Genomic DNA, 57,407 nt, shown 5'->3' with positions numbered 1-57,407 from the left:
GATGCGCAGCAGCAGCATGCGGGCGATGGTGGTGGTCTTGCCGGTACCGGGGCCGCCGGTGACCAGCAGCAGCGCGCGGCGCAGGGCCAGCGCAGCGGCCTGGGCCTGGCGGTCTGGGACGTGGGATGGCGTGGGCGGGTTTGTTCCTTCTTGGTGGAGGGATGGCTCGGGCAGGCCCGTGCCCTCACCCGCCCTTCGGGCACCCTCTCCCGGGGGGAGAGGGGTCTGGGTCGCGTTCGGGAACAACTGCGCGAACAGCGGTGCCAGCGCGGTGGCGTCGAACGCGGGCATGGGTTGCGCGGCGATGCGGCGCAGTCCCAGGGCCAGGCGGCGTTCGTACTCGCGGTAGCGGCGCAGGTAGAGCAGGCCGTGTTCGAGCACCAGCGGGCAGTCCGCGGCGGCAGGTTGGTCGGGCGCGGGTTGGTCGACCCAGCGCGAGGCGGCGAGTGCGCGTTGCCAGTCGGCGGGGTCCGGCAGCGTGGACGGGGGGCCATCGCGCGGGTCCAGCAGCATCGCGGCGCGGGCCGGGTCCAGACCGGCGTGGCCGCTGGTGACGGCTAGCGAGGCGAGCGCGGCGCCGGCCAGGACCCGCGGGTCGGTGTCCGGGGCGAGGCGCTGCAGGCTTTGCGCGAAGGCCAGGTCCAGCGTGCGCAGGGCACTGGCCTGGTTGAGGGCGGTGAGCAGGGTTGGGTGGGTCATGGGGTGGGGGTTCCCGGGGCGGACGGACCCTCACCCCAACCCCTCTCTCCTTGAAGGGGACCGAGGTCCCGGGGGGAGAGGGGCTTTTTGGCGTCGCTCTCCTGGGAGGAGGGAGACTTTGGGGCGTCGCTGGAATCGGGATCTAGAGGCTTGCCGGCGAACAGAGCATCCAGGGCCTGAACCAGCGCCGGGTCGAAGCGCCAGGCGTGGATGCCGGGCGCGGACGCCTCGTCGCGTGTGGAGTCGGCCCCGGCGACCGGTACGTGTATGGGGTCGGGCACGGCCTCGTCCATGCACTGGCGTCCCGCATCCAGGCCGCGGCAGAACAGGTAGCGCACGCCGCCGAAGTCGCGGGCGTAGTCGTAGGCCTCGCCCAGGCGGAAGCGCAGCCAGCGGTGCAGCGCCACGGTGTAGATCAGTGCCTGCAGGGTGTACTCGCTATGCGCCATGACGCGGGCCAGCGCGTCGGGTTCGTAGCTGGGCAGGCGGTTGGATTTGTAGTCCAGCACGTACCAGCGGCCGTCGACGGTGTAGGTCAGATCGATCAGGCCGGTCATCAGGCCTTCCAGGCGCTGGCGTGCGCCGAAGGCCTGGCGGTCGCCGACCACCTCGAAGCGGTGCAACAGCGCCAGCAGCGCGTCCACGCGGGTGGGCTGCATGGCGAAGTGGAATTCCATTTCGTTGCGGCGCTGCGGCTCGGGCACGGCGGCCAGGGCGGTGCCTTCGGGCAGGATCACGGTGAGGGTGTTGCCGATCAGTGCAGTGAGCATGCGCAGGCCGTCATCGAGCTCGTCCTGCGCGTAGCCGCCGCGTTGCAGGGCTTCGGTGATCGGGGCGGCCTGGCCCTCGGGCGCCGGCGCGCCGGGGCGCCAGTGCTGCCAGGCGGCGAAGTCGCAACGCTCGAACACGTCGTGCATCACCACACCGAAGCGGTTGCCGGCAAAGCGCGGATCGAACGGCTCTGCCTCGGTGACCGCTGCCGCGGCGTCGCTGGCGGCCGGTTCGTCGGTACCGCCACTGCCCACCACGGTGGCGCTGGCCATCGGGTCGGTGGCGGCGCCGGCATCGGCGTTGGCCAGCTGGGTGAAGCTGTAGACCCACCATTCCGGGGCGATGTGCCGCTGCGGGATGCGCGCAGGCGGCACCTGCGCCTCGGGCGGTGGCGGCAGGCGTGGCAGCTCGGGCAGCGGGGTGGCGGTGTCGACCACCACCACGCCCTGGCCGGCCGCACCCTGCAGCGCATCGAGCGCACGCAGCATGCCGGCCAACGGCGTGCGTTCGTGCTGGTGGAAGCTGCCGCTGGCGATCCACAGCGCATGCTCGGCGCGGGTCAGGCCGACATACAGCAGGCGCGCGTCTTCGGCGCGTTGTTCCTGCTTCCAGGCCGCTTCGGCGGCGCTCCAGGCGGGGTCTTCCTTTACGTTCCAGTGCAGCTGGCGACCGGTCTCCGGTGCGTGCACCACGCAATGGCGGCCGGCGCCCTTGTCGCCGCGGCCGATGCCGATGTACGGCAGGAACACCAGCGGATATTCCAGGCCCTTGCTCTTGTGCAGGGTGACGATCTGCATGCGGCGTGCGTCCGATTCCAGCCGCAATTGCTGGGCTTCGTCGTTGTCGTCGGCATTGGCGATGCGGCGCGCCAGCCAGTCGACCAGGCCATGCGGGCCGAGCGCGCGCGCGTCGGCCTCCTGCAGCAGTTCGGCCAGTTGCAGGTAATTGGTGAGGCGACGTTCGCCATCGACCAGGGCCAGCAGGCGCTGCCCGTGCGCGGCGCCGAGTTCGCCGATCAGCGCCAGCGGGCCGCCGCGTTGCCAACGCTCGCGCCAGTCCAGCGCCTGCTGCTGCCAGCGGCGATGCCGCTCGCCGTCGTGTTCCAGCGTGGCGATGGCGATGGCGTCCTGCCCGATCAGCACCGTGGCCAGTGCGGCGCGCAGGCGGCTGTCGTCGCCCGGGTCGAGCAAGGCCTGCAGCAGCGCCAGCAGTTCCAGCGCTTGGTCGGTGGCGAACAGGCTTTGCTTGCCGGCGGCCACCGCAGCAATGCCCACCGCGCCCAGCGCCTGCTGGATGCGGGTGGCCTCGCCATGGCTGCGCACCAGCACCGCGATGTCGCCGGCCTGCACCGGACGTGCGTTGATGATGGCGGTGCCGTCGCGGCCGGCGGCCAGCCAGCCGCGGATCGCGGCCACGCAGGCAGCGGTGGCCAGTTCGCGGGCGCGGCCGGCGCTCCAGGGCTTGGGCTTTCCGGCTTGCCTGGTTTTTGCCGCTGGCGCGGCGGGCGGCGGCGGTTCGGGCGCGCGCCACAGCGTCAGCGCCGGGGCGGTGGCGCCCGCGCGTTGCAGGTCGGTGTCCAGGCGCTTGGTGCCCGGCTGCACCGGGTGGAAGGCGATGCCGTCGGTGAGGAAGGCATCGGTGTAGCCGGCCTGCGCGTACAGCGCATCGATCGCCGCCAGCACGCCGGGGCGCGAGCGGAAGTTGTGGCTCAGCGGTGGCGCCAGTTCGGCGCTGACCGCCGCCGCCAGATAGGTGTGCACGTCGCCACCGCGGAAGCCGTAGATGGCCTGCTTGGGGTCGCCGATCAAGAACAGCGACGGCGCAAAGCCGGCCGCCTGCGCGAGCGGGCCGTTGCCGAACACGTTGGAAAAGATCGCCCACTGGCGGTCGTCGGTGTCCTGGAATTCGTCCACCAGCGCGATGGCGTACTGCGCGCGCAGGCGCCTGACCAGGGCGTCGGCCTGCGGGCCTTCCAGCGCGTGCGCCACGCCATCGACCAGGTCGTCGTAGGTCTGCACGCGGCGCTGGCGCTTGAGCAGCGCGAGCCGGGCGATGGCGTCCTCGCGCAGCGCGTGCAGCAGGCGGATGCGGCGACGTGTCCGCCATTGCTCGACACGGGCCAGCGCGGTGAGATAGCCATCGATGGCGTGGCTCAGCGGCGAGGCCGGCGTGCGATCGACGAACTTCTTGTTGGTGCCCGCGGCCAGTTCGGTCGCGGTCAACTTGACCAGCTTGGGATGCGGCGTGCTGTCCTGCGACGGTGCCGCGGCGAAGGCGTCGAACCAGTGCCACAGCGCAGTGAGCCAGTCGGGTTTGTAGCTGACCTTGCTCAGCACGCCGCCGTCGATGGCAGCCATGAGGGTTTCGAAAAACGCCGTGCCATGGGTCTGGAAGGCAGCCGCCAGGACATGGCCGGCAGCATGCACGGCCTGCAGCAAGGCGGCGGCATCGTCGGTGTCGGCGCAGGCCGCCGGCAGCAGCGTGGTGTGGCGCAGCAAGGCACGCAGATCCGTGACCAGCGCCAGCGGGCCAGCGGACCACAGGGCGATCAGGTCTTCGGCCACCACCGCGTCAGCGGCGCGCTGGCGCCACAGGTCGGCGGCCACTTCGCCCAGCAGTTCGCGGTCGTTGGCGAGCAGCTGCGGGGCGGCGAAGGCCTGGCCGCTTTCCAGTGCGTGTTCGCGCAGCACGCGCGCGCAGAAACCGTGGATGGTGAACACCGCGGCCAGGTCGATTTCTTCCACCGCCTGCTGCAGGCGGCGGCGCAGCGTGGCCGGGGTCTCGGTGCCGGCGGCCAGGTGCGCGGTGAGGATGGCGCGGGTGAGCAGGACGTCGGGCGGCTCTTGTAGGAGCGGACCTGGCCGCGACGGGTCGTCGGCGAGGTCGGTCGCGCCCGGGTGCGCTCCTACGATGGTGGATGGCGCATCGGGCACCAGCGTGGCGGCCAGCACCAGGCGCTCGCGGATGCGTCGGCGCAGTTCCTGGGTGGCGGCCTCGGTAAAGGTCACCGCCAGGATCTGGCCGATGCGCAGGCCGCGCTCGACCACCAGCCGGGTGAACAACGTGGCCAGGGTGAAGGTCTTGCCGGTGCCGGCGCTGGCTTCGATCAGGCGCACGCCGTCCAGCGGCAGCTGCAGATACGGGTCGGTCGCGGTGGGCGCGCTCATTCGCCATCGTCCTGCGCGCCATGCCAGTGCCGCCAGCTTTCGATCACGCGCTGCGGATCCAGCATTGCGTCGGTGTTGGCGCGTTCCAGCAGGTCGTAGAGCCGATGGCTGGTGCTGGCGAACGCGCTGAACCGCTGCGCATCGGCGAACGGGTCGCGGCCACGGTTGACCAGGCGCAGCTCCGGGCTCTGCGATTCGCTCCAACCGAAGCTGGCCTGCCACTGCCCCGCCGCGTCCTTGATGGCCTTGTCCAGGTCGTCGCTGCGCGCGGCCTGGTGGTATTTCCAGCTGCTATAGGGCGCGAACGGCAGCGGTGCCTGCAGGCCTTGTCGATACAGCTGCAGCAGCTCGCCCAGCGCGGCCTGCGCCTGTGCCGGTGCCAGCGGTTGCGCATCGATGGGATGCGGGCCCAGGCCGTCGTCGTGCTCGAAGAAACGCACATACGGCACCTGTTCGCCGGCGGCGCGCAGCAGCAACCATTCCAGCCCGTGGCCAATCGCATTGCGCCCGGTGAGCGCGCCCACCTGCACGCGCCCCACGCCGTGCGCATACCAGCCGGGCACGCGGCCATGCAACGCGACATCGCCGATCTGCACCTGCAGCCGCTGCGACTGCGGGTCGGTGTCGCCACGCCACTGCCGGAAGGCCTGCGCATATGGCCGCAATTGCGCCAGCCGCTCGTCGAGCTGGCGCCGTCCCAGCGGGCCGGACGGCAGCAACGCGCGCGCGCGCAGACGTTCGTACAGCCCGTCCACGTCATCGGCCACTGCGGCTTGGAACACCTGTTGCTGCAAGCCGTAGTGATCCAGCCCGCGCGTGGGTGCGAGCAGCGGTTCCAGATCGCTGTCTTCGCTGGCCGGATCGGGCAGGCGCATGCCCAAACGATGGCGCAGGAACTGCCCGGCCGGGTCGCCGAACAGCCGGCGCAACTCGTCGATGGACACGCTGCCCGGCAATCCGCCGGCGTCGGCCGGCAGCGCGCCAGCCAGCCACGGCGCCAGCGGCTGGCGCTGGCCGGTGAGGCTGTCCACTGCCGGGCGCCATTGCCGGCGATAGCTGAAACGGCGCGGGTCCTTGCCCGCTTCGCTCTGCGCACCGAAGGCGGCCGCGGCGAACGGCTGCAGCGGGTGCTGCACCACCAAGGTACCGGCGGCATCGGCGGCGGCGTGGTAGTGCGCCGCGGTGGTCAGCAATTCGCTGACCAGCACCGAGGGCTCGCGCGGCCTGCCATCGCGCGCATCGGCGCCGAGATAGCTCAGGTAGAACACGTCCTGTGCGGAGGCGAACAATTGCAGGAACAAAAAGCGGTCGTCCTCGCGGGTGGAGCGGTCGCCGTGGCGGCGGCGCTCGGTACCCAGTTCGGCGGTGAGGCGGTTGAGCCCGGCCGCCGGGTCGCGGCGCGGAAAGTCGCCATCGTTCATGCCCAGCAGGCAGATCACCCGGAATGGCAGCAGGCGCATCGGCACCATGCGCCCGAAGCTGATGCCGCCGGTGAGCAGCGGTGCGCGCGTGTCCGATTCGCCCAGCACCGCGGCAAAGTGCGCACGCACCACCTCGGCCGGCACGCTGCCGGGATACTGCGCGCGCTGCGCATCGCGGGCGAACTGGTCGATGAGGCTACGCAGCCGGTCCAGTGCGCGCTGCGCACGCGGGGCCGAGGGCGCGGTGGGAATCAGCGCATCCAGCAGCTCCAGCAGGCGCTCGCGCCAGCTGGCCGGCGGCAGCGCCTCGGCCAGTGCGGCCTGGTGCCGCTCTAGCACGCGCAGCAGGCGCAGCAGCGTGTCCAGCGCAGCCAGTGCGCTGCCTTCCAGCTGCGGCCACGGCGCCACGCCGTCGATATCGTCGTCGGCACCACTGGCATGGCCAAGCAGCAGCCGGTCCAGCGCGAAGCGCCAGGTGTAGGCATCGTCGCCCGGTGCCTGGTGCTGGCGCCGATGCGCCGCATCCAGACCCCAGCGTGCGCCGGCAGCATGCAGCCAGCCGCGCAGGCGTTCCAGCCCGGCCTCGTCCAGCCCGGCGGCTTCGGCGATCGGCGCGCTGGCGATCAGGTCCAGGATTTCGTGCAGGCCGAAGCGTGCGATCGGCAGCTTCAGCAGGGTGAGAAACACCTCGGCCAGCGGCTCGCTCGCCAGCGGGCTGGCGTCGGCCAAGGCATAAGGCAATGCGTCGTCACTGCCATGGCTGCCGAACACTGCGTCCAGATACGGCACGTACGGGTCGATGTCCGGCGACAGCACCGCGATCTGGCGCGGCTGCAGCGGCGGTTCGAAGCGCGCATCGTCCAGCAATGCGCGTAGCTGATCGTGCAGCACCTGCAGCTCGCGCAGGCGCGTGTGGCAGGCGTGCACCTGCAGACTGGGGTCATGCCGATTCACCGCCGGCAATGCGGCCGGCACCGCCGGGGCGCGGCGATGGAACAGGTCGCTCTGCATGCGCCGCAACAGGCTGTCGCCCAGGCCGCCGTCGGCGAGCGGGCGGCGGCCGGACTCCAGCGGATCGGCATAGGCGGCGATTTCGGCCAGCGGGTGCACCACTTCGTAATCGCCGATCAGGGCCATGAAGTCACGGCCGGCCGCGCCCCAGGCCTGCAGCAGCGGGTTTTCCTGCACCTGGTCGGCGAACAACGCCGCCGCCCCACCCTCGCGGCGGCGTTGCCACAGGGTTTGCAGATCGCCCCAATACCCCTGCGTGGGCGTGGGCAGATAGAAATGCAACGTGCCCACGCGCGCCTGCGTGGCCAGCACGCGCAACACGTCGGGCGAGATATTGAGGATGGCGAAGGCAAACAGCCGCGCCGGCAAGCCCTGCGGCAGCGGGCCGTCGGCGCGCGCATGGCGATCCAGGTACTGGCCGATGCGGCGCGCGCGGTATTGCCGGCCGGTGGCGATGCTGCGCCACAGCCGCGCCTGCGGGTCGTCGGCATCGGCGCCGCCTTCCCAACGCAGCAACCAGTCGCGGCGCCAGGCCTGGTACTTCTCGAACACGCTGCCCAACTCGCCGGCCAGCGCCCAGGGCTTGAGCGCATCGCCATCGGACAGATAGCCAGCCAGTGGCGACAGTGCCGCATCGCTGCCCAGATCGGCCTGCAGCGCGGCGTACAGCCGCCACTGGGTGGTGGCCATCTCCAGATCGTCGTCGGCCGGGCCGAGGTTGCGCTCCAGCGCGCGCGCCACGAATTCGCCGGGGGTCAGGAATTCCAGATTCGCCGCCACCCCATGCTCGGCGGCCAGCGTGGACTGCAGCCAGCGCCGCATCGCCACCTGCGGAATCAGCACGACCTCCGGCTGCAACACCGGCTGCCCGGGCACCGGCCGGCGCAGCTCCTGCGCCAGCAGGGCAGCCAGGGTATCCAGCGCATTGGATGGATAAAGACGGAAATCGGGCGCGGACGTGGCGTGCATGCGTGCCTGCATTGTGCCGGATCGCGCAGGCACGCGTTCGCGCCACCTTCGCGGGCACCGGCACCGCGGCGCGCTCCTGCAAATGCGCGTCCTGCCCGTCAACCGCTCGAACCCGCATCGGGCCTGCACCCGGACGCCTTGCATCGCCGCATGCGCCCATGAAAACGCAATGGGCCGAACATCGCGTCCGGCCCATCGCATCGCTTACCGCATGACGTGGAGCGCGATCAGTATTTCTTTTCCAGATTGATCATCCAGGTCTGATCGTCGCCGCTGTCGCCGCCGGTGATGCCGCGGTATTCCAGCCGCGTGGACAGGCCCTGCTCGGTCAACGACGCCGCGCCGATGCCCACCATCAGGCGATTGCGATCGAACGCGGCCTGCCCGGTGCGGTAGAACGGACCGCCGCTGAGATCGGCGTAGCTCAAGGTGGGATCGCCGCGACCCTGGAAGTCGCGCTGATACTCCACGCGCAACTGCGGGGTCAGCCGGCCCCAGCCGGCAACGCCAAAGGCGACCGACACCGCGCTTGGCGAGGTCTGGTCCAGGGTGACGATGTCGATCAGATTGGCCGGGCCGTCTTCGGCCACGCTGGCCGGGGCCGCTGCGATTGACGCGACGGGAAAATCGTCGTTGACGATGGTGGCAGTGGCGCTGGACGGGCTGCCTTGCGCGTAGCCGGTACCGCTGGCGATGCTGAAGATCACCGTTTCGTCGGCTTCCACCGTTGTGTCGGAGATCGGGGTTTCGCCAACAACGTTGCCACCCTGCCGCCGGCGACGCCGCGCGCACTGTATGCCGCGCCCGGTGCGACGGTACCGCTGTCTCAATCCACCATCGGCAACAGCGGCGGCAGCCAGGCGCACCCGAACCTGCAGCCGTATACCGCGATCAACTTCTGCATCGCGCTGCCCGGCATCTTCCCTTCGCGCAGCCTGCGCGTAGCGCCTCTTCGACCAGGACGGACCTCATGGGCACTCCCTCGAACTGCAGATGCCTGCGCACACCCTGCATCGCCACCACCGGCATCTTCCCGCACCAGGCCTGATCTTTCTGCGCCGCGCCGACTTGGCGACGACCGCGCGCGCCTTGCACGTGCTGTCCGCCAATCCCGCCGCACAGCGTCTGTAGGGACGCCTGGGATTTGCTGCAGGCGACAGCAACCAGACGCATCCGCAGATGCATTGGCATCCCAGCGAGCACCCGCTTCCTTGGAGAGCGTCAGATTGGGCGTGCCAGTCAAGATGGACAGGTCCTGTGGCGACGAGAGCCATCGATCGTCGTGTCTTGTGACGCATCCAACAAGCCGCCCGTTCCGGCAACGCGACGCAGTCGACACATCAGTGCGCAATGCATCGGGTGAGCACGGCCGCCATTGCCCGCGCGACGCAGGCGCGTCGACCAGGTGCTGCGGCGCAGGCCGCTTGAGCTCCCTCCTACGGCGTACGCTTGTCTCTGCAACATCCGGGATCTTGCGATGGTCGCATTGCAGGACACGCTGTTACGCAGACAGCGCTATGGAAACCCACATCGGCGCTCGGTGAATGCGACAATACTGCACGCGGCGGTTCGGTTATGTTCAGCCCTGTGACGGTTACTCTATCGCGTTGGAATTCTGTTAAAGGCTGCAATGACGGCGTCCGCTGCCCCTGTCGTGCAAGTGTCCGGTGTCCGCATCGATCGCGGCGGGCGCGCGATTCTGCGCGATGTCTCGTTGCAGGTTCCGCGCGGCAGCATCACCGCCGTGCTCGGGCCTTCGGGGAGCGGCAAGTCCACGATGCTGGCCGCATTGACCGGCGAGCTGCGCCCGGTGGCCGGTACCGTGACCTTGTTCGGCAATGCCATTCCGCATGGCAGCCGCGCGCTGCTGGAGATGCGCCGCAATGTCGGCGTGTTGCTGCAGGGCAATGGGCTGCTCACTGACCTGAGCGTCGCCGACAACGTCGCGCTGCCGCTGCGCACGCACACGCGTCTGCCGGCACCGGTGCTGCAGCGCCTGGTACAGATGAAGCTGCACGCGGTGGGCCTGCTGGCGGTTGCCGATGCGTGGCCGCGCGAGTTGTCCGGCGGCATGGCGCGGCGTGTGGCGCTGGCACGTGCGCTGGCGCTGGATCCGCCCTTGATGATCTACGACGAGCCGCTGACCGGGCTGGACCCGATCGCCTCGGGCGTGATCATGAGCCTGATCCAGCGCCTCAACGACAGCCTGGGCCTGACCAGCATCATCGTCAGCCACCACGTGCACGAGACGCTGCCGATCTGCGATCAGGCGGTGGTGATCGCCAACGGCGGCATCGTGTTCGCCGGCACGCCCGAACACCTGCAAGACAGCACCGACCCGTTGGTGCAGCAGTTCCTGCACGGGCAGCCGGATGGCCCGATCGCGTTCGATGCCGCGCCACGCCGCGACCGGAGTGCTGCCTGATGGCCTTCGTCGAATCGATTCGCGCCTTCGGTCGCGCCGGGCTGTTTTCGTTGACCGTGCTGCGCGGCTCGCTGCCCACGCGCGATTTCATTGCCGAACTGGTGCGCGAGATCTACAAGGTGGGCGCGCGTTCGCTGCCGATCATTGCGGTGGGCGGCGCCTTCGTCGGCCTGGTGCTGACCCTGCAGGGCTACCGCACGCTCACCACCTACGGTGCATCGGACGCGCTGTCCACGCTGCTGGGGCTGTCGCTGTACCGCGAGCTGGCACCGGTGCTGACCGCACTGTTGTTCATCGGCCGCGCCGGCAGCTCGATCGCCGCCGAGCTCGGTCTGATGCGCGCCACCGACCAGATCAAGGCGCTGGAGCTGATGGCCATCGACCCGGTGGCCAAGGCGGTGGCGCCGCGCTTCTGGGCGGCGGTGCTGACGGTGCCGCTGCTGACCGGGGTGTTCTGCTCGCTGGCGATCACCGGTGGCTATTTCGAAGCAGTGCACGTGCTGGGCATCGACAACGGCACGTTCTGGTCCGGCCTGAGCAATAGCGTGGACTTCTGGGACGACTTTGGCGTGGCGATGCTCAAGTCGGCGATCTTCGGCGGCACCGCTGCACTGGTTGCCGCCTATGTGGGCTTCCATGCCGAGCCGACCATCGAAGGCACCTCGATCGCCACCACCCGCGCGGTGGTGAACGCCTCGCTGCTGGTGCTGATGTTCAACTTCGTCCTTTCTGCAATGTTGTTTAGGTGAGATAGCCCATGGCCATGCGTGGACCACGACTCGAATTCGCCGTCGGCGCCTTTTTGCTGCTGACCCTGGCCTCGTTGCTGGTATTGGCGGTGGCCTCGACCAACCAGCGCTGGGGCTTTGGCTCCAGCCAGTACACGCTGATCGCGCGCTTCAGCCAGATCGGCCAGCTGCGTGCCCAGGCACCGGTGAAGATCGGTGGCGTGATCATCGGCAAGGTCTCGGAGATCAGCCTGGATCCGACCAAGTTCGATTCGGTGGTCACGCTGTCGCTGGACACCAAGTACAAGGATCTGCCCGCCGACACCTCGGCCGGTATCTTCACCAGCGGCTTGCTGGGCGAGAGTTATATCGGGTTGCAACCGGGTGGCGATCCGGAAACGCTCAAGCCGGGCGAAGAGATCGGTTTCACCCAGCCAGCGGTGGATCTGCTGCAGCTGGTCGGCAAGTACATGTTCAGTGGCGGCGGTGATAAATCCGCTGCAGACGGTCAGGCTGCCCCGCCTGCCCAGCCCGCTTCTCCCTCTACGGAACCGCACCAATGAAGACTACCCTGCTCTCCGCCGTCCTGGCCTCGACCCTGCTGGTGTGCACACCGGCCACCGTGCTGGCACAGCCGGCTGCCGCCAGCACACCTGCGCAAGGCGCGGCCACCAAGACCGTCATCGACAGCAGCACCCGCATCCTGAGCACGCTGGAACAGCGCCGCGCCGAATTCCGCAGCAACCCGGCAGCGCTGCGTCAGTACATCGACGGCGAATTGAACAAGGCCTTCGACCGCGACTACGCCGCACGCCTGGTGCTGGGCGTGCATGGCCGCGGCGCCTCCGATGCCGATATCAAGCTGTTTGCCGATGCCATGGCCGACAACCTGATGCAGCGCTATGGCACCGCACTGCTCAACTTCGAAGGCAAGCCGACCTTCCGCGGCAAGTCCGAAAGCGCGCTGCCGGGCAACCGCGGCGTCAAGGTATCCACCGATCTGCTGCGTGCCGGCAACGACCCCACCCCGGTCGACTACCTGATGCGCAATGTTGGCGGCCAGTGGAAGATCTTCGACGTGATGATCGAAGGCATCTCCTACGTGCAGACCTTCAAGACCCAGTTCGATGGCCCGTTGCGCGAAAAGGGCATCGCCAAGGTCGCCGCCGACCTGCGCAGCGGCAGCATGCAGGTCGGCGCGGCACCGGCCAATGGCAAGTGACGGCCAGATACAGCGCAACGGCGACACGATGGTGGTGACCGGCGTGCTCGACCGTGCGGCGGTCACTGCGGCCTGGCCGCAGGCGATTGCGCACCTGGATGGCGTGCGCACACTGGACCTGTCGGGTGTACAACGTCTGGACAGCGCCGGTGTTGCGATGCTGGCCGAGCTGGCCGCGCGTCTGCGCGGCACCGGTCCTGCGGCGGTGGCGGGCGAGGCGTCCGGCCTGGACGACCTGCGTGCTGCCTATCGCCTCTCCCCCACTCTCGATTTTCAGGCCTGAGCGCCACGCCATGAACCAGTTCCGCCCCCTCCCCCTGCTGGCCTGCCTGTTGCTCGGTGCCTGCGCCAGCCAGGCGCCGAAGTCTGCGCCGCCCTCGACAGCCAGCGACACCGCGCCGGGTGCGCGGGCGCCGGTCCGCGACGATTCCGGAGTGACCGCGCAACCGGCCGCAGCCGGGTTCGCTGCTGCCGACGCGTTACCGGCCACAGCCGCACCGGCTGAGCAGGCTGGCGCCAACGCCGATGCCGGTGCGGCGCCCGCCGGCGCCCCCACCGCCGCCGAAGACGATTTCGACGCGCTGTACGGCCCAACCATCCCGCAGGCCGGCGCCAACGGCGCTCCGGCGCAACCGGGTGCGGCACCGGCCTACGACCCCTGGGAGCGCTATAACCGCGGCATGCACCGCTTCAACCTGGCGGTGGACCGCGGCGTAGCACGTCCGTTGGCGACCGCCTACACCAAGGTGGTGCCGCGTCCGGCGCGCCTGGGCGTGACCAACTTCTTCGACAACCTCGGCACGCCGCTGACCATGGTCAACCAGCTGCTGCAGGGCCACCCGGTCTATGCAGCGCAGTCGCTGGGCCGCTTCGTGATGAACACCACGCTGGGTGTGGCCGGTCTGTTCGACCCGGCCTCGGCGGCCGGCATCCCGCGGCGCAGCGAGGACTTCGGCCAGACGCTGGGCGCGTGGGGCTGGCGGAATTCGCGCTATTTCGAACTTCCGCTGTTCGGGCCGCGCACCGTGCGCGACACCTTCGGCCTGGGCGGCGACATTCCGCTCTCGCCGTTGCGCCAGGTCGACGACAGTGGTGCGCGCTTCGCCCTGCAGGGTTTGCAGCTGGTGGATACGCGCTCGCAACTGATGTCGCTGGATTCGCTGCGCGACCAGGCACCGGACGAATACGCATTGACCCGCGATGCGTGGATGCAGCGCCGCAACTACCAGATCGTGCGCGACCTGCGCAGCCACCGCGAGAAGGACAACGAGCTGCCCGACTACCTGCGCGAGGACAAGGACAGCACCGTCCCGGTGGATGCGATGCCCATCCCGCAGTGGATCCGTTGATCGGTCCTGATTAGCCCTGACCATCAGCCGCCTGTCGCAGGATCTGCGCCGCGCTGGGTGGATGCTGCTGTCACCTGAAGCCAACGAGGTGGCGTGATGAGTATCAATGCCGTGCAGTTCCAAGCGGGATTGTCGATGCCTGAGTTCTTCGCGTCCTACGGCACCGAAGCCAAGTGCTATCGCGCGCTTTACAAGTGGCGCTGGCCGCAAGGCTTTCGTTGCCCTGTTTGTGCCGGACGCGTGCGCTCGCGTTTCAAGCGGGGTGCTGCGATCTACTACCAATGCAGCGCGTGCCGGCATCAGACCAGCCTGATTGCAGGCACGATGTTCGAAGGCACCAAGCTGCCGCTGCGCACCTGGATGCTGGCGTTGCACCTGCTGACCTCGACCAAAACCAACATGGCCGCGCTGGAGTTGATGCGGCATCTGGGCGTCAACTACAAGACGGCCTGGCGGATGAAACACAAGATCATGCAGGTTATGGCCGAGCGCGAATCCATGCGGAAACTGGCGGGTTTCGTGCAGATCGACGATGCCTATCTCGGCGGCGAGCGTAACGGTGGCAAGGCCGGACGCGGATCGGAGAACAAACAAGCGTTCCTGATTGCGGTGCAGACCGATGCCACCTTCACCGCGCCGCGCTTTGTGGTGATCGAGCCGGTGCGCAGCTTCGACAACACCTCGCTGCAGGACTGGATTGCCCGTCGCTTGGCGCCCGAATGCGAGGTCTACACCGATGGGCTGGCCTGCTTCCGCCGGCTAGAAGACGCCGGCCACGCGCACACCACGCTGGACACTGGCGGTGGTCGTGCCGCGACCGAAACGGCCGGTGCACGTTGGCTCAACGTGGTGCTGGGCAATCTCAAACGCGCCATCAGTGGCGTGTATCACGCCATCGCGCAAGGCAAATACGCAAGGCGTTACCTGGGAGAAGCGGCCTATCGTTTTAATCGTCGATTCCGCTTGCGCGAGATGCTGCCACGACTTGCCACGGCCATGATGCAATCCACACCATGCCCAGAGCCGGTTTTACGTGCAGCGAGCAATTTTCATGGCTGAGAGTCGGGGCTAATCAGGTGATCGGTTGAGCTTGCGGTTTGGAATGAATACGAAAGCCCGGGGGCGATCCCGGGCTTTCTGGCAAGGCCCCACCCCGTAGATGGCGCGGATCACCGGCAATATAAATAGCGATCACAGCGACGCGGATCAAATCAGTTCGCCACCGCGCCAGATGCTACGCCGCCAATGCCGCATCCACCGCTACACGCAGGCGCGCATCGTCTGCCGGCACGTCGGGGGCGAAGCGATCGATGACCTGGCCGTCGCGGCCGATCAGGAATTTCTCGAAGTTCCACAACACGCCCGGTGCCGGGTTGGGTGCGATGCCGTAGCCGGCCAGCTTTTCGCGCATCGGGCCATCGCCGGTGGCCTGCGGGCGGGCGCTGGTCAATGCCTGATACAGCGGATGGATTTCGGCACCGGTGACGGCGATCTTGGAAAACATCGGAAAGCTCACGTCGTAGCTGAGCTGGCAGAACTGCGCAATCTCCGCCTCGCTGCCGGGCTCCTGTCCGTTGAAGTCGTTGGCCGGAAAGCCCAGCAGTTCCAGCCCCTGTGCCTGCTTGTCGCGATACAGCGCCTGCAGGCCTTCGTACTGCGGGGTCAGCCCGCACTTGGAGGCAACGTTGACCACCAGCAACACCTTGCCGCGATAGTCGGCCAGCGTGGCGGGCTCACCGTCGATGCGGGCCACGGGGATGTCGTACAGCGTCCGGCTCATCGGTGCGTCCTGGACAGGTAGAGCCGAGAGCATAAACCGCCAGGGTGGAGCGAGCGATGCCGCTGGCTCATGGCGCTTGCAGGTATCTGCCGCGACGCGCACAGGCCGATCGACTGATCGGCGTGTGCGCGCGCTTGACCCTGTTCGCAGCCATCAATCGATGCACAACGCGGCCTGGCCCATGCCGCCAACCACTTCCTGGCGGCAACCGAAGCGGTCGCTGTCGCGCTGGCAGGTGCCTGAGGTCGCGGTGCCGGTCGGCACGATGCTGGTGGCCAGGCAATCGCCGCTGCAGTCGGAGTTGTCGCTGCAGGTCTTGCCGGCATCGGCATACGGCACGATGCAGTGCGGGATCTGCATGCGGCCCACCGGGTGCAGTTGGCCACCTTTGGCAGCGCAGGCAACAGCATCCGTGGATGCAGATGGTGTCGGTGCGGGTGTCACGCCCGCCGCCTGGGCCGGTTGCGTGGTCGGAGTATTGCTACAGGCGGCCAGCAGCAGTGCGGACAGTGCCGCGTACATCCATCGGCTCGACATGCGGGTCTTCTTCTGGAACAAGAGTGCGCGCCAAGCATCGCGGCCGATGCGTCAGCGTGGCGTGTCGGGTTGGGTGGGGTTGTCTGGCGGCGTGCAGGATCGTGCCTGGACGCGATGATGGGTGATCGGCAAGGCCGCGTCGCGCCCCAAGGCGCTCCTACGGGACGTTGGTGGGATGCAGGACCGCCGATCACATGTCCTGCAGCCGGCCATCACTGCGGCGATCACCTGCAGCGCTGCGGCAGCGAACTGCCCTCCGCCGTGTAGGAGCGCACCCGGGCGCGATGGAGCCTTACCGATAACGCCTCGTCGCGCCCGGGTGCGCTCCTTCGCAAAGGTGCCGAGACAACCTGCATCAGAGGCGTGCTTGCATGCGCGGGCTCGGCGTTGTGCAGGACATCGCTGCCGGCACGCTGCGTGCGGCCCTCATTCCTGCTCGTCGCCGGCTTCATCATCATGGTTGCCGGTGTCCTCGTTGCCGGCGTCGTCGAGCAGTGCGTGCGATTGTTCGCTGGCCAGGGTCTCTACCCCGCGCAGGCGGCGCTCGATGGTGCGGGTCTTGCGACTGGCCTCGCCCAGGCTCTTGCCCACGGTGCCGATCTGCCGCTCGGCCTTCTCGAGAATGCCGGCAAACTTGCCGAACTCGCTCTTCACCGCGCCCAGCACCTGCCAGACCTCGCTGGAACGCTTCTCGATCGCCAAGGTGCGAAAACCCATCTGCAGGCTGTTGAGCAGGGCGGTGAAGGTGGTCGGGCCGGCCAGCACCACGCGGTACTCGCGCTGCAGCAGGTCGACCAGGCCGGCACGGCGGATCACCTCGGCGTACAGGCCCTCGGTAGGCAGGAACATCACCGCGAAATCGGTGGTCTGCGGTGGGCAGACATACTTGTCGCTGATCGACCTGGCCTGCACGCGGATGGCGCGCTCCAGCTGCGCGGTTGAATGCTTGATCGCGTCCAGGTCGCCCTTCTCCTGCGCGTCGATCAGGCGTTCGTAGTCCTCGCGCGGGAACTTGGCATCGACCGGCAGCCACACCACGGTGTCGTCGCCGCGCCCAGGCAGGCGGATCGCAAAATCCACCGCTTCGGCGCTGTCGGGCTTAAGCCGCACGCCACCCGCGTACTGCTCCATCGTCAGCGTCTGCTCGAGGATGTTCTCCAGCTGCACTTCGCCCCAGCCGCCACGGTCCTTGACGTTGGTCAGCACGCGCTTGAGATCGCCCACGCCGGTGGCCAGCTGCTGCATTTCGCCCAGGCCGCGCTGCACCTGCTCCAGCCGCTCGGACACCAGCTTGAAGGAGGCATCCAGGCGCGTGTTGAGCGTGGTCTGCAATTTTTCGTCGACAGTGGCGCGCATCAGTTCCAGCTTGCTGGCGTTGTCGCTCTGCAGCGCGGCCAGCTGCTGCTCCAGGGTGGCGCGCATTTCGCCGATGCGCAGTTCATTGCGCTGGGTGAGCTCGTTCAGGCGTTGGCCCAGGGCTTCGGTGAAGCGCTGTTGCGATTGCCCGGCTTCATCGCGGCCCTTGCGCGCGTCTTCGGCCAACGCCTCGCGCAGGGCGGCCATGTGGGTGTCGGTGCGCGCAATCAGGTCGGTCAGTTGCTGGCCGAACACGTGGATGCGGGCTTCCTGCTGCTGGCCGAAGCCATCGAGCTGGGTGCGCAGCTCGGTCAGGCGCGCGGTCAGCAGCTCGCCGGTGCGTTGCTGGGCCTGGCTGCTTTCCTCGCGCGCCTTGCGTGCGTCTTCGCCCAGTGCTTCGCGCAACTGGTCCAGGCGTTGATCGGTGTGGGTGGACAGTTCGGTGAGATTGCGCGCGAAGATTTCCAGGCGACCGTCCTGCTGCCGGGACAGGCCTTCGAGTTGCTCGCGCAATTCGCCGCGGCCGTCGCGCTGCTCGGCGCGCAACGCCTGCTCCAGCCCGCTGGTGGAAGGACGCCGCAGCAGCAAGGCCAGCTGCAGCACGAAGACTGCGCACAGCAGCCCGAGAAGGATCAGGGATTCGGATGACATGTGCGCAGTGTAGCGGTGCCGGTCGCACCCGCTGCGTCAGTGCACTCCGGAGTGTGCGGTGGGCGATTGCTGCACGGTGCGCTGGCAGTAGCAGATGACCGGCCCGCCACACCGGTGACGGGCGCCCGCTGGCGCTGACGACCGGCCGCGACACCTGCGCCCCTGTGGCGCAATGCAGTTGCGCAGCAGCACGGTCGCCTAGTGTGAACCCCTCGTCACCGCCATGGTTCTAACGTGCCTGCATGCGCTCACCCCGCTCGCTGCCAATGCAACGCTACGGCCGTCGCGATGGCGATTCCGGCGTGGTGGCGTATGCGCTGGCCGACGCTGCCATTGCCGTGCGCTTTCGGAGTGGCCAGACCTATGTGTACACCGCCGACAGCGCCGGCGCCGAGGTCGTGGCGACCATGCAGCGGCTCGCCGTGGCGGGGCGTGGTTTGAGCACCTACATCAGCCAGACCGTGCGCGAGGCTTACGCGGGCAAGATCGAGCCGTAGCGGTGCGCCATTGCAGCGGTGAGAATGCAGGACCGAGCTGCAGCGTGCCGGACGCACACGCCTGCGTTCGCCGCCCTGCGTGCGTGTGGCGGCGTGCAGTCGCGCCACCGTCGCCTCTTGCCATTGCGACCGATTGCGCGTGCTGCGGGGAACACATGCTGGAGATCTACGGAAAGCCGATCTCGATCAACGTGCGCAAGTGTTGTGGTTATGCGATGGGTTGGCACTGGACTGCATGCTGCATGCGTATGGCAGCGGCTGTGCATCGGTGCAGGCGCCGGAGCTTCGCGCGCTCAATCCCAACGCGCTGGTGCCGGTGATCGGCGATGGCGAGCTGGCGCTGCTGTGGTTCAACCTATGGGGCCATGCGGCCAATGGCGCAGCGCCGCAGTTGCGCGACTGGAGCCACTTCGCTGCCGGCGCGGTCGGGCTCGCCGGCGCGTGGGCGGTGCAGCTGATCTATCGCAAGGCGCGGCCGCCGCATCGCCCGTCGATGGAGTGAGCTGGGATCGGGGGTGGGCTTGGACCAATAGCTTTGCTGCGCTGCGTTGGGCGACACTCGCACATTCTCTTGATTCCCGCGAGGTTCGCATGTCGTCTTGGCTGAGGCGCAAATCCATCGATCAGGTCACCGTGCACGAGGCCGGGCGGCAACTGGTCCGCAGCCTGAGCTGGCCGCATCTGATCGCACTGGGCATCGGCGCTATCGTCGGCACCGGCATCTATACGTTGATCGGCGTGGGCGCCGACAAGGCCGGCCCCGCGGTGCTGCTGTCGTTCCTGGCGGCCGGCATCGTCTGCGCCTGCGCGGCGCTGGCGTATGCGGAAATGGCCACGATGATGCCGGCCGCCGGCAGCGCGTACACGTACAGCTACACCGCGCTGGGCGAGAGCATCGCCTGGGTAGTGGGCTGGAGCCTGGTGCTGGAATATTCGCTGGTGGTCAGCACGGTGGCGGTGGGCTGGTCGGGCTATTTCGTCGGGTTCCTGCAGTGGCTGGGGGTGGAAGTGCCCCAGACGCTGATTGCCGGGCCGCATGCCGGCGGCATCGTGAACCTGCCGGCAGTGGTGATCACCTTCCTGGTCGCCGGCATGCTGATGGCCGGCACCAAGGAAAGCGCCACGCTCAACGCGGTGCTGGTGTTGCTGAAGATCATCGCGCTGGGCGTGTTCGTGGCGATCGCCTTGCCGGCCTTCAACAGCGCGAATCTGCAGCCGTTCATGCCGTACGGTTTCTCCAAGACGATGGGCCCGGATGGCGTGGAGCGCGGGGTGATGGCGGCAGCGGCGATCATCTTCTTTGCGTTCTACGGGTTCGATGCGATTTCCACAGCGGCCGAGGAGACCAAGAACCCGGGGCGCGATCTGTCGATCGGCATCGTCGGCTCGATGATCGGCTGCACGCTGATCTACGTGCTGGTGGCGCTGGCCGCAGTCGGCGCGATGAGCTTTACCGTGTTCGGCAAGAGCCCGGAACCGCTGGCGCTGATCCTGCGCGAACTCGGCCACGGCAAGGCCGCATTGGTAATCGGCGCGGTGGCGATCATTGCGCTGCCAACCGTGTTGCTGGCGTTCCTGTATGGGCAGAGCCGGATCTTCTTCGTGATGTCGCGCGACGGGCTGTTGCCGCGCGGCTTGTCCAAGGTCAACGCGCGCACCGGCACACCGGTGGCGATCACGCTGTTCACCGCGGTGCTGGTGGCGGCACTGGCGGGCGTGGCGCGGCTGGACGAGATCGCCGCGCTGGCCAATGCCGGCACGTTGGCGGCGTTCACCGCGGTGGCGGCATGCCTGTTGGTGTTGCGCGTGCGCGAGCCTGGCCGCGCGCGGGCGTTCCGCACACCGCTGGCCTGGGTGGTGGGACCGGTGGCGATCCTGGGCTGCCTGTATCTGTTCTGGAGCCTGCCGAGCAAGACGCAGGGGTGGTTCCTGCTGTGGAATGCGCTGGGCGTGGTGGTGTATCTGGCGTATGGGCGGCGCAATAGCCGGTTGAACCAGGCCGGGTGAGGCGTTGTTGAGAGGACGCTTTCAGCTGGGTTGCGCGACGCCGACCAGTCCCTTCTCCCGGCGGGACATTGTCCCCCTTCATGGGGGAGAAGGTGGCCCGAAGGGCCGGATGAGGGTACGGGCGAAGCTTCGTGTCATCCAGGTTGGTCAGTGGCTTTGCCCCGTACCCTCACCCCAACCCCTGCTCCGCGCGCCAGTAGCGCGCAAGCTGTGCCTTTTCACCCCGCAGGAGAGGGGCTTTCATCTACCGGGCCATGGATCAGGGGCATCCGGCGGATCAGGAGCACGTGCTGGTCACTGCGCTGCTGCAGGTGTGGCGCAGAACGAGGTCGGGAGTGCATCGGCCTGGGTACCCCAGCCTTGCGTGGGGGCCTGCCTGGTGAGCGCAAACAACAACGTGCCGCCCTGCTGCAACTGCGCCCAGTCCAGGAACACCTGCGGCTGCGGTTTGCCGTTGAGGCGCACGCCTTCCACGTACTGCAGCGCGCGCCCGTCGGCGCCGGGGGCGTCGATGCGCAGGCGCTTGCCATTGCCCAGGTCTAGCGTGGCGCGTTTGAAGCGCGGGGTGTGCAGCAGGAATTGGCCGCTGCCCGGCACCGCCGGATACAGGCCCAGGGCGCTGAACAGGTACCAGGCGGACATGGTGCCGAGGTCGTCGTTACCAGTGACGCCATTGGGCGCGTTGGTGAACAACTGCTGCGCGGCGCGCACCACGGTGGCGGTCTTCCACGGCTGGCCGATCAGCGTATACATCCATGGCGCGTGCAGGTCCGGTTCGTTGTTGGGGTTGTAGCGGTACTGGTTGTAGTAGCTGTACGGGCCGACCACCCAGTGCGTGCGTGCGCCATCGAGCGGGTCCTTGAGCAGGTCGTCGTAGGCGAAGAAGGTGTCCAGGCGTTTGCCTGCCTGTTCGGTGCCGTGCATGGCCTGCAGCATGCCGGGGATGTCCTGTTGCACCAGCCACTGGTATTGCCAGGCGGTCCCTTCATGGAAGCCGTGCTGCGAGCGTGGGCTGTACTGGTCGTTGGCCGGCGCGTACCAGCTGCCATCTTCCAGACGCGGACGCGGGAAGCCGGCAAAGCCGGTATCCGCATCGCGCACGGTGGCGTCCCAGACGCGGTGCCAGTTGCCGCCGCGCGCGCGCAGCTGCGTACTGTCGTCGGCATGGCCCAGGGCGTGGGCCATCTGTGCCAGCGCGCAATCGGCCAGCGCGTATTCCAGCGTGGCCGAGCCGCCGTGGTGCGGGTCCACGTCCATGCCCTTGGAGGGAAACGCGCGGTCGTATTGCACGAAGCCGTTGGCGAGATAACTCGCATTGCCCGAGCGCCCGGAATGCCGCGAGTTGATTGGCGGTTGGCCGAAGGCGTTCTGGCGCAGCGCCGCGTAGGCCTCGGCCTCATTGCCCTGCAGCGCGCCCAAGCGCCACAGGTCGACCAGGAAGGGCGTCACCGGATCGCCGGTCATGATGTTGGTGTCGTAGTTGGCATAGCCCCAGCGCGGCAACCAACCGCCCTGCCGGTGGATGGCCAGCAGCGAACGGCCGATGTCGCGCGCGCGCTGCGGGCGCAGCAAGGCCAGCAACTGGTTCTGCGAGCGGTAGGTGTCCCACAGCGAAAAGTATTCGTAGTAGGTCCAGCCCTCGGCGCGGTGGATGGCATCGTCGTAGCCGCGGTAGCGGCCATCGGCATCGCTGCCGGTGAGCGGTTGCAGCAGCGCGTGATACAGCGCGGTATAGGCCACGCTGCGGTCATCGCTGCTGGCGCCCTCCAGCTGCAGACTGGCCAGCTCGCTACGCCAGGCCTGCTGCGCGCGCTGGCGCATCTGCGCAAGGCTCAGCAGTTTGCCGCCCTGCATGCCATCGGCACGCAGATTGCTGCGGGCGCCTTCGGCATCCACATGCGAGATCGCGCTGACCACGGTCACTGCGCGCGCGTCCTTGTCGGTGCCCAGCGGAAAGCTGAGCCAGGCGCCATTGGGTTTGAGTTCGCCGCCCATGCCGTGACGCGCGTCGGGCACGCCGCCGTCTTCGCCCCAGATACCGTGCGCCGTAAACGGACGGTCGAATTCCAGCCGGAACCAGGTGGTGTATTCGTGGCCGCCGCAGAAACTCTGCGTGACCAGCTTGCCTTCGACCACGCGGTCGCCGACCAGCTGCACCTGGCTGCCGATCACCACGTGGCGGTCGTTGGCCTGGGCCACGTTGACCAGCACATGACCGGTGTCGGCGCCGGGCGCGAAGGTATAGCGCTCGACCGCGGCGCGGGTGAGCGCGCTGGCTTCGGCATCGATACCGCCGTAATCGGTGAGCCGCACCTTGTAGTAGCCGGCCTGCCCCACTTCGCCGTCATGCGTGAAACGCGCGGCGTAGCGCTTCTGGTCGAAGGCCTTGGCATCGGCGGTGTCGAAGTCGCCGCCGGGACCGATGCGGCCGGTCACCGGCAACACCGAGACCTGCCCGCCCTGCTCCCAGCATCCGGCGCCGGACAGGAACGAATGCCCGAAGCCGCGGATGCTTGGGTCGTCATAGCGCCAGCCGGCGTAGTGCGCGCCGATCGGGCTGACCTGGATCAGGCCTGACGGGGCCGACGCACCGGGGAAGGTATTGCCGTCGTCCTTGCTGCCGATGAAGGTGTTGACCTGCGCCGGGTCCTGCGCAGCCAGCGGGCCAGCGAGGGTGACACCTAGCAGGCATAGGCTGGCGGCGGCGCGGCGCCACAGCGGCGTTGATGAAAGACGCGACCAAGCGCGGTGAGAGGCAACAGCGGGGAGCATGCAAGACACCTCGGGGGAGAGGGCGACCAAGGCCGCAGGTGGAATGACGCATGCCGGCCGCTGCAGGGCGCGGCGACCGGCGCGATCAAGCGTGCGCGAACAACGACCGACCCCACAACCGCCCTCACCGTCAGCCGATGGCGAGTGCTGCTTCGCATCGGCAGACGGGCGCGTGTACGTCCACGGCGGGCGCACCGCGCGCAGCCTCCACCGTGCCCCGGTCGTTGGCACCGGACACGGCGGTTTTGACTTGGTGTTCCCATGCCTGGCTCTCGGGATTGCGGTGCCAGTTCTGGTTGTCCAATCCGACTTGGTCGCTGGCCCGTGCAGGGAGGTTGAACGGGTCCTGCGGGGGAGGAGCCTTGCCCAGTGCCAACTCCACTGCCTTGGCGTTGGCAAGCGCGCCCAGTTCCTGGGATTTCTCATAGCTGGCGACCACGGGCTGCTCGTTGGTCGTGCGGCGCTCATCCTGGGCGAGGAGCTCGATGGCCGCTTCGCGTTGCCAGTTGCGACCGTTGAACTGCCAGTCTACGCCCGCTTTGTCGCTCTGGTGGTAGATGGCGCGGTTGTCCAGCAGATCGGCGCCCTTGTCGAACGCCTTGCTCATCAACAGCGCATCGCCGACCACCAACGCCGCAGGCACGAAGCCGCTACCGCCCAGCGCTGCGGCTGTGGACGCACCACCGGCCCAGCCGCCGACGTTACGGGCCAAGGCATGGGTGACCTCGGACTGCGCGGCCGTGGCATTGCCCTGTTCCAGCAACTCGGCGGAACGGCGGGCAGTCAGCACTGCGTCTGCCCCGGTGGCCAGCAAGCCGCCGGATCGCACCAAGGTGCTGGCCGACGCTGTACCGAGCAGCACGTCCATGGATGCGGCACCGCGTTGACCTCGGGGAACGCGCAGGTTGTGTGCGGCCTCCTTGCCCAGGGTCTGCTCGACCTTGAGGATGCCCTGCTCTGAAAAGACCACGCGTCCATCGTGGTGCGCATTGGCGATAGCGAGCGACAACCCGCTGCGCTGGAGTTGGAGGTCGCCGCCCCGGATGATGGCGCTATTGCTGACCTGGATCTGGTTGAGCGCGGAAACGATGCGCGACTCAGAGTGCGCGACGGCGCCCCAGCCGTGGTCTATCCCCGTGAAGCTTTTTAGGGCTTCAATTTGTCGGGCATGGGTTTGCTGGTAGGTCGGGATATCGCGGAAAAGTCTTGAACCTTCTGATTGGTCTGCGCAGGGCTTAAACCAACGGGCGTATTGGTGTTCAGATCACCATTGATCAGCCCGACCTTGACCGTATCGCGTAGCTCTTCAACGCGCCGAACAATGCGATCCATCGCATCTGGGTCACCACTCAAGGCAGCTCGACCATCACGGGTCTTCTGAAGCCTCTCCAAGCGAAGCAGTATCCCACTTTGGTATTCTCCAAGTGGGCCACCGCTATGCGGCGTAACCCCAATTGTTTGTGCAAACTGGGGACTGGCAGGAAGGAACAATCGGTTTTCCGGTGCGTGGATATCGAACTTCCCCGCCCGCCGAAGCTCATCAAGCAACTCGCTGTTCTTCAGCGTCTGCTGCTCAATGTTGTGGTGGTCCTGAAAAAGCGTTCGGTAGTTCGGCACGGATCAGGCTCCTTCCTTGCGACATTGTCGCTCGCTTTAGCGGTTGACTAGATCGTAGAACCAGAGGCCGTTCGATTGTGCATCGGTGCCAATACCTGCTGCTTCCACAGCATCCTTAAATACTCGGTCGCAAAAGACCCCTCCATGAAAAGGCAACCTAAAGACGTGTGCATCTCCCAGCACATCACGCCTGAAAGCCAAGCGGATTTCGCCTGTGAGGTCGTAATACTTGCCCTCCTCAAAATCGTCACTGACCTCGATGTTGAGCATGGAAGCGCACTCGTCCAGCGCATCCACCGTGCGGATCACATCGCACAGATAGACGTTCGGACCCTTCGAGCCATCGGCTAAACGATAGTCAGCATCAGCGAAGGCGAAGGCTTCGGCATCCACTGATTCCATCACACGACGCAGACGTTCGGAAACCAACCAGTAGCCGCTGAAGCCGCCCTCTAGGTCCTGTGGCAGCACGCCTTCGCTAGGTTGATAAAACAACCGGGGAGTCTCCCGGAAGGGTGGGAAGCCCCCACTTTCCGGCTTCAAAACGAGTCTGGGAGCAGTCAGGAGTGCGTCTCGGTTTTCAAAGACCACACCGTGGCCTTTGCCCACCCGGCGAGCATCGGGGCGAAGGAGGAAGAACTCACCTTTTTTGGGTTCATTGATCATTGTTGTTTCCATGCGTTGCCTCCCGTCCATCTGGGTATGCTCACCATCTCAGTCGGGCAGAGTCTACCGTCCCGATCGCCGACCTGGGCAGACAAGAAGGCAAAAGGGCAACACTGTGCTGCTCGCTCTAGGAGAAGGTCTGATAGTTAGAAATGGCTCGGATTCCGTTCTCGTTGTCTCTTTGCGGGACCTAGCTATCCACCACGTCATCAAACCAAAGCCCATCGGACCCGCTTTGGTCACCAATGCCTGCAGCCTCGACAGCATGCTTGAATACGCGGTCGCAGAAGACCATGCCGTGATAAGGCAAACGGAAGACATGAGCCGAACCGAGAACATCTTTCTTGAAAGCGAGGCGCACATCACCGGTCAGGTCGTAATACTTCCCCTCAACAAACTCATCGCTGATGATGATGTTGAGCTGAGAAACATCTTCGTCGAGAGCATCTACTGTTCGCACCACATCGCAGAGGAAGAACATCGGACCCGCTGAGCCATCCGCAAGTCGATAGTCGGCCTCCACAAAGACGAACGCATTGGGGTCCACAGAATCCATCACCTTGCGGAGCCTTTCGGACATCAGCCAATAGCCGCTAAATCCGCCTTCTAGGTCTTGGGGCAAAGCCCCCTCGTTGGGGTGGTAAACCAGGCGCGGAATCTCTCGAAGCGGCGGGAAGCCTCCCTCTTCTGGCCGCAAGATGAGCCGAGGCGGAGTGATCAGAGCTTTGCGGTTCTCAAACACTACACCGTGCCCGGGGCCGCCCCTGAGCGCATCGGGCTCAAGGGTAAAGAATTCCCCGGGCTTTGGCTGGTTCTCGGTCGTCTCTACCATGCGTTACTTCCTATCCATGTTGGCGCTGCGTCCTCTTCAAGAAGAGCTTACCTACTTTGCACTGGCTAGACACGGGCAGGTCTAGCGATCCCAAAAACTAAGGAGCATCAGCGCGTTGCAGGCAGCCATCCCGCCTCCGGGGCTTCCCTTGGAGTGCAGAACATGCGCTCGCCGCATGCTCGCGTCGATGACGGCGGACTACATCGGTGAGGGGTGGGCTATGCCCACCCCCTTGCCGCCAAGCTGACGCTCTTCCGGTCGCCGATGACCAGGGGGTCGAGTACCCGGATGTCGAGAAGTGCCAGCGCCTGCTGCAGACGCTCGGTGACCTTGCGGTCCGCTTGGCTCGGGATTTCCGCTTGGGCGATCGTGGAAAAGGATGAGCGCGACGGCGTTGAGCGCTAGGGCGCGCTTGGCGACGACCCGCGGGTGAACGTCGCAGGCATCGACGTCATCCGGGGCTCCTGGGGGCTGGGTTGGTGTGGTAACCCCCATCTTCCAGATCGGCCCTGGATGAACAACCTACTGAGAGATCACAGCTAACGCGCGTCGTTGACGCCCGTGCCGCGTCGCGCGCGCCGGGTCGCGTAGAGCGAACGGTCGGCCCGGTCGACCACTGCGGTCAGTGTCTCGCCCGGCTGACGCAAGGCGGTGCCCAGGGTGAACAGGATCGGCGCCTCGTCGCTGCCCGCGAGGTAGCTGCGCACCAGCGCTTCCAGCTGCGGCTCGCTGGCCTCGTGCAGCAGCACCAGAAATTCATCGCCGCCCAGCCGCACCAGGTGGTCCTGGCGACGCAGCGGGTCATTGAGGAACCAGGCCATCTGCACCAGCACCTCATCACCTCGCTGGTGGCCGTAGGTGTCGTTGACCAGTTTGAACTTGTCCAGATCCACCACCACGCAGCCCCAGCGCACGCTGGCGTCGCGCTTGTCCAGGTCGTCCAGGAAGCGGCGGTTGAAGCAATTGGTCAGCGGGTCGGTGAACGACCATTCCAGCAGCTGTTTTTCCTGCTGGTGCTGATTGGTGATGTCCTGGGCATGCGCCAGCACCATGGTGGCATCGGCCTCCACGTCGAGCACGTTGTGGTATTTCCAGTGACGCAGGCTACCATCGCGGGCCACCAGCTCGATCACCCCCGAATCCTGGCCATCGAGCACCATGCGCGAGAGATAGCCGCGCAGGCCGTCATGCCGCTCCGTGCGGATCAGCTCGAACAGCGAGCAGCCCTCCATCTCCTCCACGCTGCGGCCCAGCGAGCGTGCCGCCGCCGGGTTCACGCTGACCAGCTGGCCATCCATGTCGTGGGTACAGATCAGGCCCAGGCTGTACTGGAACATCTTGCGGAACTTGCGTTCGCTGGCGGCCAGCGCATCCACTGCACGGTGGCGGTCGGTGACGTCCTGGATCGCGCCGATCAGGCGCATGCGGCCATCCACATGTTCCACCGCGCCGGTGCTGTGCACCCACAGGTGGCGGCCGGTGCTGCCGATCAGCGGCAGCTCCAGGTCCCAGGGAATGCCCTGGTTGACGCAGGTGTCCACCGCCTCGGTGATCACCGCGCGCGCTTCCAGCGGATAGAAGGCAATGGCCTCGCCAAGGGTGGGCTGGTAGCCCGGTGGCAGGTCGTGCATCCGGCAGGTCTCGTCCGACCAGGTCAGCGTGCCGGTGCCGACATCCACTTCCCAGCCACCCACGCCGGCCACCCGCCCGGTACGTTCCAGGAACGCCTCGCTCTCGCGCAGCCGTTGCTCGAGCCGGGCATTGGTGTCGGCGCGCTCGAGCATCTCGCGCCGCTGTTCCAGCCCTTCGGCAGCCACCCTGGCCAGTTGCTGCAAGGCCTCCAGCTGGGCCGGCAGCAACTGCCGTGGGCGCTTGTCGATCACGCACACCGTGCCCATGCGCAGACCATCGGACAGCACGATCGGCGCACCGGCGTAATAGCGGATGCCGGGCGCATCGGTGACCAGGGCGTTGTGGCTGAAGCGCGGATCGGCCGGCGCATCGGGCACCTCCATCACCGCATCGTCCTGGATGGCGTGGGCGCAGAACGCCAGCTCGCGCGGGGTCTCGGACGCGCCCGGCACGCCGATGTTGGCCTTCCACCACTGCCGATGTTCGTCCACCAGCGACACCAGCGCGATCGGCGTGCCGGCGATGGCTTGCGCGGCGGCGGCCAGCGCATCGAAGAACGGTTCGGACTCGGTATCGAGCACCTGCAACAACGCCAGGCGGGCCAGACGCTCGGCTTCGCCAGGCGGGATGGACGGTACGGCGTCGCGCGGATTCAAGGGAAGGATCGCTCGGCGAAGGTCATCGCCGCAGTCTAGCCGAGCCAGCTCAGTCCGCCGCTACCGCCGTGCCTGCGCCACGCGCAGCGTGCATGGCCAGGCAGCTGCGTGCCGCCATGCCCGGCAGCATCGGCGCTTACTCCACCGCATCGGGGGCGCGCGGCCCATCGCGCATCTGCAGCGCCAGGTGTACAGCCGCATGCAGTCTTCGGTGCGGCCCAGGTCCACCGCGCACAGGTCTGGATACGCTGCATGCGGTAATCCAGGGTGTTGCGGTGGATGCCCAGCGCCTGGGCGGTGGGCGCCATGCGCATGCCGCAGTCGACCCAGGTGGCCAGGGTCGCCAGCGACTGGCCGCGGCGCTCCTGCGCCAGCAAGGCCTGCAGCGGCTGGCGCGACTCGTCGGCCTGCCAGGCCTGGCGCGTCGTCCACCAGCACCGGCAGCCGGTAATCATTGTAGAAGCACGCGTCGGCCTGCGGGTGGCGGGCCTTGCCGATGCGCATGGTGGTGCGCGCGATCCGGTGCGACAGCGCCAGCCCGTTGGGCTATGGGAAATACTGGCCCGGCGCCAGGCAGATGCGCAGCGGGCTGCTGGCGCGCATGCGTTCCAGCAAGGTGCGCGCGGCGGCGTTGTTCGTCCACGTCCCAGCGGCCGCGGCGGTCCAGCGCCGGCTTGAGCACCACCAGCTCGTTGAGCGCGGTGGCGGCGATCAGGGTGCCGCGCTCGGGCGTGGACAGCAGGGTGTGCAGGCGCTGCAGCTCCACCAGCATGGCGTCCAGGTCCAGGGTGTCGCTTTCCACCTCGATGACCGCGGCCACGCGCGGCAGGTCCAGCGCGATGCCCAGCCGCTCGGCCCGGCCGGCCAGTGCCGGCGTGGGGCCGTCGGCACGCACCAGGCCAAGGGTGACCTCTTCGCGCAGGCGCGCATCGCGGGCCAACAGGCGCAGCAGGCCGGCCTGTTCCAGCATGGCCTCGGCCGCCCTGCGCACCAGCTCGGCCTGCTGGCCGATCCGTTGCGGGTCGCCAGTCAGGCCCACGCCGACAGCGCGCGGCCCACCTGCAGCGCGGCGGCCACGTTGCGCGCGGCGATGCGTACATTGCCGGCCGCCTCGGCCAGCGCCTGCTCCACCGTGCAGGCGCGGTGCACCACCGCGAACATCGCATCGATGCCATGGCCATGCAGCAGCCCGGCGCCAGTGCCCAGGCAGCCGGCGATGGCGATCACCGGTTTGGCATGCCGCTGCGCCAGCTGCGCCACGCCCACCGGGGTCTTGCCGTGCAGGCTCTGGCTGTCCAGCCGGCCTTCGCCGGTGATCACCAGATCGGCCTGGCCGATGAGTGCCTCCAGCCCCAGCGCCTGGGCCACGATTTCCACCCCGGGCCGCAGCTGCGCGCCCAGGAAGGCCACCAACCCCGCGCCCAGCCCACCAGCCGCGCCGCCGCCGGGCAGGTCATGCAGGCGCAGGCCGAGGTCGCGCTCCAGCAGGTCGGCGTAGTGCTGCAGGTTGGCATCGAGCTGGCGCACCGTGTCCGCGGTGGCGCCCTTCTGCGGGCCGAACACCGCCGAGGCGCCGGTCGGGCCGATCAGCGGGTTGTCCACGTCGCAGGCCACTTCGATGTGGCAGTCCTGCAGCCGCGGGTCCAGGTCCTGCGTGTCGATGCGGGCCAGCGTCGCCAGCGCGCCGCCGCCGGGGCCGATCGACTCGCCCTGCGCATCCAGCAACCGCGCGCCCAGCGCCTGCGCCATGCCGGCGCCGCCGTCGTTGGTGGCGCTGCCGCCGATGCCGATGATGAAACGCCGCGCACCGGCATCCAGCGCGGCCACGATCAGCTCGGCCACCGGCACCAGGGCCAGGCCGCTGGCGGCGGCCATCTCGATCACCGCGGTGCGGCCATCGCCGGTCACGCCGAAGAACGCCGGCACCGGCGTGCCCAGCGGGCCGCTGACGGCGCAAGCCACCACCCGGCCGCCAGTGGCCGCCACCAACGCGTCGACCGTGCCTTCGCCGCCATCGGCCACCGGCACCTTGCGGTACTGCCAGTCGGGAAACACCTCGCGGAAGCCGACCTCGATCTGGGTGGCCACCTCCAGCGCAGACAGGCTTTCCTTGTAGGAGTCCGGGGCGATCACGATCTTCATGCGGGTCCTCGCTGGGGAGCAGGCCGGCGGCGCATCCGGGTGGGATCGGTGACGCCGCCGCCCTGGATGATCGACGGCAGCCAGAAGTTGATCGCGTACACCCCGCTCTGGATGCAGAAGTACACCGTGCCCAGCAGCCACACCGCCAGGTTGCGCAGCACCGCGCCCAGCGAGCCGGATGCACCGGCCGGCTTGCGCGCCTCGTCTTCGGCCAGCGCACGGCCCAGCGCCTGTTTCTCGCCGGCATCCAGCCAGCCGGCCTGCTGCACGCCGTCGCTGAGCAGGAACCACACCCCCACCCCCAGCACCACCGTGGGCAGGCCCTGCAGCAGGAACATCCATTGCCAGCCGGCCAGCCCGCCCTGCCCGGCCGAGAAGTGGCTCAGGATCCAGCCCGACAGCGGCCCACCCAGCACGCCGGAGATCGGGATGACCGACATGAAGACGGTCATGACCCGGCCATGCCGGGCGCGCGGGAACCAGCGCGTCAGGTACAGCACGATGCCGGGAAAGAAGCCCGCCTCGGCTGCACCGGTGAGCAGGCGCAGCGTGTAGAACCCGGCCGGGGTGCGCACGAACAGCAGGCAAGTGGAGAGCAGGCCCCAGCTGACCATCATGATCGCCACCCATCGGCGCGCGCCGATGCGCTGCAGGATCAGGTTGCTGGGCACCCCGCAGGCCAGGTAGCCGATGAAGAAGATGCCGGCCCCCAGCCCGTAGACCGTCTCGCTCATGCCCAGATCGCCCAGCATCTGCAACTTGGCAAACCCCACGTTGACCCGGTCCAGGTAATTGAACAGATAGCAGACGAACAGGAACGGGATCAGCCGCCACAGGATCTTGCGGTAGGTGGGGTCCAGGCCGTCGGGGGGCGGCAGGGGCCGGGAGGCTGGGGTCATCGCACGCTCCAGGGGGTCGGTCGGCGCCAGATGCAGGGCGCCGCAGCGTCCGCACCACACAGGGGGTGAACGCATTCTAGTTGGCGCTTTTTCCTGAGATCTTCGGCAGGGCGGCGGCAACGGAGGGCCGATATCTGCCGCGTTTTGTGCAAACGCCCAACCCGGTGACCATGGCCACCGGGTCTGGCCTGGCGCAACGACGCACGTTCGTCGCCAACGCCAGCCACCCGCGGCCGGCCAGGAGCGTACCGGCGCGAACGAGGCCGCGCGTCATTCCTCGCACGGTGATCGCCCAACCGCTCGCGGCCACCACCCAGCAGACGCACAAGTCCAACCCGCGCCACACCGCGAGCGCGTAGTTCGTTGCAATTCTGAAAAATACATATCCAGATCAATTGCGCCGCGTCCGCCGCTGCGCACACTTGCGCGGCCGCCGCATCCAGCGACCGCCATTCCCCCTCCAAAGCTCAACAGCGCCGCGCGTTTTTGCGGGCGTTGCGGGCGTGTGCACCCATCTTTCCACGAGAACTCCCATGTCCATCGCATCGCGCGCGCTGCCCCGGCGCTTGTTGAGTCTTGCCCTGATCGCCGCCGGCCTGGGCGCGGCCTCCACCGCCAGCGCAGCCTGCACCGCCGGCAGCTGGGTCGCCCGCACCAACGAAGCCGGCATGCCGCCGGTGCGCTACGAAACCGCGCATTTTGCGTTCCGCTGGAATGGCGACGGCGTGGCCAGCGCCGACGTGCGCGCCGCCGGCGAGCATCTGGAACTGGTCTGGGACACCTTCATCAACCGCCTGCAATTCCCCGAGCCGTCCTGCACCAGCGCCACCAAGTACAAGGCCAGCGTGCACCTGGATCCGAGCTTCGGCCTGAGCGGTGGCGTCACCGGCAGCGGCGGCATGGGCATGTGGATGGCACCGGGCGGCCTGCGCGACCACTGGGGGCTGGCGCACGAGCTCACCCACGCCTTGCAGGGCCAGACCCAGGGCATGCGCGACTCCGACTACAGCGGCTGGATCTGGGAATCGCACGCCAACTGGATGACTCACCAATTGCCGGAATTCCATGCCAGCGATGTGCATTGCTCGAGCATGCTGGTGAACTACCCGCACGTGTATCTGGGCTCCACCCGCGATCGCTACTGCAACTGGCAGTTCATGGAGTACCTGAAGAATCGCTTCGGCTACGCCATCATCAACGACCTGTGGGCCAAGGCGCCCAAGCCCGGCGACGCCGGCCAGCGCACCGCCGATCCGTTTTCGGTGATCAAGGCCAACATGGGCTGGAGCCAGTCGCAGATGAACGATGTGTTCGGCGACTGGGCCATGCGCAACGTCAACTGGGACTACACCAACCCCGATGGCAGCGACCAGGGCGCGTTGTACCGTGCACGCTATGGCAGCAACCTGGCGTTCAATCCGCAGCGTCCGCAGGACTGGGACAACCGCGACCGCGCGCTGCGCATGACCGTGCTCGATCCGGTGGCCGGCCAGACCAATCGCTATCGCGTGCCGTTCGAGTGGGCGCCACAGCGCTGGGGCTACAACCTGGTGCAGCTGATTCCGGCCAGCGGCGCCAGCAGCCTGCAGGTTGCGTTCGAAGGCCAGGTGCAGAGCGCCCCGGCGGTGGCCACCCTGCCCGGCCTGGCCACCGACCCGACCAGCATCCCGCTGCCGGATTCGGACTGGCGCTGGGGCGTGGTCACCATCGACAGTGCCGGCAAGGCGCGTTACAGCACGCTGCAGCGTGGCGCCAAGGCCACCGTCACCGTAGCGTTGAAGAGTGGCGACCGCGCGGTGTACCTGATGGTGATGGGTGCGCCCAGCGCCATGCAGAAGATCAAGTGGGACCAGTCGTACTACGCGATCTACCGCTACCCGTGGAGCGTGACGCTGACCAATGCCGCCCCGGCCGGCAGCCAGCCCAACGCGCCCACGCCAACCCCGGTGGGCCGCCGTCACGCCAATGGCGGCGGCTGGATTGCCAATACCGCCAATGTCGCTTCCACCGCCTACGTGGGCCCATTTGCACGGGTACTGGCCGGCAGCGTGCTGGGCAATGCACGCATCGACGGCCATGCCACGGTGATGGGCGGCACCGTGCAGGGCAACGCCGTGGTCGGCGGGCTGACCGTGTGGCATCCGGGCGCCACCATCGGCGCCAACGCCCAGGCCAACACCGTGTTCATGGGCCCGGGCGCATTCGGCACGGTCAGCATCGCCGGTACCACCCAGGTGCGCGGCGATCTGGAATTGCGCGAAGGCACCACGCCGACGCAAGGCGTGTTCTACGGTTATGCCGATGGCGAAACGATGCGCAACCCCGAGTTCGGCGCAGACCTGCGCCAGGCAGTGCCGGAGATCACCGCGCGTCCCGCCGGTTGGTGAGTGTGCAGTGAGGCGATGACCTTGCAACCTGCAGCACGCGTGCAAGCCCACGCGTGCTGCAGCTCAATCGCCCAGCTCTGCCAGCCGCGTACGTACGCTGTCCACGTCGATGTGCTCGCGCACATGCGGCCACTGACGCGCCCACACCGAGCGGAACACGATCCACGCACCGAACACGCCCAGACAGGTCGACCCCAGCGCCAGCAGCAGCGGGTGCAGCGGCGAACCGTCGCCGGTCTGGAACAAGTACATGAAGGCACCGGAAAACAGCAGCCACACGCCGAACACCGGCCAGTTGCTGGCCAGCAGGCTGGCATTGGGCCGCTCGATCTCGCGCAGCAACCGGCGCAGGGCCTTGCGTTCGTCTTCGTCGCTGGACCTCATCGACTGCCGCTCCCTAGTGAATGTCTGCGTTGAACTCACGGCTGCCGCGTGCGGCGATCGAGCAGTGCCAGCGCGCACCGGCATTGCCTTGGTTGGGCGATCCCGATGACAGCAGCGCCCGCGCTGCATGCACCATCGCAGGCCACGCGATGCGGCGCGCAGGCGTGAGGCCCGCCCTGCACTGCTGCCTGCGCGGAGCGCCGCCACGGCGTGGCGTCATCCTCAAGGCGACCGCTCCTGCACTGCCACCAACCTGCACACGCAAGCGGCGGGCATCATGCATTGCCCGCTGCCTCACAGCGACCGCTATCACACCACCCGGCAGAACACCGCCTTGAGGTAGCGCGATTCCTGCACATGCGCCATGAACGGATGATCGGGGCCGGCACCGGCCACTTTCAGAATCTGGATGGTGCGCCCGGAGAAATACGAGGCGCGCCGCAGCATGTCCAGAAACTCCTGCTCGGCCACCAGACCAGTGCACGAGAAGGTGGCGAACAGGCCACCGGGCTTGACCACGCCCAGCGCCAGCTTGTTCATGTCCAGGTACTTCTTCAGCGCGGGGATCACCTGCTCGCGATCGCGGGTCATCTTGGCCGGGTCCAGGATCACCACATCGAACTGCTCGCCGCGATTGGCCGCATCGCGCAGCCACGGGAAGATGTCGGCCTGCACGAACTTGGGCCGCACGTTGTTGAGCTTGGCGTTGCCCTTGGCGATGGCGATGACGTCTTCGTCGATGTCCACGCCCAGCACCTCGGCCGCGCCGCGCGCGGCCGCATACACCGCAAACCCGCCGGTATTGCAGCACAGGTCCAGCACGCTCTTGCCTTCGACCTGCTCGCTCAGCCACTGGCGGTTCTCGCGCTGGTCGGCGAAGAAGCCGGTCTTGTGCGCACCGGCCGGGTCGGCGCGGAACTTGATGCCGTGCTCGGTGATCACCGCCGCTTCGGTGGTGGTGTTGCCGTGGAAATCGAAGCTTTCCTGCTTCTGCACGTGTTCGTCGGCAAAGCTGTGGAAGCGGCAGCCCGGGAACTGCTCGCGCAGCGCCTCGTAGATCCAGTCGCGGTGACGGAACATGCCGGCGGCGAAGAACTCCACCACCACCAGGTCGCCGTAGCGATCCACCACCAGGCCGGACAGGCCATCGCCTTCGCTATGCACCACGCGCCAGGCATCGGACACCGCGTCGAGCTTGAGCCAGTCGCGGCGCAGGCTCACTGCCGCGGCGATCTTGCGCGCGAACCAGCCCGCATCCACCGGCACCGCCTGGTCGGTTTCCAGGATGCGCACGGCGATGCGCGAGTGGCCGTTGTAGAAGCCGCGGCCGATCCACTCCCCGTCCACGCCGACCACATCGACGATGGTGCCGGGTTTGGGCTTGGCGGCGGGCTTTTCCACCAGCTTCTGGAAGATCCACGGGTGGCTGGAGCGCCACGCACTCTTGAGTCGGACGACGGGGGCAGGAGTATTCATCCGCCCATTGTATCCGGCTGGATTGACGTGCCTGCGCCGGCCACGCAGAATCGGGCGCAGAAGGGGAGTAGCTCCCAAGAACGACAAACAGAACGTAGCGAGCGGTCGCCAGGTGGGTTCGGGCGGCGCGCAGGAACCGCAGTGTACGAGTGGTACATGAGGATTCCGAGCACCGACCGGGCCCGCCTGGCGGTCGCGCAGTAGTTCTGTTTGGTGTTCTAGCGTTGTCGCCGTCATGACGAGCCCTGCCAACAGGCGCTCCGGTGCAACGGCAACCGGCCCGGCCGGTTGCGAGCGAGACCTTCGCCGCGCAGGCGAAGGTCCGTCACCCGGAATCCACGATTTCCGTGTCACAAGGCCTCAGCCCACCGGCTGTCCAGGTCGTTTCACTTTTCGGGATTCTTGTATGCAAACCATTGGCAATGTCTGGTTATGGGGCGGCTTCGCGATCGTGGTGATCGTGGCGCTGTTGGTCGATCTGGTGCTGATGCGCCATGGCGGTGCCCACAAGGTGACCTTCAAGGAAGCCACCTGGTGGAGCATCGGCTGGGTGCTGCTGGCGCTGGCCTTCAACGCCGGCCTGTGGTGGTACCTGCAGGGCAGCATGGGCGATGCGGCAGCCGACCGCATCGGGCTGGAGTTCCTGACCGGCTACCTGGTCGAGAAGTCGCTGGCGGTCGACAACATCTTCGTGTTCCTGATGGTGATGACCTACTTCGGCGTGCCCGAGGAACAGCGCCAGCGCGTGCTGATCATCGGCGTGCTGGGCGCAATTGTCCTGCGCGCGATCATGATCTTCGCCGGCTCGGTGCTGCTGGCCAAGTTCCATTGGCTGCTGTACGTGTTCGGCGCCTTCCTGCTGCTGACCGGCATCAAGATGTGGTTCTCCGCCGGCAAGGAGCCGGACCTGGAAGCCAACCCGGTGCTGCGCTGGATGCGCGGCCATCTGCGCCTGAGCCCGCAGTACCACGGCAACCTGCTGAGCGTGATCAAGGACGGCAAACGCTGGTTCACGCCGCTGTTCGTGGTGTTGATCCTGATCGCGGTGATCGACGTGATCTTCGCGGTGGACAGCATCCCGGCGATCTTCGCGATCACCACCGACCCGTTCATCGTGCTCACCTCCAACGTGTTCGCCGTGCTGGGCCTGCGCGCGATGTTCTTCCTGCTGGCCGGCATGGCCGACCGTTTCCACCTGCTGCCGTACGGACTGGCGGTGATCCTGGTGTTCATCGGTACCAAGATGATGATCATCGATCTGTACAAGATCCCGGTGCTGGTGTCGCTGGGCGTGGTGGTGGCGATCCTGGTCGCCACCATCGTGCTGAGCCTGCTGCGCCCGCCCAAGGCGGTGCATTGACGGCCCTGGGCCGGGATCGGTAGCGCTGCAGGCGTGGCCACGCGCGTCGGGCTTGCCCGAGCTGACTACCGATGGGCGCCATCCGGTCTGGCGGTGGGATTATCCCGCTGCCGGATCCGGTCATCCCGCGCCGCCGGGGCTTGCAAAGACAAAACCACGCCGCCATCCGTGAGTGCATGACAACGCATTCGCTCGCTCCCGATCCCACCCAGAGCCGCCTGGACCGCTCGCGGGTGCTGCGTGCCTTCAATCTCAGCCTGGCCGCCGTGTTGCTGCTGGTGGCGGTGTTCACCGCGCAGGGCAGGTTCGACTGGCGCGCCTGGGCAGTGGCGCCGCTGCAGGCCGACGGGCTGATCGGCGTCCTCACCGCCCCGCTGCTGCACGGCTCGCTCGCGCATCTGGGCGCCAATGCGGCCGCGCTGCTGATCCTGGGCACCCTGGCCGGCAGCGTGTACCCGCGGGCCACCACCATGTCGCTGCCGTTGCTGTGGCTGGGCTCGGGGCTGGGCGCCTGGTTGTTGGGCGCACCGGGCAGCCGGCATCTGGGCGCCAGCGGCATCACCCACGGGCTGATGTTCCTGGTGTTCGTGCTGGGTTTGCTGCGCCGCGACCGCCCGGCGATCGCCACCAGCATGATCGCCTTCCTGTTCTACGGCGGTATGCTGGTGACCATCCTGCCGCACGAAGCCGGCGTGTCCTGGCAATCGCATCTGGGCGGCGCAGTGGCCGGCCTGATTGCCGCCCTGCTGCTGCGCCTGCGCGACCCACAGCAGGCCAGGCCGCGCTACAGCTGGGAAGACGAGGACGACGACGCTGCCTGGGAGGTGAGCAACTCCGAACACGCAATGCTGGAACCGCCGCCACCGCGTCAGGTGCCGGTGCTGTGGCAACGCCGGGACGACGGTTCGGAAAACGTGGTGCTGCAGTTCCCGCGTTGCCCTGCCCTGCGTAGGAGCGCACCCGGGCGCGATGGAGCTTTCCCCGAGAACGCTTCGTCGCGCCCGGGTGCGCTCCTACAGGCGCTGCCTAACGCGATGGTGGCCCGCTCAACGCACGCCGCGCCAGACCCGGATCATCGGCAAAGAACGCATCGATGCCAGCGTCCAGATAGGTCTTGAGTTCGGCCAACGCACCAGCGTCGTTCCGCTCGGTCACCGGGCCGCTACTGCGGTTTTCCGCGGCCAGGAAAAAATTCTCCGGCCGGAACGTATACGGCTGTACCTGCAACCCGACCGCGTGCGCATCGCGCACCAGGCTGGTTGGCTGGCCCAGGCGCTGCTGCGTGTCCAGCGGAATGATGGCGCGAATGTCCGGCCCGATCGCATCGGCGTAGCTGGCCACCTGCTTGAGCCCCGCAGGCGTCATCAGTTGCGCGTATGTGCCTGGCGCATCGTCCTTGCCCGCATCGGGTAGCGGCATCTGCGCGCCGCCCAGCAACTGCAGCAGGCGGAGGTTGCTGGCGCGCCCGATCTTGCCGCGCAGGTAGCGCAGATTGCCGGTCTCGAACGACTGGATCACAACTGGCGCGGTACGCGTGTAGGCATGGGCCTGCAAGGTGGCCAGCACCTTGTCTTCCATCGGCAGGCCGAGCGCCTGGAAGTAGCTTGGATGCTTGATCTCGGGAATCAGTCCGATGGGGCGGCCGGTGGCGGCCGACTGCGCGGCCAAGAAATCGATGATCTCGTCCAAGGTCACGATCTGGAACTGGCCATCCCAGCGCGTGCCACGCAATTGCGGCAAGCGCTCGCGTGCGCGCAAGGTCTTCAATTCGGCCAGCGTGAAGTCCTCGGTGAACCAGCCGTCCATTGCCTGGCCATCGATGATCTTGCGCGTCTTGCGCGCGGCAAACTCCGGATGGTTGACCACATCGGTGGTGCCGCCGATCTCGTTCTCGTGACGCGCCACCAGCACACCATCCTTGGTGGACACCAGATCCGGCTCGACGAAATCCGCGCCATCGACAATGGCTTTGGCGTAGGAGGCCAAGGTGTGTTCCGGCCGCAACGCACTGGCGCCGCGGTGCGCAAAGATCTGCACCGTCTTGGCCAACGGTGCCTCGGCAACCGCCGGGCCGCTCATGCCAACCATCATCGCTCCCACCAGCCAAAGACGACCGAACTGCATCATGCCCATCTCCAACGAAAAACAGCTACCGAATCGACGCATGACCGCCGGGCAAGCCTGGCCGATGAGCGACGCGGGAAGTACGACTGTACATCCCGCACCCATACCGGCCCGACAACCACTGGTGACGTCTTATTGACCACTGTCGCCGGTCGACGAAGTCGACGGACCTCGGAAGTCAGAAGTCAGTGAGCAACAGCAAAACCCGCTCTTGCGATTCCCGATTCCCGATTCCCGATTCCCGATTCCCGATTCCCGATTCCCGATTCCCGATTCCCGATTCCCGATTCCCGATTCCCATCCTCAGAACTTCGCGTCCAAGGTCAAGAACACCTGCCGCGGCGCACTGGCGTGGAAGGCCAGCTGACGCCCATTCGGATCGCTGTTGGCGAACGCGGTGAGGTTGGACGCGTAGCGCTTGTCGGTGAGATTGGTGACATTGAGCGAGAGCTTGAGCGCCTGCAACACGCCGACCTGGCCGAATGCATAGCCGGCGCCGGCATCGAAGGAGGTGTAGCCGCCAAAGCCCTGGTCGTTGGTGTAGGTGTAGAAGCGCTCACCGGTGTACTTGCCGCGCAGGTTGACGTTCCAGCCTGCGTAGTTGAAGGCGATTTCGCTGGCCAACATGCGCTTGGGCGTGTCCACCGTGGTCTTGCCGGCGGTGGGAATCACCACGCCGTTCTGCACGTAGTTGTCGTCGTAGGTGGAACGGTTCAGCGAGGCCGAGTTGTACCACTGCAGGTAGCTGGTCGGCTTCCAGATCACCGTCAGCTCACCACCGCGGCTGCTCACCGAGCCCACGTTGAAGAAGCGCGTGGTGCAGGCCGGCGTGGTGCCCTGCTGGATGCTGGCGCAGGGGTTGAGCGAGAGCAGGCGGTTGTCGAAGGTCACGTCGTAGCCGACCAGCGAGGCCTCGAAGCGGTCACGCACGAAGCGGTAACTGGCTTCCAGCGTGCGCGACTTTTCCGGTTCCAGCGCGCCCACGCTGGCATCGAACGACGCCTGCGTCACCAGCAACGGGCCACCGGCACCGCCGCCCTGGAACGCGGCGATATTCTCCGCGTACGAGGCAAACACTTCCTGGCCCTCGGCGATGCGATAGCCCAGCCCGATCTGCGGTAACACCGATTCGCTGGCCTTGAGCGAGCCGGTCGCCACCGGTGCTTCCACCGCCACGTCCGGCGTCTCGCGCGCGGTCATTTCGGTGCTCGGGCTCTTGATGCCCAGGTCCAGGCTCAGACGCTCGTCCAGGAACTTGAAGCTGCCCTGCACGTAGAACTGCCGCGTGGTGATGATGTAGTTCTGCGAGAACAACCGGCGGTCGGGATTCTGAAGGAACGTGTCGTCGCTGACCGGACCATCGATCCAGTAGAAGTTGCGCTCCACATCGTGGTGGTTGCGCTCGTACCACAGGCCCGCTTCCAGGTGATGCGGGCCCAGGTCCCAGCCCAGCGAGGCGATGCCGCCGGTGCGGTTGATCCAGTAGTTGGTGCTGCGGATGGAGATCGGCAGTGCCTGCGGCGTACCCGGATTGGAGGCCTGGCCCGGCGACCACCAGTGGCCCTGGCCCTTGTTTTCGTGGTGATAAACCTGGGTGTGCAGGCTGATCGCATCGTTGGGTTGGAAGTCGCCGGCCACGTAGAACAGGTCGTCGTCGCGCAGCGCGCGGCTCTGGTAGTACGCATCGTCGATGTTGTCCACGCCGCCACTGAAGCCGCAGCGCGCCGCATTGCGTGTGGCCGGCGCGCAGTACGCCGCTGCCAGGGCGCGGTTCCAGTCCGGCGCATACAGGTTCCAGTCCCAGCCCAGGCCGCGCGCCATGCCGCTCTTGGACAGATAGGAATAATCCGCCTGCGAGGTACGCGAGGTATCGGCAAAGGCGGTCAGCTTGCCGCCATCGAATTGATACACGCCCTTGGCGTTGAACTGCCGTGTGGTGGTCGGCGATTCCGGGCGCGCCCACATGTCGGCTTCGGCATTGATGCCCGACAGGTACGCCGAAAAGCCGTTGTAATCGCCGGTGTCCACGCGCAGGAAGGTGCGGCGGTTGGCGTCCGAACCCACGGTCTGCGCCACCTGCCCACCGAACACGCTGGACGGATCGGCCGAGTAATACTGGATGGTGCCACCCAGGTTGCTGGTGGACGCGGTGCCCAACGCACCGATGCCCGAGGCCAGCTCCACGCCACCAAAATTTTCCGCGATCAACGCGCGGCTGATATTGAGGCCGTTGTAGTTGCCGTAGGCGTTGTCGCCCAGCGGCAGGCCGTCGAGCGTATAACCCAGGCGCGTGCCGTTGAAGCCGCGCAGGCTGATCGTCTGCGACTCTTCGTTAGCACCGAAGGCATCGTTGGATTGCACATTGACGCCCGGCATGCGGTTGAGCAGCTTCTGGATGCTGGTGCCCGGCGGCAACACCGGAATGTCCTGCTGGGTGATGCGCTGCACCTGGCGGGTTTCGCCCTGGCCGATCACCGACACCGCATCGAGCTGCTGCACGGTGTCCGCGGCGGCGGAGGCATCGGCCGCTACGTCGGCCGGTGTATCGGCCGCCTGCGCGGCCGGCGACAACACGAGCGCGGCGAGCACGACAGCGCTGAGGAGATGAGTCTTGGGCATGGCAGGCGTGGGGGTGCGTTAAAAGATGGCGGCAAGCGTGCGACAGCTGTCTTGCGTCGATACGACGACCAGATGACAGTGCCGCGACAGTCGGTGCGCATGCCGCGCCGCAGCTGCGTCGTGCCGGCATGCAGCTGTCATCTGCACGTCGTAATCTGCGCGCTCTTGCAGTCGTGCCGTCCCGAGGAGTTGCCCATGTCCCACCGCATCGCCCGCCACTGGCAACCGACGCTGGCAGGCGTCGCCATCGCCGCGCTATTGCTCGGCAGCGGCATGGCCGGTGCACGGCAACCGGCCGCGCCGGCAGGCTCGGTGATTGCCACCGACGCCCGCGGTTACCTGGACACCTCACAGCTGCCCGACAGCCTGCGCCTGGTGCCACCACCACCGGCGGACGGCAGCGCTGCGCTCGCCAACGATGAGGCCCTCGCCAAGGCCATGCTCGCCCTGCGCGGCACAGTGCGTTGGGATCTGGCTGCACAGGATGCCGTGCTGAGCTTTCCTGCCGCCGCAAGCGCCTTCCGTTGCGCGCTCGGCGTGCAGGTCGACCAGGCCGCCACCCCGCACCTGCTGCGCCTGCTCGAGCGCAGCATGCGCGACGCCAGCACCAGCACCAGCGCCGCCAAGGCGCACTACCAGCGCCCGCGTCCGTTCATGCGCAACGCGCAGCCGATGTGCACGCCCGACGACGACGCCAGCCTGCGCAAGAATGGCTCCTATCCGTCCGGCCACACCGCCATCGGCTGGGCCTGGGGATTGATCCTGTCGGAAATCGCCCCGGCCCAGCGCGATGCACTGCTGGCACGCGGCCGTGCCTTCGGCGACAGCCGCCTGGTCTGCAACGTGCATTGGCAGAGCGATGTCCTGCAGGGCCGCATCATGGGCGCGGCCACCGTCGCTGCCTTGCACGGCAACCCGGCATTCGAGAAAGACCTGGCCGCGGCCCGCAAGGAAATCGACACCGCGCGCGCAACGCCGTTGCCCGCCGCTGCCGCAACAGCTTGTGCCGCAGAGAACGCCGCATTGCAGACCGCATTACCGGGCGTGCTGTAACGCACCCCGGCGTGGAGCCTCCAGGCATTGGGGCTCGCTTGTCGATGGATGCATGACGCCGATGCGCTAAAGTCCTGCAGGCCACGCCGTCGTCAGACGACGTTCCAGGGACGCAAGGTGGTCCGGATGAGGAATACAGCATCGCCACGTCGTTTCACTTGCCGATGCAGAAGCGGAATTTCTGCCGCATGTCGTTGATTTTCAATCCAATCATGGCGGTCCCGCAACGTGCTTGGACCTATTCTTGGACCCAAATACCAAGCGTGTCCCTTGATGGCGGCGGATGGCCCTCCCTGGATGCTTCTCGCTCTCCTGTTACCAGTGCGATGTGTCAGCGGACGGCCTAATCAGATGCAGTGAACCCGGCCATCGACGTCCGCCAACGTCCAATGCGCTGCAACAGGCTCATTTTCCCACCTCCTGATTCGGAAGACCAAGGATGTTTTGTCCTGCTTCAGCTCGAAAAACGGGAGAAGCGCAGTTCGGATTGTTGGCTGCGACAGCGGTGATGCCGGGGTGAGATGACGGCTCCTTTGGCCAGTTGGCCGACACCGATAGGAGCCTCACCATGTCACACCAAACCTCGGACATCATCACCCCGAAAGCCCTGTTGCTCGATGAGCGGCTGACGCCACTGGAGCGCAACGCCTGGCTGACTTTCCGTGCGCTGGCCAGCAGCGATGGCACCGTGGTCCTCAGCTATGACGCGCTGCGCAAGTACCTGCCCAGCGCACCGGGCAGCAAACGGGCTGCCCTTGAAACCGTGTCCAGGGCCGTGCTGTGCTTGCGGCTGTCCACTTGGATCGCTTTGGTCGAGTACCGCCGCAACCCGATGACTGGCTTCTCGATGGCCAGCCGCTACGCGGTGCGGACTCAGCCCCTTGCGTTCGACGACGCCTGCATGGAGGACGAAGACTACCTGCCGCTGCTGGAACGGGCGCTCGGCCACGCCAGCGCGACGATCCGCCAACTAGCGCAGTCCATTCTCGATGAGGCCATGCGCCATCCGGACAGGTTGGAAAAGCTGCCCGCAACGATGCAGGAGCGGATCAGGCGCCTACAGCACCGTGGCGACGACCATGGCCCGGGCAGTCCTGGTGGCTCAACTGCGCGCGATGTCCTCGTGCCCGAAGCTAGCGGCGGCATTCCGAAACCCGTTCCGGCATCTGCGACAGCAGTACGTACTGTAGAAAAAGAAGTATTAAAAGAAGTACGTACACACCGCTCACAACCCGAAGTGCGGGTATTGGGGCCAGATGTGCCAGCCCGCTTCCGGCAGCTGCCGCAGGATCAGCAACGGGTTCTCACCGCGCGTCTCAGGGGCTTGCCGCCGGAGAAGCGCCTTGCAGTGCTGGCCGAGTGGGACGTGCGCTGTGAATCAGGTGGTGTGCACAACGCCATCGCCTACCTCTACGGTTTGATCAAGAAGGCCGTGGAAGGCGTCTTCAAGCTCTGGGCCGCCCGCAAATCTACCCCGCAGCAGACATCCGTGCAGGCCATCAGCAACAGCCTGCATGACTCGCCGCCCGCCCATTCTCCACCGTCCAGCAGCCAAGCCGCAAAAACTGCCTCGCGTGAGGTTGCACAACGGCATCTGGAACAGATCCGGCGCATGCTGAAGACGCCATCGCTGCCTATCGGGCAGATCATCGGCTGCATGGCTGACAGCGGGATGCTGCCAACAGCCCCTGAGAATACGCCCGCTGCTGCAAGGTTGGGGCCACTGGGCTCGGCATGAGACAGATGGGGCCGTCACTGCCCGCCGCAGTGACGGCCCGCCGAACTGCAGCAGCAATGCGGGTTGGCGCAGCATCGCATTGATGGCTGCGCACATGACGATGCCCTGGCACACTGGCCCAGCAACGACCTGCGGGTGGATATGAACACCGGAACCCTGGCGCAGGTTCCTGCAAGCGCCGACCCGGCTCGCCGGACGGAACCATCCCAGGCACACCCAGGCTCGTTCGGTGTGCCGCCCTACCCACGGGCAGAGCCTTCCTCATCTTCGGCGTGGTTCGTCCCGCCATCGTCGCAACACACGCTCGCCTTTCCAGGCTTCGTCGCTGCTCGCCCGACCTCACACGGCCTGCCAGCTCCTTTTTCACCACTGCATAACAGGAGGTATCCATCCCAGCACATCGCGTTGTCATCCCTTGCCATTCCTCCGCCCGGCCTTCCCACAGGAAGCAAGGCGGACGCCTCATTCGAGGCCACAGGTGAACTGAGCACCTGGCCCTTGCCCTTCAGGGATCTCGCCTTGGCGAGTTGGCAAAAACACTGACCGTTTGATTCTCAGCCCAGACAACCGATGGAACGACACTGCGATGGACGACCTGACCTATACCCTGCGCCAGCTCTGCCAGCGCAACCGCGACGGCAGCCATGCCACCCAGGCTGACCGGCAACGGTCGCTGACCCTGGCCGCCCGCCAACTGCGCGAAGCGGGTTTCCGCCAGATGCGGGCCACCTCGCTCAAGGGCAAGCATGCCGAAGCCTTGTTGCAGCGCTGGCAAACCGAAGGCCTGTCGGCCGGTACGCTGAAGAACCGCATGGCGCACCTGCGCTGGTGGGCCGAGAAGGTTGGCAAGGCAGGCATTCTGCCGGCAGACAACACCAAGCTAGGCATTCCTGAGCGGCACCACGTGGCCCATGAAAACAAGGTCAAGGAACTGGATAACAAGCTGGACCGGATCACCGATCCACACGTCCGCATGAGTCTGCGCCTGCAAGCAGCCTTTGGCCTGAGGCGGGAAGAGTCCATTAAGTTCCAACCCCGCTATGCCGACCATGGCGGCCACATCGCCATCAAAGGCTCGTGGGCCAAGGGCGGGCGAGATCGGACGGTGCCGATCACGACGCCGGAGCAGCGCATGGTATTGGACGAGGCCCACCGGCTGGCAGGGGTGGGCTCGCTGATCCCCGCGAACAAGACCTACATCCAGCAGCGGCACGTTTACGACGGGCAATGCAAGGCGGCGGGCCTGAGCAACATGCACGGTTTGCGGCATGGCTATGCCCAAACGCGCTATCTGGTGCTGACAGGATGGAAGGCTCCGGCGGCAGGCGGTCCTTCGACGCAACAACTGACACCCGTACAACACAGCCAAGACCAGGTTGCGCGACAGACGATCAGCCGCGAATTGGGACATGAGCGACTGCAAGTCACGACGGTGTACCTGGGTCGATGAATTGATTCTCTTGACGCCAGCCTTGCGGCTGGAGCGCGAGCCATTGGCTCCGATGCCTCCGATGAAAAAATGCTCCACAAGCATTTAAATTGATATACAATGCTTTTCAAGCATATTTACGCCACCAAGATACCCTATGGTCAACAGCGTCGCTGATCTCATTCGGGCCGCCCGCAATGGGCGAACCCAGGCGGAGTTCGCCACCGTTTTGGGCGTTTCGCAGTCCCAGTTGAGCCGGTATGAGCGGGGGGAGTACGACCCGCCCGCCAAGGTGATCAATGCCTGTATGCGGGAGGCGCATATCGGAAATGGGGTATCTGCACCATCGGCTGACGACTTGGCCCAGAGGGTGCGCACGATGTTGGCCAGCCCAGATAAGGAGCAGGCACGCTCCGCCATCGCGAGCCTGTTAGCGGTGCTTGCTCATGAATAGCGATGACAAAACTTCTGGTGGTACTGAGCGGCCCGGCACGCACATAGGACAGGAAACAATGGCACAGAACGACAACAACGGCGGCAACCTCGGCTTCGAGGCGGAGCTGTTCAAAGCCGCCGACAAGCTGCGCGGCAACATGGAACCCAGTGACTACAAGCACGTTGCGCTGGGCCTGATCTTCCTCAAGTACATCTCCGATGCCTTCGAGTCCCGTCATGCTGAATTGCTGGCAGAGGACGCCGCTGCCGCCGAGGACAAGGACGAATATCTCGCCGACAACATCTTCTGGGTGCCCAAGGAAGCGCGCTGGTCGCATCTGCAAGCCAACGCCAAGCAAAGCAGCATCGGCACGCTGATCGACGACGCCATGCGCGCCATCGAGAAGGACAACGAATCGCTGAAAGGCGTTCTGCCCAAGGACTACGCCCGCCCCGCGCTCAACAAGGTGATGCTCGGCGAACTGATCGACCTGATCTCCGGCATTGCCCTGAACGAAGGCGACGACAAGTCCAAGGACGTGCTGGGCCGCGTCTATGAATACTTCCTCGGTCAGTTTGCGGGCGCGGAAGGCAAGCGCGGTGGTGAGTTCTACACCCCACGTTCCGTGGTACGCACGCTGGTTGAAATGCTGGAGCCCTACAACGGGCGCGTGTATGACCCTTGTTGTGGCAGTGGCGGCATGTTCGTGCAGAGCGAACGGTTCGTCACCGAACACGGCGGGCGCATTGGCGACATCGCCATCTATGGCCAGGAAAGCAACTACACCACTTGGCGCCTCGCCAAGATGAACCTGGCCGTGCGTGGCATCGACTCTGACATCCGTTGGAACAACGAGGGCAGCTTCCACAAGGACGAACTGCGCGACCTCAAGGCCGACTTCATCCTCGCCAACCCGCCTTTCAACATCAGCGACTGGGGCGGGGAGCGCTTGCGCGAAGATGTGCGCTGGCAATTCGGCGCTCCGCCCGTGGGCAACGCCAACTATGCGTGGTTGCAGCACATCTTTCATCACCTTGCACCGCATGGTGTCGCGGGCGTGGTGCTGGCTAATGGCTCGATGAGCTCGCAGCAGAGCCGCGAAGGCGAGATCCGAAAGGCCATGCTTGAAGCCGCTGACGAGGCAGGCGTGGTGGATTGCATGGTCGCCATGCCCGGCCAGTTGTTCTATTCCACTCAGATTCCGGCCTGCCTATGGATTCTGGCGAAGGGCCGCAGCAATGGCTTGGTAAAGAAGACCAAGCTGCGCGACCGTCGCGGTGAAGTACTGTTCATTGACGCGCGCACGATGGGCGTGCTAGTGGATCGCACGCGGCGTGAACTAACCGATGCCGAAGTCAAGCGCATTGCCTCCACCTATCACGCGTGGCGAGGGGAAGCCGACGCGGGTGAAATTCGGACATCCCTGGCTTCTGTAAGTCCGCTACGCTCGAAGAAATCCGCAAACATGACTATGTGTTAACACCGGGTCGCTATGTTGGTGCGGAAGCGCAGGAGGATGACGACGAAGATTTTGACGACAAGATGCAGCGCCTGACTGCACAGTTGTTCAAGCAGACGGAGCGTGGCGCCGAACTGGATTCGCTCATCCGTGAAAAGTTGGAGGCGTTGGGCTATGGCCAAGCTGTCTGACGTAGCCGCCATAAACCCGACCCGCAAGGTCAAAAAAGGCGAGTTTGTACCATTTGTCGAAATGGCTGCGTTGCCTTTGAGTGGGCGAGACATTTCTCCTTCAGCGGTTGAAACTCGCATCGCAAAAGCCTCTGGAGCGCATTTTCAGAATGGCGATACGCTGCTTGCGCGAATCACGCCGTGCCTCGAAAACGGCAAGACGGCGCAGGTCAATGTGCTCGCAGATGGAGCCGTCGGGGAAGGTTCAACCGAGTTCATCGTGCTTCCTGATTAGCCCTGACCATCAGCCGCCTGTCGCAGGATCTGCGCCGCGCTGGGTGGATGCTGCTGTCACCTGAAGCCAACGAGGTGGCGTGATGAGTATCAATGCCGTGCAGTTCCAAGCGGGATTGTCGATGCCTGAGTTCTTCGCGTCCTACGGCACCGAAGCCAAGTGCTATCGCGCGCTTTACAAGTGGCGCTGGCCGCAAGGCTTTCGTTGCCCTGTTTGTGCCGGACGCGTGCGCTCGCGTTTCAAGCGGGGTGCTGCGATCTACTACCAATGCAGCGCGTGCCGGCATCAGACCAGCCTGATTGCAGGCACGATGTTCGAAGGCACCAAGCTGCCGCTGCGCACCTGGATGCTGGCGTTGCACCTGCTGACCTCGACCAAAACCAACATGGCCGCGCTGGAGTTGATGCGGCATCTGGGCGTCAACTACAAGACGGCCTGGCGGATGAAACACAAGATCATGCAGGTTATGGCCGAGCGCGAATCCATGCGGAAACTGGCGGGTTTCGTGCAGATCGACGATGCCTATCTCGGCGGCGAGCGTAACGGTGGCAAGGCCGGACGCGGATCGGAGAACAAACAAGCGTTCCTGATTGCGGTGCAGACCGATGCCACCTTCACCGCGCCGCGCTTTGTGGTGATCGAGCCGGTGCGCAGCTTCGACAACACCTCGCTGCAGGACTGGATTGCCCGTCGCTTGGCGCCCGAATGCGAGGTCTACACCGATGGGCTGGCCTGCTTCCGCCGGCTAGAAGACGCCGGCCACGCGCACACCACGCTGGACACTGGCGGTGGTCGTGCCGCGACCGAAACGGCCGGTGCACGTTGGCTCAACGTGGTGCTGGGCAATCTCAAACGCGCCATCAGTGGCGTGTATCACGCCATCGCGCAAGGCAAATACGCAAGGCGTTACCTGGGAGAAGCGGCCTATCGTTTTAATCGTCGATTCCGCTTGCGCGAGATGCTGCCACGACTTGCCACGGCCATGATGCAATCCACACCATGCCCAGAGCCGGTTTTACGTGCAGCGAGCAATTTTCATGGCTGAGAGTCGGGGCTAATCAGGTCGTGCTTTGTGGTCACGATTCGGCAGACAACGACTTCGTTTACTACTTGTGTAGGGAACCGGAGTTCCGCAAGTTCGCCATCTCTCGGATGGAAGGCACATCGGGGCGTCAGCGCGTTGCATGGAAATCCATTGCTAACTATGAGTTCGAGTTACCGCCGCCAGAAGTTCGCCGCGCAGCGGCGGAAGTTCTGGCGGTGCTCGACAACCGGATCGACAACCTGCGCCAGAGCAACGCCACTTTGGAGGCCATTGCCGCCGCACAGTTCAAGTCCCGCTTTGTGGATTTTGATGGTGTGCCGACAGAGGATATGCAGGAATCAGAACTCGGATTGATTCCCAAGGGATGGAGGGAGGAAGAAATCGGCAAGCTGGTGCAGTGCGTGGGCGGCGCAACGCCCAGTACCAAGGACGGAACCTTTTGGAACGACGGCAAACACCACTGGGCCACGCCGAAAGATTATCGGGCCTACAAGCGCCCGTGCTGATGACCACCGAACGTCGTATCACCGATGCGGGCGTAGCACGCATCAGCAGTGGCCTGCTGCCTGCTGGCACGCTGTTGATGTCGTCGCGCGCGCCCATCGGCTACCTCGCCATCGCCGCCGTCCCTGTCGCTATCAATCAGGGCTTCATAGCCATGCTGCCCGGCGGTGCGCTGTCGCCAGTGTGGTTACTGTTCTGGGCGCAAGCCAACATGGAAGCCATCAAGCAAAAGGCCAATGGCTCGCCTTCATGGAGATCAGCAAGGCCGCGTTTCGCCCCATTAAGGTCGCGCTGCCGCCGCCCGACGCGCTAGCTCAGTTCGACGAAGTGGCGGTACCGATGCTGGAACGCATCCAGAACAACGAGCGCCATATTGCCACCCTCGCAGCTATACGTGATGCACTGCTGCCACGCCTTGTCTCCGGCCAACTTCGGGTGCCCCAATGAGTCTGGATTGGTGTCCCGGTATCCGCGAAGCTTGCATGCATTGGCGCGATGCGCCGATGTTGCAGCAGACCTTCGAGGCGCTGGAGCGTACCTTGGAGCAGGATAACGATGCGTGCATTGACTGTGCGAAATCCATCGTCGAAGTGTTCTGCCGCATCATCGTGGACGAACTGGATTCGCCTACCCAACCCGTCAGGCCCAAAGCTGCGGCCCCCGACTTCGGCGAATGGGTCGGTGCGGCAGTGCGGGTGCTGAAACTCGGCGAGAACCAGAACAACAAGTTCCTGAAGCTGGTGTCGCAGCACCACAAGCTGACGACGGCCCTGGGCGATCTACGGAATGAATCCGGGCCAGTCAGCCACGGTCGGGACGGATTCCTGGCCAAGCTATCTGTCCATCATCGGCGCTCGGCGGTCTTGTCAGCGGATGCACTGGTGATGTTCCTGCACCATGCCTATCTGGAGGCACAACGCGATCCAGTCAGTTCGCGTGAGCCGTGGGAACGGTTCGAGCCGTTCAACCAACTGATAGATGCGAATATCGGCTTGGGTTTGGTAACGGACGATGACGGCAATTCAGAACTCCGGGTTTTGCTGCCCAAAAACGAATACCTCTCCCTCAGTATTCCGGTCAGTCGTTTGCTTTACCAGCTTGACCGGGATGCCTACATCGAAGCCCTGAACGCCGCTCGCGGCGTTCCTATCCCGGCGGCGGAACCAAACGAAGAGCAAGAGGGAGCCTGATGGCCTTTTTGTCCGAAGCCCAAGTCGAACAAGCCTTGCTGGAGCAACTGCGTGAGCTGGGCTACGCGATTGCGTCTGAAGAAGTCGTCGGCCCGGACGGCAGCGCACCGGAGCGCGACAGCCACGATGTCGTGTTGCTGCACCAGCGGCTGGCAGATGCCGTTCTGCGGCTCAACCCGAACCTGCCGCCAGAGGCGCGGGCGGATGCCATTCGTAAGCTCACCCAAGCCGTATTCCCCGCTTTGATGGAAGAAAACCGCCGCATCCACACGCTGCTGACCGAAGGCGTGGACGTCGAATACTACGGCGACGATGGCGTGCTGACGGCGGGCAAGGTGGCGTTGCTGGACTTCGACACGCCTGCGCGCAACGACTGGCTAGCTGTGCCGCAGTTCGTAGTCATCCACGGCCAGGTCAAGCGCAGGCCGGACATAGTGCTGTTCGTCAACGGTTTGCCGCTTGCAGTGATCGAGCTGAAGGCGCCGGGCAGCACAGGCGCGCACTTGGCGGGCGCATTCAACCAGTTGCAGACTTACAAGCAGCAAATTCCGACGCTGTTTCACACCAATGCGCTGCTGGTCACGTCTGATGGCATCGCGGCACGCTTGGGGTCGCTGTCCGCTGATCTGGAACGTTTCATGCCGTGGCGCACCACGGATGGAAGAGCTATTCTGGAAAAGGCTTGCCGGAACTTCCGACACTGATCGAGGGCGTGTTCGAGAAGCAGCGGTTCCTCAATTTGCTGCGCTACTTCACCGTGTTCGGCGAAACGGGCAGCGGCTTGGCAAAGATCGTGGCGGGCTATCACCAGTACCACGCAGTCAACCGCGCCATCGAGTCCACGATTCGTGCCGCTGACCCACGGCAGGGCATGGCTGAGGAACCGGCGTCCTACGGGCTGCCCAGCGTGGCGACGCAACCCCAGGGCGATCGGCGCGCGGGGGTGATCTGGCATACGCAAGGTTCGGGCAAGAGTCTGCTGATGGCCTTCTATGCCGGGCGACTGGTGAAATACCCCGCAATGGAGAACCCGACGCTTGTCGTGCTGACCGACCGAAACGACTTGGACGACCAGTTGTTTGCCACTTTCTCGATGTGCCGCGACCTGATCCGCCAGACACCGGTGCAGGCCGAAAGCCGCGAGCATTTGCAGCAACTGCTTGCCAGGGCCTCGGGTGGCGTGATCTTCACCACCCTGCAGAAGTTCGGCGAGGTGGCCGAACCGCTGACCACACGCCGCAACGTGGTCGTCATCGCCGACGAGGCGCACCGTTCGCAATACGGCTTTCGGGCGAAGGTGGATGCCAAAACCGGCGAAGTCTCTTACGGATTCGCCAAATACCTGCGCGACGCGCTGCCCAATGCCTCTTTCATCGGTTTCACGGGTACGCCTATCGAGGCCACAGACGTGAACACCCCGGCGGTGTTCGGCAATTACATCGACATCTACGACATCAGCCGCGCGGTGGAGGACGGCGCAACGGTACCGATCTACTACGAATCGCGGCTGGCGCGCATCGAACTGGATGAAGATGAGAAGCCCAAGCTCGATGCTGAGGTAGAAGCGCTGACTGAGGACGAGGCGGTCACCGAACAGGAAAAGCTGAAAGCGAAATGGGCGACAGTCGAACAACTGGTCGGCAGCGAAAAGCGCGTGGCGCTGGTGGCGAAGGACTTAGTGGCGCATTTCGAGGACAGGCTGGCCGCGCTGAATGGCAAGGCGATGGTGGTGTGCATGAGCCGTCGCATCTGCGTGGCACTGTATAACGAGATCGTCAAATTGCGCCCGGACTGGCACAGCACCGATGACAATGCCGGAGCCATCAAAATCGTGATGACGGGCGCAGCCAGCGACCCACCCGAATGGCAGCAGCACATCGGCAACAAGGCGCGACGCGACCTGCTCGCCAAGCGCGCCCGCGACGCCAAAGACCCACTCAAGCTGGTCATCGTGCGCGACATGTGGCTGACCGGATTCGACGCCCCCTGCATGCACACGATGTACGTGGACAAGCCGATGCAGGGCCATGGGCTAATGCAGGCCATCGCCCGCGTCAATCGCGTGTTCCGCGACAAGCCTGCGGGTTTGATCGTGGATTACATCGGCATCGCGCAGAGCCTGAAATCGGCGCTGGCTCAGTATTCGGCACGCGATCAGGAAACCACGGGCGTCGATGAAGCACAGGCCATTGCGGTGCTGCTGGAGAAGTACGAGGTAGTGCGCGACATGTACCACGGCTTCGATTACTTCACGGTGCTGAACGGCTCAGCACAGCAACGTCTGATGATGATGGCCGGAGCCATCGAGTGGATTCTGGACAGGCAACAACAATGGGCGGCAGCGGAGACTACCGAGGAAGGCAAGAAGAACGCTCAGCGGCGTTATCAGGACGCGGTGCTGGCCTTATCGAAGGCGTATTCGCTGGCGTCGGCGTCCGACGAGGCGCGCGGTATCCGCGAGGAAGTCGGCTTCTTTCAAGCTATTCGTGCCGCGCTGGTCAAGTCGAGCACGGGTTCCGGCGTGACCTCACACGAGCGCGACTTCGCCATCCAGCAGATCGTCAGCCGTGCGGTGGTCAGCACCGAGATCGTGGACATTCTGAAAGCGGCAGGCATCCAGTCGCCGGACATTTCCATCCTCTCCGACGAATTCCTGGCCGAAGTGCAACAGATGCAAAAGAAGAACCTTGCGCTGGAAGCCCTGCGCAAGCTTATCAACGATGGTATCCGTTCGCGCAGCAAGACCAACATCGTCGAAACGCGGACCTTCTCGGAACGGCTGGAGCAGGCTGTCGCGCGCTACCACGCTAGCGCCATCACCACTGCCGAGGTGTTGCAGCGGCTCATTCAGTTGGCGAAGGATATTCGAGCGGCCCGACAGCGTGGGGAGGAGTCCGGGCTCAGTGACGAAGAAATCGCCTTTTATGACGCGCTGGCTGAAAACGAATCGGCAGTCCAAATAATTGGCGATGACAATCTCAAGGTGATTGCCCATGAATTGCTGGTTAGCCTGAAAAGCAATGTCTCGGTTGACTGGGCACATCGCGATTCGGCGCGTGCCCGGATGCGTGTGCTGGTCAAGCGTATCCTGCGCAAGTACGGCTATCCGCCTGATTTGCAGGACGCCGCCGTCCAGACAGCTTAGACTCAACTTCCAAGTGCAACACCCCGCCTTGACGTAGGGTAGCGGCATGGGCACACAGTACAGGCACCTGGGTTCCGAAGAACGCGCTTTGCTTCAAATTGAACTCGGTAACGGAATGAGCATCAACTCCATTGCAAGGCGACTCAATCGCAGTGCGTCCACCCTGTCGCGCGAGATAAGGCGACAGGGCGAACCTGTCTATGCGGCAACCAGCGCAGCCAGCAACTATCGGCTGCGCCGCAGAGCGTGCGTTCGAAGGCGCCGGCTTGTTGAAGGCAGTGCGCTCTTTCAGCAGGTGCGTGACGACTTGGTTCTGTATCGTTGGTCGCCCCAGCAAATTGCTGCCAAGCTCAAGGCCATGCATCCGGATGATCCAAGTCAACGCGTGAGTCACGAAACAATCTACGCCGCTATCTACGCGCATCCGCGTGGTGGTTTGAAGAAAGAGCTTGTGGAGGCGCTTCGTCAGCACAAGCCGACGCGAGGCTTGCGCCGTACAACCGCTGCCAAGCGCACGTGGGTGCCGGAGGAGCTGCGTATCGTCCATCGGCCTGAAGAGGTGGCGCAGCGCTTGATTCCTGGGCACTGGGAAGGCGACCTGATCAAAGGGGCTTTCAACCGCTCGTGCGTAGGCACGCTGGTGGAGCGAAAGACGCGCTTTGTGGTGCTGTGCAAGATGGATGGCTGTACTGCACAGGATGCGCTGGAGGGCTTCACGCGACAGATGAAGAAGCTGCCGCGTTTCCTACTGGGAAGCCTCACCTATGACCGCGGAACCGAGATGACGTGTTATCCAGAGCTGATGAAGCGGCTCAACATCGATCTTTGGTTCGCCGATCCACATGCGCCCTGGCAGCGCGGCAGCAATGAGAACACCAACGGCCTGCTGCGCCAGTTCATGCCAAAAGGCGCGGACTTGTCCAAGGCGAGCCAGGAGTATCTCAACAACGTCGCCGACCTGATGAACGCCCGGCCACGGCAGACGCTTGGCTGGAAGACGCCGAACCAGGCGCTGGAAGAAGAGATCGCTCAATTCAACTCACGTGTTGCACTTGCAAGTTGAGACCGCCCAGTGTTGCAGCAGGCGGAAGCACTGTCAGCCGGGTGGGCCTAAGGGGCAGATAGATGAGGGATCTTCCTGCTCTCCTGCAAATTTCGCACGGGTATTGCTTATGACCGACCAACTTCAGCCTCTGCCCGGCGAATTCCTACTCTACGAGACCGAGGACGGGCGAACCCGCGTCGAATGCCGCTTCGTGGCCGATACACTGTGGCTGCCGCAGGCGGGCATGGCCGAGCTGTTCCAGACCAGCAAGCAGAACGTTGCCAAACACCTGAAGGCGATCTTTGCCGAGGGGGAGCTGCGGCCCGAGGCAGTTGTCAACCAATGGTTGACAACTGCCTCTGACGGCAAGAACTACCGGGTGGCCTACTACAGCCTGGAGGCGATTCTGGCGGTCGGCTACCGGGTGCGCTCGCCGCGCGGCACCCAATTCCGCCGCTGGGCTACGGAGCGCCTGGCTGAGTACCTGGTCAAGGGCTTCACGCTGGACGACGAACGCCTGAAGAATCCGCCCGTCGCCGGTTCCGCCGTTCCCGACCGTTTCGACGAGCTGCTCGAACGTATCCGCGACATCCGGGCCAGCGAACGCCGGATGTACCTGCGAGTGCGCGAGATATTTTCGATGGCAGCGGACTATTCGCCCACGCTACCGGAAACCACCCAGTTCTTCCGCTTTATCCAGAACAAGCTGCACTTCGCCGTCACAGGCAAGACCGCCGCCGAACTGATAGCCGAGCATGCCGACAGCCGCCAGCCCAACATGGGGCTGACGACCTGGAAATCCGGCAGCGTACAGAAGGCCGATGTGACCGTTGCCAAGAATTACCTGCGGGAATCGGAAATCAGCGAACTCAACCGCATCGTCACGATGTGGCTGGACTTTGCCGAGGATCAGGCTCGTCGGCGCAAGGAGGTGTTCCTGAAGGACTGGGCGGAGCGGCTCGATGCCTTCCTGACCTTCAACGAACGCGATGTGCTCACCGGCGCAGGCCGCATCTCCAAGAAGCAGGCCGACGCCCACGCTGAGAACCAATATGAGCAGTTCGCCGTCCAGCGGCGGGCCTTGTTGGAGGCTGAAGGTGCAGATGCCAATGTACGAGCGTTGGAGGACGCCGCCAAGGCGCTGCCCAAGCCGGGCAAAAGTAGCAGGAAGACAAAATGAATTGCCGGGCTTGGCCCGGCCAAAGGGAAGATGAAAAAGGCGATAAGTGAATGGAGACCAAGGGACAACGGCCCTACTCGGAAAAGGAAAAGGCTACCCTCAAGCCGAAGCGGCGCCGATCACCAGATTTGCCGACGGCACCAGCCTGTCGATGTAATCCGACCACGCCTGCAACATCTCCCGCCGCTGCTCGGCGTACTCCGCCCGGTTGTAGACACCGCGCACGCCGCCAATGGTGTGGTTCAGCGCCTTCTCCACCACGTCCGAAGGCCAGCCCTGTTCGTGCAGCAGCGTCGATGCGGTGCGCCGCAGGTCGTGGATGGTGAAGGCAGGAATCTCCTGCCCCTGTAATGACACCTTCAACGCCTGGTTCAGTGCATTGCTGGCGAAGGGCTTGGCCAGGGTGCCACGCCCCGGCAACACCCAGACGCTGCTGCTGGCCAGCGGCTTGAGCTCCTTGAACAGAATCTGCGTCTGGGTGGACAGGTAGACGATGTGCGGCTTGCCGGTCTTGGAGTTCTCGACCGGGATGTGCCATTCGCCTTCGTCCAGATGCACGTCC

General features: G+C 65.7%; 40 protein-coding genes, 1 other RNA gene and 10 pseudogenes (2 of these 51 cut by a window edge). 28 read left to right on the top strand and 23 right to left on the bottom strand.

The window, feature by feature from the left end; genetic code table 11:
- The 5 genes and pseudogenes from XCSCFBP4642_RS0101190 to XCSCFBP4642_RS30640 form a co-directional block, all read right to left on the bottom strand.
- Positions 1–699: the 5' end (the start) of an AAA family ATPase gene (locus tag XCSCFBP4642_RS0101190; protein ID WP_029218179.1), read on the bottom strand. The gene continues 1,692 nt to the left of window position 1, outside the view; only the first 699 of its 2,391 coding nucleotides appear in the window; the start codon lies at positions 697–699; its stop codon lies off the left edge, out of view.
- Entirely contained in the window at positions 696–4,637 is a 3,942-nt protein-coding gene (gene recB / locus XCSCFBP4642_RS0101185; protein WP_029218178.1) for an exodeoxyribonuclease V subunit beta, read from the bottom strand. The genes XCSCFBP4642_RS0101190 and recB overlap by 4 nt, the downstream gene beginning before the upstream one ends.
- The gene (gene recC, locus XCSCFBP4642_RS0101180; protein WP_029218177.1) at positions 4,634–8,038 is read right to left on the bottom strand and encodes an exodeoxyribonuclease V subunit gamma; all 3,405 of its coding nucleotides are present in this window, start codon (positions 8,036–8,038) and stop codon (positions 4,634–4,636) included. Before recC ends, recB begins: the two co-directional genes overlap by 4 nt.
- Before the next feature lie 227 nt (positions 8,039–8,265).
- Positions 8,266–8,535: pseudogene (locus XCSCFBP4642_RS26130) on the bottom strand (autotransporter domain-containing protein); the annotation flags it as partial.
- A pseudogene (locus tag XCSCFBP4642_RS30640) lies at positions 8,536–8,784 on the bottom strand (hypothetical protein); the annotation flags it as partial.
- Between XCSCFBP4642_RS30640 and XCSCFBP4642_RS26125 the strand changes: the two are divergent.
- From XCSCFBP4642_RS26125 to XCSCFBP4642_RS0101130, 9 genes and pseudogenes are all read left to right on the top strand, one after another.
- Positions 8,779–8,973: pseudogene (locus XCSCFBP4642_RS26125) on the top strand (phage tail protein); the annotation flags it as partial. The pseudogenes XCSCFBP4642_RS30640 and XCSCFBP4642_RS26125 overlap by 6 nt on opposite strands.
- 58 nt (positions 8,974–9,031) lie before the next feature.
- The gene (locus XCSCFBP4642_RS30635; RefSeq protein WP_425480205.1) at positions 9,032–9,169 is read left to right on the top strand and encodes a hypothetical protein; all 138 of its coding nucleotides are present in this window, start codon (positions 9,032–9,034) and stop codon (positions 9,167–9,169) included.
- Between the two features lie 499 nt (positions 9,170–9,668).
- Complete coding sequence (locus XCSCFBP4642_RS0101160) at positions 9,669–10,463, top strand: ABC transporter ATP-binding protein (protein ID WP_029218175.1); 795 nt, start codon at positions 9,669–9,671, stop codon at positions 10,461–10,463.
- Positions 10,463–11,212 carry an MlaE family lipid ABC transporter permease subunit gene (locus tag XCSCFBP4642_RS0101155; RefSeq protein WP_005991438.1) on the top strand — a complete coding sequence of 250 codons (750 nt, stop codon included), beginning with the start codon at positions 10,463–10,465 and terminating at the stop codon, positions 11,210–11,212. Before XCSCFBP4642_RS0101160 ends, XCSCFBP4642_RS0101155 begins: the two co-directional genes overlap by 1 nt.
- Positions 11,213–11,220: 8 nt before the next feature.
- Positions 11,221–11,754 carry an outer membrane lipid asymmetry maintenance protein MlaD gene (gene mlaD / locus XCSCFBP4642_RS0101150; protein WP_029218174.1) on the top strand — a complete coding sequence of 178 codons (534 nt, stop codon included), beginning with the start codon at positions 11,221–11,223 and terminating at the stop codon, positions 11,752–11,754.
- Positions 11,751–12,413 (top strand): MlaC/ttg2D family ABC transporter substrate-binding protein, encoded by a 663-nt coding sequence (locus tag XCSCFBP4642_RS0101145; RefSeq protein ID WP_029218173.1) that lies wholly within the window; start codon positions 11,751–11,753, stop codon positions 12,411–12,413. Before mlaD ends, XCSCFBP4642_RS0101145 begins: the two co-directional genes overlap by 4 nt.
- Positions 12,403–12,696, top strand: a complete 294-nt coding sequence (locus XCSCFBP4642_RS0101140; protein WP_029218172.1) for an STAS domain-containing protein — start codon at positions 12,403–12,405, stop codon at positions 12,694–12,696. The genes XCSCFBP4642_RS0101145 and XCSCFBP4642_RS0101140 overlap by 11 nt, the downstream gene beginning before the upstream one ends.
- A gap of 10 nt (positions 12,697–12,706) precedes the next feature.
- Complete coding sequence (locus tag XCSCFBP4642_RS0101135) at positions 12,707–13,762, top strand: MlaA family lipoprotein (protein WP_029218171.1); 1,056 nt, start codon at positions 12,707–12,709, stop codon at positions 13,760–13,762.
- A gap of 96 nt (positions 13,763–13,858) precedes the next feature.
- Positions 13,859–14,821, top strand: coding sequence for an IS1595 family transposase (locus tag XCSCFBP4642_RS0101130; protein ID WP_006448937.1), 963 nt, complete (start codon positions 13,859–13,861; stop codon positions 14,819–14,821).
- Between the two features lie 175 nt (positions 14,822–14,996).
- Here the strand turns inward: XCSCFBP4642_RS0101130 and XCSCFBP4642_RS0101125 are convergent, their stop codons facing one another.
- From XCSCFBP4642_RS0101125 to XCSCFBP4642_RS0101115, 3 genes are all read right to left on the bottom strand, one after another.
- On the bottom strand, positions 14,997–15,542 hold the full coding sequence (locus XCSCFBP4642_RS0101125; RefSeq protein WP_029218170.1) for a glutathione peroxidase: 546 nt from the start codon (positions 15,540–15,542) through the stop codon (positions 14,997–14,999).
- A 153-nt stretch (positions 15,543–15,695) separates the two neighbouring features.
- Positions 15,696–16,079 carry a hypothetical protein gene (locus XCSCFBP4642_RS0101120; protein WP_029218169.1) on the bottom strand — a complete coding sequence of 128 codons (384 nt, stop codon included), beginning with the start codon at positions 16,077–16,079 and terminating at the stop codon, positions 15,696–15,698.
- 426 nt (positions 16,080–16,505) lie between these two features.
- Positions 16,506–18,038 (bottom strand): DNA recombination protein RmuC, encoded by a 1,533-nt coding sequence (locus XCSCFBP4642_RS0101115; RefSeq protein WP_029218168.1) that lies wholly within the window; start codon positions 18,036–18,038, stop codon positions 16,506–16,508.
- Between the two features lie 314 nt (positions 18,039–18,352).
- On the opposite strand from XCSCFBP4642_RS0101115, the gene XCSCFBP4642_RS0101110 reads away from it, so the two are divergent.
- From XCSCFBP4642_RS0101110 to XCSCFBP4642_RS0101100, 3 genes are all read left to right on the top strand, one after another.
- Positions 18,353–18,583 (top strand): hypothetical protein, encoded by a 231-nt coding sequence (locus XCSCFBP4642_RS0101110; protein WP_029218167.1) that lies wholly within the window; start codon positions 18,353–18,355, stop codon positions 18,581–18,583.
- A 235-nt stretch (positions 18,584–18,818) separates the two neighbouring features.
- Positions 18,819–19,085 (top strand): thioredoxin domain-containing protein, encoded by a 267-nt coding sequence (locus XCSCFBP4642_RS29790; protein ID WP_029218166.1) that lies wholly within the window; start codon positions 18,819–18,821, stop codon positions 19,083–19,085.
- An 89-nt stretch (positions 19,086–19,174) separates the two neighbouring features.
- Positions 19,175–20,590, top strand: a complete 1,416-nt coding sequence (locus tag XCSCFBP4642_RS0101100) for an amino acid permease (protein ID WP_029218165.1) — start codon at positions 19,175–19,177, stop codon at positions 20,588–20,590.
- A 294-nt stretch (positions 20,591–20,884) separates the two neighbouring features.
- Here the strand turns inward: XCSCFBP4642_RS0101100 and XCSCFBP4642_RS0101095 are convergent, their stop codons facing one another.
- The 9 genes and pseudogenes from XCSCFBP4642_RS0101095 to XCSCFBP4642_RS23670 form a co-directional block, all read right to left on the bottom strand.
- On the bottom strand, positions 20,885–23,362 hold the full coding sequence (locus XCSCFBP4642_RS0101095) for a GH92 family glycosyl hydrolase (RefSeq protein ID WP_029218164.1): 2,478 nt from the start codon (positions 23,360–23,362) through the stop codon (positions 20,885–20,887).
- Between the two features lie 187 nt (positions 23,363–23,549).
- Positions 23,550–24,979 (bottom strand): annotated as a pseudogene (locus tag XCSCFBP4642_RS23685) (hypothetical protein); the annotation flags it as partial.
- 36 nt (positions 24,980–25,015) lie between these two features.
- The gene (locus XCSCFBP4642_RS0101085) at positions 25,016–25,675 is read right to left on the bottom strand and encodes a DUF1629 domain-containing protein (protein WP_029218163.1); all 660 of its coding nucleotides are present in this window, start codon (positions 25,673–25,675) and stop codon (positions 25,016–25,018) included.
- 160 nt (positions 25,676–25,835) lie between these two features.
- Positions 25,836–26,477, bottom strand: a complete 642-nt coding sequence (locus XCSCFBP4642_RS0101080; RefSeq protein WP_029218162.1) for a DUF1629 domain-containing protein — start codon at positions 26,475–26,477, stop codon at positions 25,836–25,838.
- Positions 26,478–26,695: 218 nt separating this feature from the next.
- Positions 26,696–26,927, bottom strand: a pseudogene (locus XCSCFBP4642_RS26115) (JAB domain-containing protein); the annotation flags it as partial.
- 89 nt (positions 26,928–27,016) lie between these two features.
- Entirely contained in the window at positions 27,017–28,765 is a 1,749-nt protein-coding gene (locus tag XCSCFBP4642_RS0101075; RefSeq protein WP_029218161.1) for a sensor domain-containing diguanylate cyclase, read from the bottom strand.
- A 136-nt stretch (positions 28,766–28,901) separates the two neighbouring features.
- Positions 28,902–29,816: pseudogene (locus XCSCFBP4642_RS23680) on the bottom strand (helix-turn-helix domain-containing protein); the annotation flags it as partial.
- Complete coding sequence (locus XCSCFBP4642_RS23675; protein ID WP_033897869.1) at positions 29,795–30,907, bottom strand: glycerate kinase; 1,113 nt, start codon at positions 30,905–30,907, stop codon at positions 29,795–29,797. The gene XCSCFBP4642_RS23675 and the pseudogene XCSCFBP4642_RS23680, both read right to left, overlap by 22 nt.
- Positions 30,908–30,939: 32 nt before the next feature.
- A pseudogene (locus tag XCSCFBP4642_RS23670) lies at positions 30,940–31,806 on the bottom strand (MFS transporter); the annotation flags it as partial.
- Between the two features lie 533 nt (positions 31,807–32,339).
- Here XCSCFBP4642_RS23670 and XCSCFBP4642_RS0101055 point away from each other — a divergent pair.
- The gene (locus XCSCFBP4642_RS0101055) at positions 32,340–34,193 is read left to right on the top strand and encodes an Svx/AvrXca family virulence/avirulence protein (protein WP_029218160.1); all 1,854 of its coding nucleotides are present in this window, start codon (positions 32,340–32,342) and stop codon (positions 34,191–34,193) included.
- A 63-nt stretch (positions 34,194–34,256) separates the two neighbouring features.
- Here the strand turns inward: XCSCFBP4642_RS0101055 and XCSCFBP4642_RS0101050 are convergent, their stop codons facing one another.
- From XCSCFBP4642_RS0101050 to XCSCFBP4642_RS26105, 3 genes are all read right to left on the bottom strand, one after another.
- On the bottom strand, positions 34,257–34,577 hold the full coding sequence (locus XCSCFBP4642_RS0101050) for a hypothetical protein (RefSeq protein WP_029218159.1): 321 nt from the start codon (positions 34,575–34,577) through the stop codon (positions 34,257–34,259).
- A 309-nt stretch (positions 34,578–34,886) separates the two neighbouring features.
- Positions 34,887–36,053 carry a class I SAM-dependent rRNA methyltransferase gene (locus tag XCSCFBP4642_RS0101040; RefSeq protein WP_029218158.1) on the bottom strand — a complete coding sequence of 389 codons (1,167 nt, stop codon included), beginning with the start codon at positions 36,051–36,053 and terminating at the stop codon, positions 34,887–34,889.
- 82 nt (positions 36,054–36,135) lie between these two features.
- A non-coding RNA gene (locus XCSCFBP4642_RS26105) (sX9 sRNA) lies at positions 36,136–36,211 on the bottom strand.
- Between the two features lie 248 nt (positions 36,212–36,459).
- Here XCSCFBP4642_RS26105 and XCSCFBP4642_RS0101035 point away from each other — a divergent pair.
- Positions 36,460–37,413, top strand: a complete 954-nt coding sequence (locus XCSCFBP4642_RS0101035) for a TerC family protein (RefSeq protein WP_029218157.1) — start codon at positions 36,460–36,462, stop codon at positions 37,411–37,413.
- Between the two features lie 61 nt (positions 37,414–37,474).
- A pseudogene (locus tag XCSCFBP4642_RS26095) lies at positions 37,475–38,345 on the top strand (rhomboid family intramembrane serine protease); the annotation flags it as partial.
- A gap of 94 nt (positions 38,346–38,439) precedes the next feature.
- On the opposite strand, the gene XCSCFBP4642_RS0101025 reads toward XCSCFBP4642_RS26095, so the two are convergent.
- Complete coding sequence (locus tag XCSCFBP4642_RS0101025) at positions 38,440–39,540, bottom strand: glycerophosphodiester phosphodiesterase (RefSeq protein WP_029218155.1); 1,101 nt, start codon at positions 39,538–39,540, stop codon at positions 38,440–38,442.
- A gap of 300 nt (positions 39,541–39,840) precedes the next feature.
- Positions 39,841–42,156, bottom strand: coding sequence for a TonB-dependent receptor (locus XCSCFBP4642_RS0101020; RefSeq protein WP_029218154.1), 2,316 nt, complete (start codon positions 42,154–42,156; stop codon positions 39,841–39,843).
- 195 nt (positions 42,157–42,351) lie between these two features.
- Here XCSCFBP4642_RS0101020 and XCSCFBP4642_RS0101015 point away from each other — a divergent pair, with 195 nt between their 5' ends.
- The 13 genes and pseudogenes from XCSCFBP4642_RS0101015 to XCSCFBP4642_RS0100965 all read left to right on the top strand — a co-directional run bounded on the left by XCSCFBP4642_RS0101015 (position 42,352) and on the right by XCSCFBP4642_RS0100965 (position 56,845).
- Positions 42,352–43,209 (top strand): acid phosphatase, encoded by an 858-nt coding sequence (locus XCSCFBP4642_RS0101015; RefSeq protein ID WP_029218153.1) that lies wholly within the window; start codon positions 42,352–42,354, stop codon positions 43,207–43,209.
- Positions 43,210–43,777: 568 nt separating this feature from the next.
- Positions 43,778–44,947 carry an STY4528 family pathogenicity island replication protein gene (locus XCSCFBP4642_RS0101010; RefSeq protein ID WP_029218152.1) on the top strand — a complete coding sequence of 390 codons (1,170 nt, stop codon included), beginning with the start codon at positions 43,778–43,780 and terminating at the stop codon, positions 44,945–44,947.
- Between the two features lie 586 nt (positions 44,948–45,533).
- Positions 45,534–46,397 (top strand): phage integrase N-terminal domain-containing protein, encoded by an 864-nt coding sequence (locus XCSCFBP4642_RS0101005; RefSeq protein ID WP_029218151.1) that lies wholly within the window; start codon positions 45,534–45,536, stop codon positions 46,395–46,397.
- Positions 46,398–46,533: 136 nt separating this feature from the next.
- Positions 46,534–46,830 (top strand): helix-turn-helix transcriptional regulator, encoded by a 297-nt coding sequence (locus XCSCFBP4642_RS0101000; RefSeq protein WP_029218150.1) that lies wholly within the window; start codon positions 46,534–46,536, stop codon positions 46,828–46,830.
- Between the two features lie 58 nt (positions 46,831–46,888).
- A pseudogene (locus XCSCFBP4642_RS23665) lies at positions 46,889–48,462 on the top strand (class I SAM-dependent DNA methyltransferase).
- Positions 48,446–48,736 carry a restriction endonuclease subunit S domain-containing protein gene (locus XCSCFBP4642_RS27990; protein WP_152527185.1) on the top strand — a complete coding sequence of 97 codons (291 nt, stop codon included), beginning with the start codon at positions 48,446–48,448 and terminating at the stop codon, positions 48,734–48,736. Before XCSCFBP4642_RS23665 ends, XCSCFBP4642_RS27990 begins: the two are co-directional and overlap by 17 nt.
- A gap of 82 nt (positions 48,737–48,818) precedes the next feature.
- Positions 48,819–49,781 carry an IS1595 family transposase gene (locus XCSCFBP4642_RS0100990; RefSeq protein WP_006448937.1) on the top strand — a complete coding sequence of 321 codons (963 nt, stop codon included), beginning with the start codon at positions 48,819–48,821 and terminating at the stop codon, positions 49,779–49,781.
- The gene (locus XCSCFBP4642_RS29580; protein ID WP_235048308.1) at positions 49,736–50,287 is read left to right on the top strand and encodes a restriction endonuclease subunit S domain-containing protein; all 552 of its coding nucleotides are present in this window, start codon (positions 49,736–49,738) and stop codon (positions 50,285–50,287) included. Before XCSCFBP4642_RS0100990 ends, XCSCFBP4642_RS29580 begins: the two co-directional genes overlap by 46 nt.
- Positions 50,287–50,598 carry a restriction endonuclease subunit S domain-containing protein gene (locus tag XCSCFBP4642_RS29575; protein WP_200859725.1) on the top strand — a complete coding sequence of 104 codons (312 nt, stop codon included), beginning with the start codon at positions 50,287–50,289 and terminating at the stop codon, positions 50,596–50,598. The genes XCSCFBP4642_RS29580 and XCSCFBP4642_RS29575 overlap by 1 nt, the downstream gene beginning before the upstream one ends.
- Before the next feature lie 190 nt (positions 50,599–50,788).
- Positions 50,789–51,475 carry an abortive infection family protein gene (locus tag XCSCFBP4642_RS0100980; protein WP_235048252.1) on the top strand — a complete coding sequence of 229 codons (687 nt, stop codon included), beginning with the start codon at positions 50,789–50,791 and terminating at the stop codon, positions 51,473–51,475.
- Positions 51,475–54,620: pseudogene (locus tag XCSCFBP4642_RS23655) on the top strand (type I restriction endonuclease subunit R). Before XCSCFBP4642_RS0100980 ends, XCSCFBP4642_RS23655 begins: the two are co-directional and overlap by 1 nt.
- A gap of 46 nt (positions 54,621–54,666) precedes the next feature.
- A complete protein-coding gene (locus tag XCSCFBP4642_RS0100970) occupies positions 54,667–55,683 on the top strand; it encodes an IS30 family transposase (protein ID WP_029218148.1) in 1,017 nt (338 codons plus the stop codon).
- A gap of 109 nt (positions 55,684–55,792) precedes the next feature.
- Positions 55,793–56,845, top strand: coding sequence for a virulence RhuM family protein (locus XCSCFBP4642_RS0100965; RefSeq protein WP_029218147.1), 1,053 nt, complete (start codon positions 55,793–55,795; stop codon positions 56,843–56,845).
- A 99-nt stretch (positions 56,846–56,944) separates the two neighbouring features.
- Here XCSCFBP4642_RS0100965 and XCSCFBP4642_RS29780 read toward each other — a convergent pair whose 3' ends face one another.
- A protein-coding gene (locus XCSCFBP4642_RS29780) for a tyrosine-type recombinase/integrase (RefSeq protein ID WP_425480179.1) crosses the window boundary here: on the bottom strand, positions 56,945–57,407 show its 3' portion. The gene runs 326 nt beyond the window's last position; the window shows 463 of its 789 coding nt (coding positions 327–789); its start codon lies beyond the right edge, outside the window; its stop codon occupies positions 56,945–56,947.

The organism is Xanthomonas cassavae CFBP 4642 (genome assembly GCF_000454545.1).
GTDB lineage: Bacteria > Pseudomonadota > Gammaproteobacteria > Xanthomonadales > Xanthomonadaceae > Xanthomonas > Xanthomonas cassavae.
The sequence above is the reverse complement of the archived record's forward strand: the minus strand, read 5'-3'. Positions and strand labels throughout refer to the sequence as shown.

Coding starts and splice junctions, on each gene's coding strand:
- recB (WP_029218178.1), bottom strand. CDS start 4,637: ATGAGCGCGCCCACCGCGACCGACCCGTATCTGCAGCTGCCGCTGGAC.
- recC (WP_029218177.1), bottom strand. CDS start 8,038: ATGCACGCCACGTCCGCGCCCGATTTCCGTCTTTATCCATCCAATGCG.
- XCSCFBP4642_RS30635 (WP_425480205.1), top strand. CDS start 9,032: ATGCCTGCGCACACCCTGCATCGCCACCACCGGCATCTTCCCGCACCA.
- XCSCFBP4642_RS0101160 (WP_029218175.1), top strand. CDS start 9,669: ATGACGGCGTCCGCTGCCCCTGTCGTGCAAGTGTCCGGTGTCCGCATC.
- XCSCFBP4642_RS0101155 (WP_005991438.1), top strand. CDS start 10,463: ATGGCCTTCGTCGAATCGATTCGCGCCTTCGGTCGCGCCGGGCTGTTT.
- mlaD (WP_029218174.1), top strand. CDS start 11,221: ATGGCCATGCGTGGACCACGACTCGAATTCGCCGTCGGCGCCTTTTTG.
- XCSCFBP4642_RS0101145 (WP_029218173.1), top strand. CDS start 11,751: ATGAAGACTACCCTGCTCTCCGCCGTCCTGGCCTCGACCCTGCTGGTG.
- XCSCFBP4642_RS0101140 (WP_029218172.1), top strand. CDS start 12,403: ATGGCAAGTGACGGCCAGATACAGCGCAACGGCGACACGATGGTGGTG.
- XCSCFBP4642_RS0101135 (WP_029218171.1), top strand. CDS start 12,707: ATGAACCAGTTCCGCCCCCTCCCCCTGCTGGCCTGCCTGTTGCTCGGT.
- XCSCFBP4642_RS0101130 (WP_006448937.1), top strand. CDS start 13,859: ATGAGTATCAATGCCGTGCAGTTCCAAGCGGGATTGTCGATGCCTGAG.
- XCSCFBP4642_RS0101125 (WP_029218170.1), bottom strand. CDS start 15,542: ATGAGCCGGACGCTGTACGACATCCCCGTGGCCCGCATCGACGGTGAG.
- XCSCFBP4642_RS0101120 (WP_029218169.1), bottom strand. CDS start 16,079: ATGTCGAGCCGATGGATGTACGCGGCACTGTCCGCACTGCTGCTGGCC.
- XCSCFBP4642_RS0101110 (WP_029218167.1), top strand. CDS start 18,353: ATGCAACGCTACGGCCGTCGCGATGGCGATTCCGGCGTGGTGGCGTAT.
- XCSCFBP4642_RS29790 (WP_029218166.1), top strand. CDS start 18,819: ATGCTGCATGCGTATGGCAGCGGCTGTGCATCGGTGCAGGCGCCGGAG.
- XCSCFBP4642_RS0101100 (WP_029218165.1), top strand. CDS start 19,175: ATGTCGTCTTGGCTGAGGCGCAAATCCATCGATCAGGTCACCGTGCAC.
- XCSCFBP4642_RS0101095 (WP_029218164.1), bottom strand. CDS start 23,362: ATGCTCCCCGCTGTTGCCTCTCACCGCGCTTGGTCGCGTCTTTCATCA.
- XCSCFBP4642_RS0101085 (WP_029218163.1), bottom strand. CDS start 25,675: ATGGACGGGAGGCAACGCATGGAAACAACAATGATCAATGAACCCAAA.
- XCSCFBP4642_RS0101080 (WP_029218162.1), bottom strand. CDS start 26,477: ATGGTAGAGACGACCGAGAACCAGCCAAAGCCCGGGGAATTCTTTACC.
- XCSCFBP4642_RS23675 (WP_033897869.1), bottom strand. CDS start 30,907: ATGAAGATCGTGATCGCCCCGGACTCCTACAAGGAAAGCCTGTCTGCG.
- XCSCFBP4642_RS0101055 (WP_029218160.1), top strand. CDS start 32,340: ATGTCCATCGCATCGCGCGCGCTGCCCCGGCGCTTGTTGAGTCTTGCC.
- XCSCFBP4642_RS0101050 (WP_029218159.1), bottom strand. CDS start 34,577: ATGAGGTCCAGCGACGAAGACGAACGCAAGGCCCTGCGCCGGTTGCTG.
- XCSCFBP4642_RS0101040 (WP_029218158.1), bottom strand. CDS start 36,053: ATGAATACTCCTGCCCCCGTCGTCCGACTCAAGAGTGCGTGGCGCTCC.
- XCSCFBP4642_RS0101035 (WP_029218157.1), top strand. CDS start 36,460: ATGCAAACCATTGGCAATGTCTGGTTATGGGGCGGCTTCGCGATCGTG.
- XCSCFBP4642_RS0101025 (WP_029218155.1), bottom strand. CDS start 39,540: ATGATGCAGTTCGGTCGTCTTTGGCTGGTGGGAGCGATGATGGTTGGC.
- XCSCFBP4642_RS0101020 (WP_029218154.1), bottom strand. CDS start 42,156: ATGCCCAAGACTCATCTCCTCAGCGCTGTCGTGCTCGCCGCGCTCGTG.
- XCSCFBP4642_RS0101015 (WP_029218153.1), top strand. CDS start 42,352: ATGTCCCACCGCATCGCCCGCCACTGGCAACCGACGCTGGCAGGCGTC.
- XCSCFBP4642_RS0101010 (WP_029218152.1), top strand. CDS start 43,778: ATGTCACACCAAACCTCGGACATCATCACCCCGAAAGCCCTGTTGCTC.
- XCSCFBP4642_RS0101005 (WP_029218151.1), top strand. CDS start 45,534: ATGGACGACCTGACCTATACCCTGCGCCAGCTCTGCCAGCGCAACCGC.
- XCSCFBP4642_RS0101000 (WP_029218150.1), top strand. CDS start 46,534: ATGGTCAACAGCGTCGCTGATCTCATTCGGGCCGCCCGCAATGGGCGA.
- XCSCFBP4642_RS27990 (WP_152527185.1), top strand. CDS start 48,446: ATGGCCAAGCTGTCTGACGTAGCCGCCATAAACCCGACCCGCAAGGTC.
- XCSCFBP4642_RS0100990 (WP_006448937.1), top strand. CDS start 48,819: ATGAGTATCAATGCCGTGCAGTTCCAAGCGGGATTGTCGATGCCTGAG.
- XCSCFBP4642_RS29580 (WP_235048308.1), top strand. CDS start 49,736: ATGCCCAGAGCCGGTTTTACGTGCAGCGAGCAATTTTCATGGCTGAGA.
- XCSCFBP4642_RS29575 (WP_200859725.1), top strand. CDS start 50,287: ATGACCACCGAACGTCGTATCACCGATGCGGGCGTAGCACGCATCAGC.
- XCSCFBP4642_RS0100980 (WP_235048252.1), top strand. CDS start 50,789: ATGTTGCAGCAGACCTTCGAGGCGCTGGAGCGTACCTTGGAGCAGGAT.
- XCSCFBP4642_RS0100970 (WP_029218148.1), top strand. CDS start 54,667: ATGGGCACACAGTACAGGCACCTGGGTTCCGAAGAACGCGCTTTGCTT.
- XCSCFBP4642_RS0100965 (WP_029218147.1), top strand. CDS start 55,793: ATGACCGACCAACTTCAGCCTCTGCCCGGCGAATTCCTACTCTACGAG.